Annotated in this window: 63 protein-coding genes (1 of these 63 running past the window's edge); 42 read left to right on the forward strand and 21 right to left on the reverse strand. The window is 62.1% G+C overall.

Going from position 1 to position 55,859, the window contains the following annotated elements; all coding sequences use genetic code 11:
- Positions 1–283: 283 nt before the first annotated feature.
- The 6 genes from FJ319_02825 to FJ319_02850 all read left to right on the forward strand — a co-directional run bounded on the left by FJ319_02825 (position 284) and on the right by FJ319_02850 (position 6,720).
- Positions 284–1,345 (forward strand): polyprenyl synthetase family protein, encoded by a 1,062-nt coding sequence (locus FJ319_02825; GenBank protein MBM3933227.1) that lies wholly within the window; start codon positions 284–286, stop codon positions 1,343–1,345.
- A 15-nt stretch (positions 1,346–1,360) separates the two neighbouring features.
- Positions 1,361–2,386, forward strand: coding sequence for an adenosyl-hopene transferase HpnH (gene hpnH / locus FJ319_02830; GenBank protein MBM3933228.1), 1,026 nt, complete (start codon positions 1,361–1,363; stop codon positions 2,384–2,386).
- Positions 2,373–3,176, forward strand: a complete 804-nt coding sequence (locus tag FJ319_02835) for a hypothetical protein (GenBank protein ID MBM3933229.1) — start codon at positions 2,373–2,375, stop codon at positions 3,174–3,176. Before hpnH ends, FJ319_02835 begins: the two co-directional genes overlap by 14 nt.
- 8 nt (positions 3,177–3,184) lie before the next feature.
- Positions 3,185–5,182, forward strand: coding sequence for a squalene--hopene cyclase (gene shc / locus FJ319_02840; protein ID MBM3933230.1), 1,998 nt, complete (start codon positions 3,185–3,187; stop codon positions 5,180–5,182).
- Between the two features lie 153 nt (positions 5,183–5,335).
- Complete coding sequence (locus tag FJ319_02845; protein ID MBM3933231.1) at positions 5,336–5,833, forward strand: YjbQ family protein; 498 nt, start codon at positions 5,336–5,338, stop codon at positions 5,831–5,833.
- Between the two features lie 17 nt (positions 5,834–5,850).
- A complete protein-coding gene (locus FJ319_02850) occupies positions 5,851–6,720 on the forward strand; it encodes a phytoene/squalene synthase family protein (protein ID MBM3933232.1) in 870 nt (289 codons plus the stop codon).
- Between the two features lie 12 nt (positions 6,721–6,732).
- Here FJ319_02850 and FJ319_02855 read toward each other — a convergent pair whose 3' ends face one another.
- Positions 6,733–8,145 carry a hypothetical protein gene (locus FJ319_02855; GenBank protein MBM3933233.1) on the reverse strand — a complete coding sequence of 471 codons (1,413 nt, stop codon included), beginning with the start codon at positions 8,143–8,145 and terminating at the stop codon, positions 6,733–6,735.
- 153 nt (positions 8,146–8,298) lie between these two features.
- On the opposite strand from FJ319_02855, the gene FJ319_02860 reads away from it, so the two are divergent.
- The 15 genes from FJ319_02860 to FJ319_02930 all read left to right on the forward strand — a co-directional run bounded on the left by FJ319_02860 (position 8,299) and on the right by FJ319_02930 (position 22,240).
- The gene (locus FJ319_02860; GenBank protein MBM3933234.1) at positions 8,299–9,321 is read left to right on the forward strand and encodes a hydroxyacid dehydrogenase; all 1,023 of its coding nucleotides are present in this window, start codon (positions 8,299–8,301) and stop codon (positions 9,319–9,321) included.
- Entirely contained in the window at positions 9,306–10,826 is a 1,521-nt protein-coding gene (locus FJ319_02865; protein MBM3933235.1) for a hypothetical protein, read from the forward strand. Before FJ319_02860 ends, FJ319_02865 begins: the two co-directional genes overlap by 16 nt.
- A complete protein-coding gene (locus FJ319_02870; GenBank protein ID MBM3933236.1) occupies positions 10,823–11,482 on the forward strand; it encodes a class II aldolase/adducin family protein in 660 nt (219 codons plus the stop codon). The genes FJ319_02865 and FJ319_02870 overlap by 4 nt, the downstream gene beginning before the upstream one ends.
- A gap of 47 nt (positions 11,483–11,529) precedes the next feature.
- Positions 11,530–11,865 (forward strand): hypothetical protein, encoded by a 336-nt coding sequence (locus tag FJ319_02875; GenBank protein ID MBM3933237.1) that lies wholly within the window; start codon positions 11,530–11,532, stop codon positions 11,863–11,865.
- Positions 11,858–12,817, forward strand: a complete 960-nt coding sequence (locus FJ319_02880) for an NAD-dependent epimerase/dehydratase family protein (GenBank protein MBM3933238.1) — start codon at positions 11,858–11,860, stop codon at positions 12,815–12,817. The genes FJ319_02875 and FJ319_02880 overlap by 8 nt, the downstream gene beginning before the upstream one ends.
- 94 nt (positions 12,818–12,911) lie before the next feature.
- The gene (locus FJ319_02885) at positions 12,912–13,982 is read left to right on the forward strand and encodes an MtaA/CmuA family methyltransferase (GenBank protein MBM3933239.1); all 1,071 of its coding nucleotides are present in this window, start codon (positions 12,912–12,914) and stop codon (positions 13,980–13,982) included.
- 153 nt (positions 13,983–14,135) lie between these two features.
- Positions 14,136–15,041, forward strand: a complete 906-nt coding sequence (locus tag FJ319_02890) for a nucleoside hydrolase (protein ID MBM3933240.1) — start codon at positions 14,136–14,138, stop codon at positions 15,039–15,041.
- Between the two features lie 143 nt (positions 15,042–15,184).
- On the forward strand, positions 15,185–16,633 hold the full coding sequence (gene sufB / locus FJ319_02895) for a Fe-S cluster assembly protein SufB (GenBank protein MBM3933241.1): 1,449 nt from the start codon (positions 15,185–15,187) through the stop codon (positions 16,631–16,633).
- Positions 16,634–16,900: 267 nt separating this feature from the next.
- Positions 16,901–17,662 carry a Fe-S cluster assembly ATPase SufC gene (sufC, locus tag FJ319_02900; GenBank protein ID MBM3933242.1) on the forward strand — a complete coding sequence of 254 codons (762 nt, stop codon included), beginning with the start codon at positions 16,901–16,903 and terminating at the stop codon, positions 17,660–17,662.
- A 51-nt stretch (positions 17,663–17,713) separates the two neighbouring features.
- Positions 17,714–19,042 carry a Fe-S cluster assembly protein SufD gene (sufD, locus tag FJ319_02905; protein ID MBM3933243.1) on the forward strand — a complete coding sequence of 443 codons (1,329 nt, stop codon included), beginning with the start codon at positions 17,714–17,716 and terminating at the stop codon, positions 19,040–19,042.
- Positions 19,043–19,093: 51 nt separating this feature from the next.
- A complete protein-coding gene (locus FJ319_02910) occupies positions 19,094–19,549 on the forward strand; it encodes an SUF system NifU family Fe-S cluster assembly protein (GenBank protein ID MBM3933244.1) in 456 nt (151 codons plus the stop codon).
- A 22-nt stretch (positions 19,550–19,571) separates the two neighbouring features.
- Entirely contained in the window at positions 19,572–20,021 is a 450-nt protein-coding gene (locus tag FJ319_02915; protein MBM3933245.1) for an Rrf2 family transcriptional regulator, read from the forward strand.
- 147 nt (positions 20,022–20,168) lie between these two features.
- Positions 20,169–20,474, forward strand: coding sequence for a non-heme iron oxygenase ferredoxin subunit (locus FJ319_02920; protein ID MBM3933246.1), 306 nt, complete (start codon positions 20,169–20,171; stop codon positions 20,472–20,474).
- Positions 20,475–20,532: 58 nt separating this feature from the next.
- On the forward strand, positions 20,533–21,819 hold the full coding sequence (locus FJ319_02925) for a cysteine desulfurase (protein MBM3933247.1): 1,287 nt from the start codon (positions 20,533–20,535) through the stop codon (positions 21,817–21,819).
- A complete protein-coding gene (locus tag FJ319_02930; protein MBM3933248.1) occupies positions 21,800–22,240 on the forward strand; it encodes an SUF system NifU family Fe-S cluster assembly protein in 441 nt (146 codons plus the stop codon). Before FJ319_02925 ends, FJ319_02930 begins: the two co-directional genes overlap by 20 nt.
- 11 nt (positions 22,241–22,251) lie before the next feature.
- On the opposite strand, the gene FJ319_02935 is transcribed toward FJ319_02930, so the two are convergent.
- Together FJ319_02935 and FJ319_02940 are read right to left on the reverse strand one after the other, a co-directional pair.
- On the reverse strand, positions 22,252–22,719 hold the full coding sequence (locus tag FJ319_02935; GenBank protein ID MBM3933249.1) for an isoprenylcysteine carboxylmethyltransferase family protein: 468 nt from the start codon (positions 22,717–22,719) through the stop codon (positions 22,252–22,254).
- A 2-nt stretch (positions 22,720–22,721) separates the two neighbouring features.
- The gene (locus FJ319_02940; protein MBM3933250.1) at positions 22,722–23,711 is read right to left on the reverse strand and encodes a flippase-like domain-containing protein; all 990 of its coding nucleotides are present in this window, start codon (positions 23,709–23,711) and stop codon (positions 22,722–22,724) included.
- A gap of 196 nt (positions 23,712–23,907) precedes the next feature.
- Between FJ319_02940 and FJ319_02945 the strand changes: the two genes are divergently transcribed.
- A complete protein-coding gene (locus FJ319_02945; protein MBM3933251.1) occupies positions 23,908–24,702 on the forward strand; it encodes a TatD family deoxyribonuclease in 795 nt (264 codons plus the stop codon).
- 12 nt (positions 24,703–24,714) lie between these two features.
- Here the strand turns inward: FJ319_02945 and FJ319_02950 are convergent, their stop codons facing one another.
- Complete coding sequence (locus FJ319_02950) at positions 24,715–25,353, reverse strand: YIP1 family protein (protein MBM3933252.1); 639 nt, start codon at positions 25,351–25,353, stop codon at positions 24,715–24,717.
- A gap of 118 nt (positions 25,354–25,471) precedes the next feature.
- Between FJ319_02950 and FJ319_02955 the strand changes: the two genes are divergently transcribed.
- The 4 genes from FJ319_02955 to FJ319_02970 all read left to right on the forward strand — a co-directional run bounded on the left by FJ319_02955 (position 25,472) and on the right by FJ319_02970 (position 29,094).
- On the forward strand, positions 25,472–26,377 hold the full coding sequence (locus tag FJ319_02955; protein ID MBM3933253.1) for a LysR family transcriptional regulator: 906 nt from the start codon (positions 25,472–25,474) through the stop codon (positions 26,375–26,377).
- A gap of 72 nt (positions 26,378–26,449) precedes the next feature.
- A complete protein-coding gene (locus tag FJ319_02960; protein MBM3933254.1) occupies positions 26,450–27,346 on the forward strand; it encodes an acetamidase in 897 nt (298 codons plus the stop codon).
- Between the two features lie 132 nt (positions 27,347–27,478).
- Entirely contained in the window at positions 27,479–28,105 is a 627-nt protein-coding gene (locus FJ319_02965; GenBank protein ID MBM3933255.1) for a DUF1802 family protein, read from the forward strand.
- Positions 28,102–29,094 (forward strand): aldo/keto reductase, encoded by a 993-nt coding sequence (locus FJ319_02970; GenBank protein ID MBM3933256.1) that lies wholly within the window; start codon positions 28,102–28,104, stop codon positions 29,092–29,094. Before FJ319_02965 ends, FJ319_02970 begins: the two co-directional genes overlap by 4 nt.
- Here FJ319_02970 and FJ319_02975 read toward each other — a convergent pair.
- Both FJ319_02975 and FJ319_02980 read right to left on the reverse strand, forming a co-directional pair.
- Positions 29,052–29,702 (reverse strand): EVE domain-containing protein, encoded by a 651-nt coding sequence (locus FJ319_02975; GenBank protein ID MBM3933257.1) that lies wholly within the window; start codon positions 29,700–29,702, stop codon positions 29,052–29,054. The two genes, FJ319_02970 and FJ319_02975, sit on opposite strands and share 43 nt — an antisense overlap.
- 98 nt (positions 29,703–29,800) lie before the next feature.
- Positions 29,801–30,922 carry a hypothetical protein gene (locus FJ319_02980; GenBank protein ID MBM3933258.1) on the reverse strand — a complete coding sequence of 374 codons (1,122 nt, stop codon included), beginning with the start codon at positions 30,920–30,922 and terminating at the stop codon, positions 29,801–29,803.
- Positions 30,923–31,182: 260 nt separating this feature from the next.
- Between FJ319_02980 and ispD the strand changes: the two genes are divergently transcribed.
- From ispD to FJ319_03000, 4 genes are read left to right on the forward strand one after another with little or no spacing between them, the layout of a single operon-like run.
- A complete protein-coding gene (gene ispD / locus FJ319_02985; GenBank protein MBM3933259.1) occupies positions 31,183–31,824 on the forward strand; it encodes a 2-C-methyl-D-erythritol 4-phosphate cytidylyltransferase in 642 nt (213 codons plus the stop codon).
- 23 nt (positions 31,825–31,847) lie between these two features.
- Positions 31,848–32,327 carry a 2-C-methyl-D-erythritol 2,4-cyclodiphosphate synthase gene (locus tag FJ319_02990; GenBank protein ID MBM3933260.1) on the forward strand — a complete coding sequence of 160 codons (480 nt, stop codon included), beginning with the start codon at positions 31,848–31,850 and terminating at the stop codon, positions 32,325–32,327.
- Positions 32,324–33,685, forward strand: a complete 1,362-nt coding sequence (locus FJ319_02995; protein ID MBM3933261.1) for a cysteine--tRNA ligase — start codon at positions 32,324–32,326, stop codon at positions 33,683–33,685. The genes FJ319_02990 and FJ319_02995 overlap by 4 nt, the downstream gene beginning before the upstream one ends.
- A 21-nt stretch (positions 33,686–33,706) precedes the next feature.
- Positions 33,707–34,324: a hypothetical protein gene (locus tag FJ319_03000; GenBank protein MBM3933262.1), complete on the forward strand. Its 618-nt coding sequence runs from the start codon at positions 33,707–33,709 to the stop codon at positions 34,322–34,324.
- On the opposite strand, the gene FJ319_03005 is transcribed toward FJ319_03000, so the two are convergent.
- Positions 34,314–35,369, reverse strand: a complete 1,056-nt coding sequence (locus FJ319_03005) for a site-specific DNA-methyltransferase (GenBank protein ID MBM3933263.1) — start codon at positions 35,367–35,369, stop codon at positions 34,314–34,316. The two genes, FJ319_03000 and FJ319_03005, sit on opposite strands and share 11 nt — an antisense overlap.
- A gap of 235 nt (positions 35,370–35,604) precedes the next feature.
- On the opposite strand from FJ319_03005, the gene FJ319_03010 reads away from it, so the two are divergent.
- Entirely contained in the window at positions 35,605–35,841 is a 237-nt protein-coding gene (locus FJ319_03010) for a hypothetical protein (protein ID MBM3933264.1), read from the forward strand.
- A 15-nt stretch (positions 35,842–35,856) separates the two neighbouring features.
- On the opposite strand, the gene FJ319_03015 is transcribed toward FJ319_03010, so the two are convergent.
- From FJ319_03015 to FJ319_03050, 8 genes are all read right to left on the reverse strand, one after another.
- A complete protein-coding gene (locus FJ319_03015; protein MBM3933265.1) occupies positions 35,857–36,081 on the reverse strand; it encodes a hypothetical protein in 225 nt (74 codons plus the stop codon).
- 29 nt (positions 36,082–36,110) lie between these two features.
- Complete coding sequence (locus tag FJ319_03020) at positions 36,111–36,320, reverse strand: hypothetical protein (GenBank protein ID MBM3933266.1); 210 nt, start codon at positions 36,318–36,320, stop codon at positions 36,111–36,113.
- Between the two features lie 92 nt (positions 36,321–36,412).
- Entirely contained in the window at positions 36,413–36,703 is a 291-nt protein-coding gene (locus FJ319_03025; protein MBM3933267.1) for an ATP-binding cassette domain-containing protein, read from the reverse strand.
- Positions 36,700–36,984 (reverse strand): PLDc_N domain-containing protein, encoded by a 285-nt coding sequence (locus tag FJ319_03030; GenBank protein MBM3933268.1) that lies wholly within the window; start codon positions 36,982–36,984, stop codon positions 36,700–36,702. Before FJ319_03030 ends, FJ319_03025 begins: the two co-directional genes overlap by 4 nt.
- A gap of 60 nt (positions 36,985–37,044) precedes the next feature.
- A complete protein-coding gene (gene secG, locus FJ319_03035; GenBank protein MBM3933269.1) occupies positions 37,045–37,275 on the reverse strand; it encodes a preprotein translocase subunit SecG in 231 nt (76 codons plus the stop codon).
- 124 nt (positions 37,276–37,399) lie between these two features.
- Complete coding sequence (locus FJ319_03040) at positions 37,400–38,770, reverse strand: YvcK family protein (GenBank protein MBM3933270.1); 1,371 nt, start codon at positions 38,768–38,770, stop codon at positions 37,400–37,402.
- A gap of 6 nt (positions 38,771–38,776) precedes the next feature.
- Positions 38,777–40,264, reverse strand: a complete 1,488-nt coding sequence (gatB, locus tag FJ319_03045; protein ID MBM3933271.1) for an Asp-tRNA(Asn)/Glu-tRNA(Gln) amidotransferase subunit GatB — start codon at positions 40,262–40,264, stop codon at positions 38,777–38,779.
- Between the two features lie 58 nt (positions 40,265–40,322).
- Complete coding sequence (locus FJ319_03050; GenBank protein ID MBM3933272.1) at positions 40,323–40,994, reverse strand: protein-L-isoaspartate(D-aspartate) O-methyltransferase; 672 nt, start codon at positions 40,992–40,994, stop codon at positions 40,323–40,325.
- A gap of 137 nt (positions 40,995–41,131) precedes the next feature.
- Here FJ319_03050 and FJ319_03055 point away from each other — a divergent pair, with 137 nt between their 5' ends.
- Positions 41,132–41,836, forward strand: coding sequence for a bifunctional precorrin-2 dehydrogenase/sirohydrochlorin ferrochelatase (locus tag FJ319_03055; protein ID MBM3933273.1), 705 nt, complete (start codon positions 41,132–41,134; stop codon positions 41,834–41,836).
- Positions 41,809–42,747, forward strand: a complete 939-nt coding sequence (gene hemC, locus FJ319_03060; protein ID MBM3933274.1) for a hydroxymethylbilane synthase — start codon at positions 41,809–41,811, stop codon at positions 42,745–42,747. The genes FJ319_03055 and hemC overlap by 28 nt, the downstream gene beginning before the upstream one ends.
- Here the strand turns inward: hemC and FJ319_03065 are convergent.
- Positions 42,744–43,205: a hypothetical protein gene (locus FJ319_03065; protein ID MBM3933275.1), complete on the reverse strand. Its 462-nt coding sequence runs from the start codon at positions 43,203–43,205 to the stop codon at positions 42,744–42,746. The genes hemC and FJ319_03065 overlap by 4 nt on opposite strands.
- 133 nt (positions 43,206–43,338) lie before the next feature.
- Between FJ319_03065 and cobA the strand changes: the two genes are divergently transcribed.
- Both cobA and hemB read left to right on the forward strand, forming a co-directional pair.
- On the forward strand, positions 43,339–44,910 hold the full coding sequence (gene cobA, locus FJ319_03070) for a uroporphyrinogen-III C-methyltransferase (protein ID MBM3933276.1): 1,572 nt from the start codon (positions 43,339–43,341) through the stop codon (positions 44,908–44,910).
- Positions 44,903–45,886, forward strand: a complete 984-nt coding sequence (gene hemB / locus FJ319_03075; protein MBM3933277.1) for a porphobilinogen synthase — start codon at positions 44,903–44,905, stop codon at positions 45,884–45,886. The genes cobA and hemB overlap by 8 nt, the downstream gene beginning before the upstream one ends.
- Here hemB and lepB read toward each other — a convergent pair.
- Positions 45,873–46,340: a signal peptidase I gene (gene lepB, locus FJ319_03080; protein MBM3933278.1), complete on the reverse strand. Its 468-nt coding sequence runs from the start codon at positions 46,338–46,340 to the stop codon at positions 45,873–45,875. The two genes, hemB and lepB, sit on opposite strands and share 14 nt — an antisense overlap.
- Before the next feature lie 84 nt (positions 46,341–46,424).
- Here lepB and FJ319_03085 point away from each other — a divergent pair, with 84 nt between their 5' ends.
- The 3 genes from FJ319_03085 (at position 46,425) to FJ319_03095 (ending at position 48,236) form a co-directional block, all read left to right on the forward strand.
- On the forward strand, positions 46,425–47,153 hold the full coding sequence (locus FJ319_03085) for an alpha/beta fold hydrolase (GenBank protein ID MBM3933279.1): 729 nt from the start codon (positions 46,425–46,427) through the stop codon (positions 47,151–47,153).
- A 90-nt stretch (positions 47,154–47,243) separates the two neighbouring features.
- Positions 47,244–47,711, forward strand: coding sequence for a superoxide dismutase, Ni (sodN, locus tag FJ319_03090; GenBank protein ID MBM3933280.1), 468 nt, complete (start codon positions 47,244–47,246; stop codon positions 47,709–47,711).
- A gap of 177 nt (positions 47,712–47,888) precedes the next feature.
- Positions 47,889–48,236, forward strand: coding sequence for a hypothetical protein (locus FJ319_03095; protein ID MBM3933281.1), 348 nt, complete (start codon positions 47,889–47,891; stop codon positions 48,234–48,236).
- On the opposite strand, the gene FJ319_03100 is transcribed toward FJ319_03095, so the two are convergent.
- Positions 48,210–48,581, reverse strand: a complete 372-nt coding sequence (locus FJ319_03100) for a cupin domain-containing protein (protein ID MBM3933282.1) — start codon at positions 48,579–48,581, stop codon at positions 48,210–48,212. The two genes, FJ319_03095 and FJ319_03100, sit on opposite strands and share 27 nt — an antisense overlap.
- A 21-nt stretch (positions 48,582–48,602) precedes the next feature.
- Entirely contained in the window at positions 48,603–49,538 is a 936-nt protein-coding gene (locus tag FJ319_03105) for a 2-dehydropantoate 2-reductase (GenBank protein MBM3933283.1), read from the reverse strand.
- Positions 49,539–49,931: 393 nt separating this feature from the next.
- Here FJ319_03105 and FJ319_03110 point away from each other — a divergent pair, with 393 nt between their 5' ends.
- Positions 49,932–51,203 (forward strand): hypothetical protein, encoded by a 1,272-nt coding sequence (locus FJ319_03110; GenBank protein MBM3933284.1) that lies wholly within the window; start codon positions 49,932–49,934, stop codon positions 51,201–51,203.
- On the opposite strand, the gene FJ319_03115 is transcribed toward FJ319_03110, so the two are convergent.
- Positions 51,193–51,498, reverse strand: a complete 306-nt coding sequence (locus tag FJ319_03115; protein ID MBM3933285.1) for a cupin domain-containing protein — start codon at positions 51,496–51,498, stop codon at positions 51,193–51,195. The two genes, FJ319_03110 and FJ319_03115, sit on opposite strands and share 11 nt — an antisense overlap.
- Positions 51,499–51,535: 37 nt before the next feature.
- Positions 51,536–52,222, reverse strand: coding sequence for a JAB domain-containing protein (locus FJ319_03120; GenBank protein ID MBM3933286.1), 687 nt, complete (start codon positions 52,220–52,222; stop codon positions 51,536–51,538).
- 309 nt (positions 52,223–52,531) lie between these two features.
- Between FJ319_03120 and FJ319_03125 the strand changes: the two genes are divergently transcribed.
- The 3 genes from FJ319_03125 to FJ319_03135 all read left to right on the forward strand — a co-directional run.
- Positions 52,532–54,283, forward strand: a complete 1,752-nt coding sequence (locus tag FJ319_03125) for a hypothetical protein (GenBank protein ID MBM3933287.1) — start codon at positions 52,532–52,534, stop codon at positions 54,281–54,283.
- A gap of 110 nt (positions 54,284–54,393) precedes the next feature.
- Positions 54,394–55,503 (forward strand): o-succinylbenzoate synthase, encoded by a 1,110-nt coding sequence (gene menC / locus FJ319_03130; GenBank protein ID MBM3933288.1) that lies wholly within the window; start codon positions 54,394–54,396, stop codon positions 55,501–55,503.
- A 32-nt stretch (positions 55,504–55,535) separates the two neighbouring features.
- Positions 55,536–55,859, forward strand: partial view of a M20/M25/M40 family metallo-hydrolase gene (locus tag FJ319_03135; protein ID MBM3933289.1) — the beginning only. It continues 756 nt past the right edge of the window; only the first 324 of its 1,080 coding nucleotides appear in the window; its start codon is at positions 55,536–55,538; its stop codon lies beyond the right edge, outside the window.

Consider the following 55,859-nt stretch of genomic DNA (forward strand, 5'->3'; position numbering starts at 1 on the left):
ACGCCCCTCCAGAACAAGGTTCAGTATCTGTGCTCTCTTCGCTTCTCGCTCGGTCAAATGTAGTCCTCTCATGGACTGACATATTCACTGAGCAGTTACCTACTGACAATATCACTGAGCAAAGACAGCTGATCCCCTTCATATTGACACCCCTATACCCCGATGCTACGATTTGGCTTCCAAGCCGGTGCGGCCTTGCGCCCTATCCCAGAACCCCGGTGGCGGCACATTGACGCTCGACTCCACGACAGCTTTCCGACTGCAGTAAGGGAAGTCATCAAGCATGGCCAACCCTTCTGTTGATGCCGCCCGGCGCTTCGATACCCTCCCTTCCATCTTCCAGCGGTACCGGTCCCCCCTGAGGGCAGCCCTGCGCCGCAGCCTCGCCTCTGACACCCTGCCCGTCTATCGCATGCTGCGCTACTCCATGGGCTGGAACGACGCGGACGGAAAGCCGATCAACGCTACCGAAGGCAAGGCCCTGCGCCCTACCCTCTGCCTGTTTGGGTGCGAGGCGACCGGCGGCACGATTGAGCGCGGGATGCCCGCGGCCGTGGCGCTGGAGCTAATCCACCACTTCTCGCTCATCCACGACGACATCCAGGACCGCGACGAGACGCGTCACCACCGCCCTACCCTTTGGGCCATGTGGGGCATTCCGGTCGCGCTGGTGGCCGGCAACACGATGCGCGTGGTGGCGGACCGGACACTGTGGCAGCTTGTGGGCAACGGCGTTCCGCACAGGGCCGCGCTCCAGGTGGCGGCGCTGCTCACAGAAGCGTACCTGCAGATGATCGAGGGGCAGTACCTGGACCTCGCATACGAGGGCCAGCCGGACATCAGCCTGGACGACTACCTGGGCATGATCTCCCGCAAGACCGGCGCGCTGATCCGATGCTCCCTTCATGTAGGAGCGGTCCTTGGAGCGCAGGACGACACGACGGCGGCGGCGTTCCGGGAGTGCGGCCGGTCGCTCGGCTACGTCTTCCAGATTCGGGACGACGTGCTCGGCATCTGGGGCGACGAGAAGCTGACCGGCAAGCCCGTGGGCGCGGATATCCGTCGCAAGAAGAACTCCCTGCCGATCGTCTATGCCATGTCCCGGGCCAGGGGCGCGGAAAAGGAAGAGCTCATGCGCATCTACAAGAAGGAATCCCCTGACTCTTCGGACGTAGATTCCGTGCTTGGCATCATGGCGCGGCTGAAGACGCAGGAGTACGCCCAGAGCCTCGCGGCTGAGAACTGCGAGCGCGCACTGGGCCACATCCGCGATGTGGCGCTTGCGCCGGGCTTCGACAGCGATATAAACGAGGTCGCGCGCTTTCTCCTTGTTAGAGAACGTTAAGAGGAGCACAGGCAAATGGGAAGACCGCTCGAGCTTGCGGTCCGCGTCGGAATGTACATCGGCAAGAACAAGATCACCCGCAGGAAACGCTTCCCGCTGGTGACGATGCTCGAGCCGCTGGAGAAGTGCAACCTCGCGTGCGAAGGCTGCGGCCGCATCCGCGAGTACGAACCGGTCATCGACAAGATGCTCTCCGTGGGCCAGTGCCTCAAAGCCGTGGAGGAGTCCGGCGCGCCGGTGGTCTCGATCGCCGGCGGCGAGCCCACGCTCCACCCGCAGATTCACGAGATCGTGAACCGCATCACCGCGCAGAAGCGGTTCGTGTACCTCTGCACCAACGCGCTGCTGATGGAGCGCGTGATGAAGAACATCCCGCCATCGAAGTACTTCTGCTTCGTCGTCCACCTGGACGGCATGGAGGCCGCGCACGACCGCTCCGTGTACCGCAAGGGCGTGTGGAAGATCGCCACGCGCGGCATCAAGGTGGCGCTGGAAAGCGGGTACCGGGTGACGACGAACACGACCGTCTTCAACGGGTGCGACGAGAACGACCTGCTCGAGATGTTCAAGATGCTCACGGACATGGGCATCGAAGGTTGCATGGTATCCCCCGGCTACAAGTACGACTCCGTGCCCAACCAGGAGCTCTTCATCTCCCGCCAGAACGCCCGCAAGGTGTTCAAGAACGTCCTCGACCCCAAGCGAAAGCTCAGGTTCTACAATAACCCGCTCTACCTGGACTTCCTGCGCGGCAAGCGCGAGTACCAGTGCACTGCCTGGTCCAACCCCACCTACACGACGCTCGGTTGGCGGGAGCCGTGCTACCTGCTCGCCGACCGGCACACGCAAAAGGTCAGCGATCTTTACGACGACAAGGTATGGGCGAAGTACGGCGTGGGCCAGGACCCGCGGTGCGCCAACTGCATGATGCACTGCGGCTTCGAGTCGGCGTCGATCTTCTCGGCCATCAACAACCCCGTCGCCGCGCTCAAGATGGTGAAAGGCGGCGCGGTCCAGAACAGCGGAATTGGTGCGGGGTAAGTTCGTGACGGCAACTGGAAACTCTCCTCTAGCAATTGTGGCGGCGGTGGCTGAAGAGGTGAAGCCGTTCCTGAGAAGCGGCCGGTTCAGGCTGTCTGAACGGCGAGGTAGCATGAGGCTCTACCGGTCGCGGAAGGACCCCAATGTGGCGGTACTGTTAGGCGGCATCGGGAAAGCCTGTGCAGAGGCCGCGGCGGCGTACGCAATAGATGAGCTGCGCCCGGCCGCCATCGTCTCCGCCGGGTTCGCCGGCGGCGTGAAGGACGGACTGCGCGTGGGCGACGTTTTTACTTCGGCGAACGCATGGGTGGCCGACGGCGACCAGGAGCACTGGACAGAGGGCAAGCACGCGCCCGTGAGCGTCGCCACGCTTGCCATCGCGGGTATAAGGAATGGGGACTGCCTGACAGTACCGCAGGTGGTCAAGGAGCCGGCAGCGAAGCGCCGGGCAGGCGTCATCTTCCCTGTTGCGGTGGCGGAAATGGAGGCATACTGGGTCGCGAAGGCTGCAGCGGGGGCTGGAATTCCGTGCGCCGTGCTCAAAGTAGTCCTCGACCCCCTTGACGCGCCGTTGCCGCCGGTGGTCTCCCGCCTTGCGGCGGCGCGGACAATAACGGCGCGCGCGGCGGCGCTCGGGTCCATCGCTGCAGCGCCGGCACAGGCGCAAGCCCTGGCCCGGCTCACCCGACAGGCGTCCGCAGCAGGCAGTCGATTGTCCGAGGCGCTGGCGGAGCTCTCCTCCGCCGGGGTCTCCGCGTTCAGTGCATCCAGGGCCAGCGTGAAGCTGTGACGATAGACATACGGGACAGGGACGAGACGGCCAGCCGCGTCACATCCCTGGACGCCACAATTGAGAGGACCCAGACGCACCTGCTCGGACTGCAATACCCGGAAGGGTACTGGTGGGGAGAGCTGGAGTCCAACGCCACCATCGAGGCCGAGTACATCATGCTGATGCACTTCCTCGGAGTGGCGGACTGGGACCGCGTGCAACGTCTGGCGCGCCACATCCTCAAGAGCCAGCGCCCTGACGGCACGTGGGGCCAGTTCTACGGGGCGCCAGGGGACCTGAGCACGTCCGCTGAGTGCTACTTCGCTCTCAAGCTGGCGGGCTACTCAGCAGACATGCCGGAGATGCGCCGGGCGCGGAGCTTCATCCTCTCCAAGGGCGGCATCCCACAGACGCGCGTGTTCACGAAGATATGGCTGGCGCTGTTCGGCCAGTGGGAATGGCGCGGCGTGCCCGTCCCGCCTCCCGAGCTGATCATGCTTCCGAAATGGTTCCCACTGAACATTTACGACTTTGCAAGCTGGGCCAGGGCAACGGTTGTGCCCATGCTGATACTGCTAAACAGGAAGCCCGTCCGGCCGGTGCCCGGCTCGGCCGCGGTGGACGACCTGTATCCACTGCCGCGCGCGAAGACCGACTTCTCGGTGCGGAAGCCCGCGCGGCCTCTTGGATGGGCCTCGTTCTTCTACACGGCAGATTCCGCCCTGAGGCTGATCGAGAAGCTCCCGTGGAAGCCTGCGAGGGCACAGTCGCTTCGAAAGGCGGAGCAGTGGGTGCTTGAGCACCAGGAAGCCGATGGTAGCTGGGGTGGCATCCAGCCGCCGTGGGTGTATTCGCTCATGGCCCTTTCCAGCCTTGGGTATCCGTCTGACCACCCCGTTATTGCCAGGGGGATGAAGGGTTTCGAGAGCTTCGCGGTGGAGGAAGGCGACACCATGCGTCTCCAGGCCTGTATATCCCCGCTCTGGGACACCGGGCTGGCGATGGTTGCCCTGCTTGATTCCGGGCTGGCGCCGGACGATCCCGCCCTCGTGAAGGCCGCGGACTGGCTGATAGACAAACAGATACAGAGCGGCGGCGACTGGCAGGTCAGAGCACCAGGCGTAGCGCCAGGCGGCTGGTCGTTCGAGTTCCACAATCGCAGGTACCCGGACCTGGATGACACAACTGAAATAGTGATGGCGCTCGAGCGGGTTGCAATGAAGGACAACACGCGCAAGCGCGAAGCGGTGGACCGCGCTGTCCACTGGACGCTGGGAATGCAGAGCCGCAACGGGGGCTGGGGAGCCTTCGACAAGGACAACACGAAGCGGTTTATCGCCCGAATACCGTTCGCTGACTTCGGCGAGACGATAGACCCTCCCAGCGTGGATGTTACGGCGCACGTCATCGAAATGATGGGTATCCTGGGTCACGATGTATCCCATCCCGCCGTCAGCAAGGCCATGAAATACGTCATGGCTGACCAGGAGAGCGACGGGCCGTGGTTCGGCAGGTGGGGCGTAAACTACATCTACGGCACCGCCGCGGTACTGCCGGCGCTGGCGGCGCTGGGCCTGCCGATGGGCACTCCGCAAGTGCGCCGGGCGGTGGACTGGCTCGAAGGCTGCCAGAACCCGGACGGCGGGTGGGGAGAGAGCTGCGCGTCTTACGTGGATCCCGCATTCCGTGGCAAGGGCCCCAGTACGGCATCGCAGACCGCCTGGGCGCTGATCGCCCTTGTGGCGGCGGGCGAGGCCCGCGGCGAGGCAGCACGGCGAGGGGCGGAGTACCTGGCTCGGACGCAGACGGCTGACGGCTCCTGGGACGAGCCGTACTTCACCGGCGCCGGCTTTCCCGGCTACGGTATTGGACAGCGGCTGGACCATTACCCTGCACCCGGAGAGCCCGGCTACCAGGGAGTTGAGCTCCCCTCAGGGTTCATGATCAACTACCACCTGTACAGGAGCTATTGGCCGCTCATGGCCCTCGGCCGGTACCGTCGCGCAGGTCCGCCTGTGGTGTGACCTGCGCGCGCACCATTCCAAAAACGGACTAAACATGTTAAAACATATTGGGTGCGTGCAATGGATACGTGATTCTAGTCACAAGGCAAACACTCCCCCCGCCAACTACGATATAATCTATTAGTTTCGAGGCACACCTCCTCGATACTTCGCATGACGGAAACAAGAGAGGTTCGACAAATGAAGGTGAGCGAGGCGTCTTTCAAGACTTGCCTTACCAAGCTGTACGTGGAGTCTACGACCGCCCCCGAGTTTATTGACATCACCGACCGCGTGGCGGAATTCGTTAAGAGCTCCCGCATACAGAATGGCTTCGCTCTTGTCTTTTCCCGGCACACCACAGCCGCCATCACCATCCAGGAGAACGAGCCTCTCCTGCTGATCGATATGGCCAGCGCGCTTGAGCGGTTCTCGCCCAAAAACACGCACTATCGCCACAACGACTTCTCGGTACGCACCGTTCACATGCACGAGGACGAGTGCCCCAACGGCCATTCCCATTGTCAGCACCTGGTGCTCGGCAGCAGCGAGAACATCCCCGTCGTGGACGGCACCATGGCGCTGGGACAGTGGCAGCGCATCTTCATGGTTGAGCTCGACGACGAGAAGGGCACGGACCGCGAGATTCTCGTCCAGGTAATGGGCGTATAGCGTCCGCTGCAAACCGCATGGCTGCGACTGAGCTTGACCTGGCCTACGACCATTGCCGTCGGATGACACGGACCCAGGCCAAGAACTTCTACTACGCGTTCCGCACCCTTCCCCTTCCGAAGCGGCAGGCCATTTATGCCGTGTACGCGTTCTGCCGCCTGTGCGACGACATCGCGGACGAGCCCAACTCCATTGAAGAAAAGCGCCGGCTCCTGGCCGGCGTCCGCTCCAGCCTCCAGGCCATGTCCTCCGTACAGACGGGCGACCGCGTCTTCGCTGCCCTCTCTCACGCCGCCACAGAGTTCGGGATACCCGTCGAGTACCTGGAGGAGGTGGTGGAAGGCGTCGAGATGGACCTCACCAGGAGCCGTTACCAGACCTTCGACGATCTGTGGACGTACTGCTACAAGGTGGCCTCGGTAGCGGGGTTGATCTCGATAGAGATCTTCGGCTACACGGGCGAGGAAGCCCGTCAGCGGGCCATCGACCTCGGAATAGCTATGCAGCTCACGAATATCCTTCGCGACCTGAAAGAGGATGCGGCCCGCGACCGCATCTACATCCCACAGGACGAGCTTGCAGGCGCAGGCTACAGCGAGGCCGAGCTAAAACGCGGCGTGATGAATGCGGGTTACCGCCGCCTGATGTCGATGCAGGTGGTCCGGGCGCGCGAATACTTCGCGAAGGGGCGCGACCTGCTACCGATGGTATCGGCGAGGTCACGGGCGTGCCCAGAGATGCTCTCCGAGGTATACACACGGATTCTCGACAGGATTGAGGCGTCAGGCTACGACGTCTTCTCACGCCGGATAGGCCTCAGCAAGCCGGAAAAGCTGGCGATGACCGTGAAACTCTGGGCCGCCAGCTACCTGCCGGGACGGCGCTAGACGCCAGCCGGCCTACCGCTTGATCTCCACCTTCAGAACGAAAGCATCCATGTCGCGGTCCTGCTTTGATGGCTGACCAGGAAGCACGCCGGTGGTGCGGCCCACCATGTAGACGTTGCCCGCGGCGTCAGCGACGACATCTTCGCCCTGGTCGTCCGAGCTGCTGCCCGTCTGGTTGGTCCAGAGGTCGCCGCCGCTGGAAGAGTAGGCCTTCGCGAACGCATCGATATTGCCCTGGTGCTTGCCGCCGGGGATACCGCCTTCCGAGACGCCCGTCACCACCACGTTCCCATTGCCGTCCACCGAAATGCCGCGGGCCTCATCGATAACGTCCGAGCCGTCCATCTTCGTCCATAGGGGTGTGCCGTCAGGCCCGTACTTCCTCACAAAGATATCGCTCTCGCCCTCGTTCTTGGATAGGCCGGGAAGCACTCCGGAGGTGCTGCCCCCCGCGTAGAGGTTGCCGGCGCTGTCCACCGCCAGTGCGGCGATCTTCTCGTTGGGCTGTGTGCCCTGACCTGTGCTGGCGAGCTGCTCCGTCCACAACTCCGCGCCCGATGCGTCATAGGCGCGGACTACGGCGTCCCGCCCGCCTCCCCGTGTCTGGCCCGGAAGCTGCCCTTCTGTATATCCGGCTACGTACACCGTGCCGTTAGGCCCTACAGCTACATCCAGCCCCTCGTTCTGGCGCTGGTCGCCGAACTGCTTCGACCACACCTCGGCGCCGGTCGAGTCGAACTTCACCAGGAAGATGTCGTTCCATGCCGTCAGGCCTCCCACACTCGGGCCGCCGGCGTTCGTGTGGCCGGGAAGGCTGCCTTCACTTGAGCCGACAACATAAACATTGCCCTGGGCATCCACTGCTACGCCGTTGGCGACGTCGGTCGGCGGGGTGCCGAACTGCTTCGTCCAGAGAGAATTGCCCTCCGCATCGAAGGCTGCCAGAAATGCGTCCGAGCCGACGCCTTGCGATTGCTGGCCGGGGAGAGTTCCGAAGGTCTGTCCCACCACGTAGATCGTGCCGCCGGCAGCCACCGCAACATCGAGCGCGATGTCGTTGCCGGGCGAGCCGAACTGTTTCGTCCATCGGGCGGTCCCATTGGGAGCGTAGGAACGGAGGAAAGCGTCCACCTGCCCGGCCGAGGTCGTACCTGCAATATCGCCCTCCGTGGATCCTACGACAAACAGGTTGCCGGCGGAGTCCGCAGCTACGCCGTATGCGGCATCGTCGAAGCGCGTGCCGAACTGCGTTGTCCACCGTCCAGGGCTGGCTGTCGAGCCTGTCGGCGCTGTTGTCCCATTGGAAGTCGCCGGGGGGTTGTTGCCGCTATCGCTCCCACCACCGCCGCCACACGCGGCGACGGCCAGCGAGGCCGCGGAGAATATCCCGAGAGAAGCGAGAAGCAGGCGGCAAGTGTTATTCAAAGAATGGCACCTTGAAGCATTGGAATCCCTGTGAAATTAGTCACAGCACTGATGAACCATACTAAGGTGACGCCATACAAAGGTCAAGTTTCGGCGTGACAGGGCCAACTGCGGTTTTGTACCATACACAGCGTTCCGAATGTATCTTCACGGATGGTCAATTCTGCCATGGTCACTTCAGCCGGCAAGCCGCGAGCGCTGGTGCTCGCGCCGTTCAGTCGCGTTTCCCTGGAAAGGCTCAAGGACGTGGCAGAGGTAACATATGAGAGCTGGCTGGACACGCGGGCCATCCAGGACCCGGAGGCCCTTGGACGCAGGCTGGCAGATGAGAATGCATCGTTGCTGATAATCGAGTCCGACTTCGTATTCGAGGAGACCCTCCATCTGGCGCCGTGCCTGCGGTTCATTGGCCTATGCAGGGGCTCCCTGCACCACCACATCGACATCGAAGCGGCGACCCGCGCAGGGGTTCTGGTAGTGAATACCCCCGGCAGAAATGCGCAGGCGGTGGCGGAGCACGCTATGGCGTTGATGTTCGCGCTTGCCCGCAGAGTACCCCAGTCGGACAGGTATGTTAAGGGTGGGGAATGGCGCGACCCCGCCGGGGCCTACGCTTCCCTCCGCGGCGTTGAGCTGGCAGGCGCAACGCTCGGCATTATCGGCCTTGGCGCAATCGGCAAGCGCCTGGCCACGATGGCCTTGGCCATCGGAATGCGCACCGTCGCGCACGACCCATATGTGAAGGATGCGCCCGGGAATGTCGAGCTTTTGTCGCTGGACGAGGTGCTGAAGAGGGCCGACTTTATATCCATCCACGTCCCCGGAACGCCGCCAACCGAAGGACTGATTGATGACCGGCGACTGGCCCTGATGAAGCCGACAGCCTACCTGGTCAACCTGTCTGACGCCGGTGTCGTGAGCCTTTGGGGGCTTGTGGAGGCCCTGCGCGGCAATCGCATCGCCGGAGCGGCGATGGACGTGTTCGAGACCCATCCCATCGCCCCTGACAGCCCGCTGCTCAGCCTGGACAACGTGGTCCTGACGCCTCACATAGGCGGCGCTACTGGGGAGACCATTGAGCGGCACAGCGAGATGGTTGTGAGCGACATCGTCCGATTCCTGGCAGGCAAGAGGCCAGTGAACCTGGTGAACCCCGAGGTGTGGAAGAGACTGTGAGCGGCAAGAAGTACATAGCTGTGATTGACGCGGGGACGTCTTCAGTAAGAGCGTCGGTGTTGGACCAGAGCGGGAAGACGGTCTCCGAGCGCGCCTGTCCATGGAGGCACCTCGAACTCCCGGACGCTCCTCCCACGACGCGCGAGTTCGACTCCGCGGGCGTGTGGAAGGACGTACGCGCCATTCTGGGCGGGGCGCTGCAGGAGGCCGGCGCGGGTCCGGACGAGGTCGCCGCCGTGACCGTCACCGGCCAGCGGCAGGGTGTGGTGTTTCTGGCGAATGACGGCACAGAAATCTACGCAGGGCCGAACACGGACCTGCGCGCGATTTTCGAAGGGCTGGCAATCGACCATTCGATGGGCGAAAGGGTGTACCAGACCACCGGGCACTACCCCTCTTTCATGATGGCCCCCGCCAAGCTCCACTGGTTCCGCCAGAGCCGCCCGGAGGTCTATGGTAGAATAGCCACCGTTCTGACGCTGGCAGACTGGCTGGTCTGGAAGCTCTCCGGCGTCCGCGCCAGCGAGGCATCGCTCGCAAGCGAGGCCGGCCTCCTGCACGTTCACTGGAGGTCCTGGTGCGAGAAACTCCTGCATGACCTGCGCGTGGTCTGCAACAGCCATATCCCTGTACTGGAGTCAGGCACGATTGCCGGTGGGGTTACTGCAGAGGCTGCTGAGGCCACCGGACTGGCCGAAGGGACGCCGGTGGCTGTGGCCGCCGCGGACAGCCAGTGCGGGCTGATCGGAATGGGCGTCATCGAGCCGGGGCACGCCGGCGTGGTCGCCGGTTGGAGCGCCGCCGTCCAGATGGTGACCGACAGGCCGGTACTGAACCCATCGGAGAAGACGTGGGCAGGCTGCTTCCCATTGCCGGATAGGTGGGTGTGCGAAAACCCGGCGGGCGACACGGGTAACTCCTACGCCTGGCTGGCGGACCTTGCCTGGCGCGGGCGCGGCGACCCCTACAAAGAGATGGAAGAGGCTGCCCGGCAGGCGCCCGCAGGTGCGAACGGTACGCTGGCCTATCTCGGAATAGCCCGGATGGACATGACCCGCCTCGGTATGCGTCAAGGAGGCATCCTCTTCCCTACCCCGCTCACGTACGCAGAGGCCGGGTCCGGCGCAATCGCCCGGGCGGCCATAGAGTCTTCGGTCTACACCGTGGCGTCCAGCCTCTACAAAGCTGAGGCTGTGACTGGCCGGAAGGCGCGGAGCGTATCTGCCGGAGGCGGCATGACGCTGACGGCGCTCTGGAGCGAGACGCTGGCGAACGTGCTTGGGAGGCCGCTCAAGACCGCTGGCGCGCGCAGGGTGAGCGCATACGGCGCGTACCTTTGCGCAGCCAAGGCCGTTGGATGGATCGGCGACTGGCAGGAGGCGGCAGAAAAGGCAAGGTCCGGCATGGCGACAATAGTTCCGGATGCCCTGTCGGCCGCCGAGTACGCAGACCACTACAAGCGCTGGGTGGAAGTAGATGAGCACCTGCAGGGGCTGATGAAATGACCGAAACCCGCGCGGCCAGGGCCGCCATAGTCGAGACCGCCCTCCGCATGGCGGAACTCGGCCTCACCAGCGGCTCCTCCGGAAACATCAGCGTCAGGCTGCCCTCCGCCGGCGGGCGTGATCTGATGGCAGTGACGCCGAAGGGAGTGCGATACCGGGGCATGACGCCGGACGACATCCCGGTGGTAGACTTCGAGCTGGAGCCGGTGGAGGGCGAGCGGACGCCGTCCTCGGAGTCGCTCATGCACGTGGCGATCTACAGGGCGCGGCCGGACGTGCAGGCGGTGGTCCACACTCACGCGGTGCACTCCAGCGTATTCGCTGTCACCGGCGACGAGATACCGCCGGTGCTCGACGAGGTGGTCGTGTACCTGGGCGGCCCCATAAAGGTGTCCGACTACGGTTTCCCCGGCACGCAGGAGCTGGCGGACAACATGGTCCGCGCGCTGGGAGAGCGGAACGCCGCGATCATCCGAAATCACGGCGCCGTTGGCGTGGGCAGGAGCCTGAAGGACGCGCTGGACGCATGCGTCCTGACCGAACGAGTGGCGCAGGTGGTAATCTACGCGGCGATGATCGGCAAGGCAAGTCCGCTCCCGCCGGACGTGGTGGAAAAGGAAATGGCGATATTCCGGATGAAGCAAAGGGGAAGGTAAAGAGCCATATGGTTGCGGTGCCGCCGTTTCTACTTCGCCGCCTTTATGTGAAGGGCAGCCTTCGGAACTCCGACGGCGGCTTCGAGTTTCAGCTCAGGAATACGCTCGGCTCGGGGTACGCGCACAGGATGCTGCCGCTCTCTGTGGACGGCTACCCGCTGCCGATGGAGGCGACATTCTTCTATACCTCAGACGAGCGCGAGGTTGAGTTCTCGAACGTCTCAGAGCAGAATACGTTCACTCTCGGGATGAACAAGACGATTCAAATATGGGTAGATATGGTCACGCTTCCTCCCGGTCCTCACAAGATTGAAATGGGCTTCGAGGTGCCGGCGCTGGGGGCGATGAAGTTCGACTTCACGGACATAGTAGCGAATGAGTGAGCCCGCACGGCGGATCGCCGTAACCGGCGCCGCCGGCTACATAGGCAACGAGTTAGTTAAGCGCCTGGCGTCAACGCCGGGGGTTGACCGCGTGCTCGCCATAGACATCCGCCCTATGCAGGACGCGGTCCCGGAGTGCGTCGACTTTGCTCAGCAGGACATTGCGAAGCCGTTCGACCACCTCCTCTCTGCCAACGCCATCGATACCGTCGTGCACCTTGCCTACATCCTCCGCCCGGGGCACAATCGCGCTGCTATCCGCAAGATCAACGTGGGCGGCACCGCCAACCTTCTGACTGCGTGCGCCAACGCGAAAGTCAAAAAGATCGTATACCTCAGCAGTACGAGTGTTTATGGGGCGCACCCCGACAACCCCGAGCTGCTCACGGAGGACGCGCCCACCAGGCCGGTGCGCGGCTTCCAGTACAGCGAGAACAAGGCGCAGGCCGAACAGCTCATTCTCGCCTACTCGAAGCGTCGGCCGGGGGTGGTGACCACGGTGCTTCGGGCTTGCCCGGTCATGGGACCCGGCGCGGACAACTTCATCGCCCGCGCATTCCTTAAGCCCTTCCTGGTCGCCGCGGGCAAGGCGGACCCGCCCATGCAGCTGCTGCACGAAGCTGACCTCTCCTCAGTGCTCGCCCGGAGCCTCGCTGCCGACTCTCCAGGTGTGTACAACGTCGCGGGCGAGGGGACTATCCGCTGGCCTGAGATGGCGGCGATGCTCAAGCGAAAGGTCTTCCATCTGCCGCCGGGCATCCTATACCCCGCCACTGACCTGCTCTGGTCGCTACGCATGCAGAACGAATCCCCGGCATGCGGCCTGGACTTCATCCGATATCGCTGGACTGCCGATACGGAGAAAGTGAAACGAGAAATGGGCATAACGTTCAAGCACACCTCGCGCGAGGCTTGGCAGGCCTTCGCCCGCCGCCGCGCCGGCCCGCCGTAACCGCCGGCCATATTTCTTCCGGCGCAACGATTCGTCGTATAATACCTGTTGCTGTTCATTGCCCTATTTGGAGCGAGCCAAGGAGGACTCAAAGATGGCTTTCAAAGAGACGATGAAGCCCCGCGAGCGCGTTCATAACGCGCTCAATGGACTGCCTGTAGACCGGCCGCCGGTTTCCAACCCCACGAGCGTCCTCACCGTCGAGCTGATGGATCTCGTCGGCGCATCGTTCCCGAAAGCCCTCCGCGACCCGGATGACAACGCGGCCCTTGCCGCTACCGGCCACACAGAGCTGGGCTTCGACTCCGTATACGCCTGCCCTACCCTGGTGATCGAGTCGTCCGCCCTTGGATGCGAGATCCAGTGGGAGCAGAAGGACAACTGGCCCACAGTCCGCATGACGAACCCGATCTGGAAGGGACCGGACGAGATCAAGATCCCGTCCAACTTCATGGAGCACCGGGACATCAAGGCGATCAACAAGTCCATCGAGATCCTCAAGCGGGATCTCGGCGACGAGGTGGCTGTCTTCGGCAAGGTGACCGGCCCGTGGACGATGGGCTACCACGTCTACGGCGTGCAGAACTTCCTCATGATGAGCATTGACGACGAGGTCAAGACCAAGAAGTCGCTCGAGAAGCTCAAGGAGATCTGCATCATGTTCGGTGAGTCGCAGATCGCGGCGGGGGCGGATGCGCTCACCTTCTCCGACCATCCCACCGGAGACCTTGTCAGCGGCGACTGGTATATGAAATACCTGCAGGAGCTGCACACCGAGATGGTGGAGCGGCTGGACGTGCCGCTGATCCTGCACATCTGCGGCCGCACGGTGGACCGCATGGACTACATCGCCCAGACCGGCATGGCAGCGTTCCACTTCGACTCCAAGAACGACCCAAAGGAGTCGATGGACATTATGAAGAAGCGCGTGCGGCTGGTCGGCAACCTGAACACTCCCGTGACCATCTACTCCAAGGGTCCGGACGACGTGAAGGCCGAGGTCTTCAAGGCGCTGGACGCCGGCGTGGAGATGATCGCGCCCGAGGGCGCGGTGCCCCTACGAACCAGGCTCGAGAACATCCTCGCCATACCCGCCGCGGTGAAGGAGTGGTGCGAGACCAATGACTTCGGCGGCAACGGCACTTCCGAGGCGAACCGGAACTGACCTTCGCGCACCGATAGATTGCGACCGGGGGACAGGCCAGACCTGTCCCCCGGTCGTTTTGCGGAGGCGAGACGGCAGTGTCACATTGTTCGGAAGCAGAGCGGGACAGAGCTTGAGTAGACTGGCGGCGAAACGGCCCGGACGCGAACGATAATGCAACGAATTCAGATTGATACCGACCCCGGAACGGACGATGCCCTCGCCCTGATGATGGCGTTTAACTCGCCGGAGGTCAGGGTGGAGGGCATCACTACAGTTGGGGGCAATGCCAGCCTGGCGCGCACCACCCGTAACGCCCTGCGCCTTCTGGAGTACATCGGCGTCCATAATGTGCCGGTCGCGCGCGGCGCTGCGCGGCCCTTGAACGGCAGATTTAGCTATGGCTATGACGTTCACGGCGGCACAGGGCTAACTGTCAGGATGCCGGTGCCGAAATCCCTCCCCATGGCGGCGCGCGCCCCGGAATTCATAGCCCATCTCGGCTACGCGCTACGAGGAGAGATGGTCATCGTCGCCCTCGGCCCGCTCACAAACGTCGCACTTGCTCTAAAGGGCGAGCCCAGCCTGGTCAAATGGGTCAAGCAGATCATCGTCATGGGGGGCGCTTTCAACTGCCCGGGCAACACCACCCCGCACGCGGAGTTCAACGTGTTCAACGATCCCGAAGCGACGGACCTCGTCCTTAACAGCGGCGTTCCGGTGCGAATGGTGGGAATCGACGTCTGCAGGCAGGTGTACATCACTGGCCTGGAGAACGTGTGGTACTTCGGCGAGTCCCGGAGCGCGCACCTGGCCAACAAGATCCTCAGCGGCTACTTCGCTACACACCCTTCCAGGAGTCGATTCCACCTCTACGATCCGCTTGCCATGGCCGCAGCCATCCAGCCTGACCTGTTCACCTTCAAGAATGCCATCATTCGGGTCGAGACGGCGGACAGCGAGTACCGTGGCCGCACGACCGCGACCCTTGACCAGGAGAGCGTCGTCCATCTTGCAGTGGGCGTCGATGCGCCGCGAGCGTCAAAGCTGATTAGCGAACGTCTCGCAGCCGGTCCGTAGCCGGAACTTCCCTTGACCATCAGATTCAAATCGCGCTAGAATCAGTTGTTGACCAATTTAATCCACAAATCCCTGGCCGGGCTTTGCCCGCCGGGCACGAGAGGCGTAAGCCAGTGACGACACCGACCACGACACCAAAAGTAATATCGCGCACAAGTGAGCTCCAATCTGACTACAAGTGGGGCTTCTTCACAGACATCCCGTCCGACTTTGCTCCCAAGGGCATAAACGAGGACATCGTCCGCCTTATCTCCGGCAAGAAGAATGAGCCCGAGTTCATGCTGGAATGGCGGCTCAAGGCGTTCCGCCACTGGATAAAGCAGGACTACAGGGAGCCTCGCTGGGCGAAGGTGGAGTTTCCGCCGATCGACTACCAGGACATCTACTACTACGCTGCTCCGGCATCCCACAACGAAAAGCCGAAGAGCATGGACGATGTCGATCCCGAGCTGCTGAAGACGTTCGAGAAGCTGGGCGTGCCCATGCGCGAGCGCGAAAAGCTGGCGGGTGTCTCCACAGGCGTGGCCGTTGACGCGGTGTTCGACAGCGTGTCTGTCGGCACCACGTACCAGAAGGCTCTTGAGAAGCACGGCGTCATCTTCTGCTCCATGAGCGAGGCAGTGCAGAACCACCCGGAGCTGGTCAAGAAGTACCTTGGCTCCGTCGCCCCCTATTCCGACAACTTCTTTGCTTCGCTTAACTCCGCGGTCTTCTCGGATGGGTCGTTCGTGTACGTCCCCAAGGGCGTGCGCTGCCCTATGGAGCTCATGACGTACTTCCGCATCAACGCGGCCAACACAGGCCAGTTTGAGCGGACGCTGATCGTCGCGGACGAAGGCTCGTACGTGAGCTACCTTGAGGGTTGCACCGCGCCGATGAGAAAGTCGCACCAGCTCCACGCCGCAGTCGTCGAGCTAATCGCTCTCGACGGCGCTGAGATCAAGTACTCTACCCTCCAGAACTGGTACCCAGGCGACAGGGAGGGCAAGGGCGGCGTCTACAACTTCGTCACCAAGCGCGGCAAGGCGTTCAAAAACTCGAAGATCTCCTGGACACAGGTCGAAACCGGCTCGGCGATCACCTGGAAGTACCCCAGCGTGATCCTGCAGGGCGACAACTCTCAGGGCGAGTTCTATTCGGTAGCGCTTGTGAACAACAAGCAGCAGGCCGACACCGGTACGAAGATGATCCACATCGGCAAGAACACCAAGAGCACGATCGTCGCCAAGGGCATCTCTGCGGGCCAGGGCCAGAGCACCTACCGCAGCCTCGTCCAGATACTGCCGACGGCGGACAACGCTACGAATTTCACGCAGTGCGACTCCCTGCTCGTGGGCGACAAGTGCGGCGCTCACACGGTGCCGTACATCGAGGTGCGCAACCCCACGGCGCGGATGGAGCACGAGGCGTCCACGTCCAAGGTCAGCGACGACCAGCTCTTCTACTGCAACCAGCGCGGCATCGACGGCGAAGAGGCTCACTACCTCATCATCAACGGCTTCTGCCGCGGCATCTTCCAGGAGCTCCCATTCGAGTTCGCGATGGAGGCGCAGCAGCTGCTGCGCGTGAGTCTGGAAGGTACGGTGGGATAGGCGGGGGATTGCGTAGCCCGCCCCGATTCCATCGGGGCCTGTATTGGTCGCGCGCGCCACCCGTCAACAACCCAGGCCCCGATGGAATCGGGGCAGGCTACAGGAAACGAACCGGCAGCATCAATTCATGAAATGTTCCAGTCACCAATCGTCGCGGCACGCGGCGCCACTGACGTGGCGGCCGGCCGCGGACACATCGCGTGAATACAATCCAAACGGCGGCGTACAGTTCAAGCGCTGCCGCCGCCACAGGAGCGATCAGAAACAATGCTTGAGATACGGACTCTTCACGTATCCGTTGAAGATACAAAGATCCTGAAGGGCGTCAACCTCACGGTGAAGGCCGGAGAGGTGCACGCCATCATGGGGCCGAACGGCAGCGGCAAAAGCACGCTGACGAACGTCATCGCCGGAAGGCCGGAGTACACGGTCACGGACGGCGAGATCACCTACAACGGCAAGAACCTGCTGGAGATGCCGCCGGACCAGCGCGCCCGCGAGGGTGTGTTCCTGGCGTTCCAGTACCCCGTGGAGCTTCCGGGCGTCCGCAACCGCCAGTTCGTGAAGGCGGCGCTGGACGCCAAGCGCAAGCACCAGGGACTGCCCGAGCTGAGCGCGCGCGACTTCGACAAGGTCTGGAAGGACACCGTCGCTAAGGTCGGAATTAACCCGGAGCTGGTCAAGCGCAACGTCAACGAGGGCTTCTCCGGTGGCGAGAAGAAGCGCAACGAGATGCTCCAGATGGCCATCCTCGAGCCGGCCCTCGCCCTGCTGGACGAGACCGACTCCGGCCTGGACATCGACGCGCTGAAAGCCGTGGCGGACAACGTGAACGCAAGCCGCCGCCCGGACCGCGCGATCCTGCTCGTTACGCACTACCAGCGCCTGCTGAACTACATCGAGCCCGACTTCGTCCACGTGCTCATGGACGGCCGCATCGTCATGGAAGGCGGCAAGGAGCTGGCCAAGCAGCTGGAGTCCAAGGGCTACGACTGGGTAAGAGAACAGGTAGCCACAGGCAAAGCATAGCCCTTGTTCCTCTCCCTCAGGCAAGATAACTAACAACGATACGGCATAACAATGACCCAAACTCTCGAAAAATACGACAAGTACAGGGCCGACTTCGCGGTCTTTGAGCGGGCGCTGCCCTCAAACGGCGCATCGAAGCTGGGCGAGCTGCGCAAGCACGCCTTCGCGCGCTTCACTGAGCTCGGCTTCCCGACCGCCACGCGCGGCAACGAGAAGTGGCGCTTCACTAACATCGGCCCGCTCGCGGCCGCCACCTTCGTTTACCCGCAGGCCGCCCCCAGGGTGACCGCGAAGCAGCTCGCATCCGTCGCCACTTACGCGGCCAAAGGGCTTCGCATGGTCTTCATCAACGGCAAGTTCTCGGCGGGCCTCTCCGACCTTTCGAGCGCGACCGGCGACCTGACGATCAAGAATCTTGCCGACGCGGCGCATGACAACGGCAAGGCCGTCGATAGCGTCCTCGGTTCGCTGGCCCCGGTGGAGCACAACGGCTTCACGGCGATAAACACCGCGTTCGTCCGCGACGGCGCATTCATCCAGATCAAGCCGGACACAGAGGTCAAGGAGCCGCTAAACCTCGTGTTCCTGTCCACGGCGGGGCCGGAGGCGTTCGTCGCCTACCCGCGCGTGCTGGTCATTGCCGGGAGGCACAGCAAGATCACGGTTATCGAGAGCTACGTGAGCCTCGGCGACGGCACGTACTTCACCAACGGCGTCGGAGAGTTCGTCGCCGAGGACGGCGCGAAAATCGACCACTACCGGTTCCTGCAGGAGAGCGAGAACGCCTACCACATCGGCAACACCGCCGTCCGGCTTGAGCGCGACAGCACATTCAAGTCGACGTCCATCGCCCGCGGCGCGCGCATCGCCCGCAACGAGGTCCACCTCCTGCACAACGCCCCCGGCAGCGCCAGCGCGCTCTATGGGCTCTATGCCACCAACGGCGCGCAGCAAATCGACAACCACATCAACATCGACCACGCCGTCCCGCACACTACCAGCGATATCTTCTTCAAAGGCATCCTGGACGGCAACTCAAGGGCCGTGTTCAGCGGCGGCGTGCTCGTCCGCAAGGACGCTCAAAAGACAATAGCAACGCAGTCGGACAAGAACCTGATCCTGTCGAGCGGCGCGCGCATCAACACCAAGCCCAGCCTGGAGATATTCGCGGACGACGTGAAGTGCGCGCACGGCGCTACCGCCGGCGCAGTGGCGGAGGACATCCTCTTCTACGCTCAGAGTCGCGGCCTGGACAGGGAAACGGCGCAGAAGATACTCATCTACGGCTTTTCCAGCGAGATCATCCAGAAGATAGAGCCGGAGGCCTTCCGCCGCCACGTAGACGCCATTTTCTCAGGCGGCATGGAGCTGCACGAGTAGCAGTAAGTCGTCGGCAGTCAGCAGTCGGCCAGACAAAAGCAGGTGAGATAGATGTCATCCGACCTTCAAGAGCTATACCAGGAGATTGTGATGGAGCATAACCGCAAGCCACGCAATTTCCGCAAGATGAACAACCCCACGTGCTCCGCCAACGGACACAACCCTTTTTGCGGTGACAACATCACCCTGTTCATCAACCTCAAGGACGACAAAATCGAGGACATCGCGTTCCAGGGGTCCGGCTGCGCCATCTCCCGCGCTTCGGCATCGCTCATGACCGAGGCGGTGAAAGGGTATTCGACGAACGAGGCGGAAGGCCTTTTTGAGACCTTCCGAACGATGGTCACAGAGGGCCCTTCCGAGGGCAGCAAGGACGAAGAGGCGCTCGGCGACCTGGCGGTACTGGCCGGGGTACATGAGTTCCCGACGCGCGTAAAGTGCGCGACGCTGGCCTGGCACGCGCTGCACGGGGCGCTTAACGGCAAGAAAAAGGTCTCATCGGAGTAGGCGAATCCCAGGAGATGGGCGTATGCACATCCCAATGCAAGTAGACTACGGCGTCAGGGCGCTGATTGACCTCGCCGAGCACGAGAGCGAGGGTCCGGTGCGCGCCTCCGATATTGCCCAGCGGCAGGGAATACCCGAGCCGTACCTGGCGCGCGTGCTCCACATGCTCCAGCGCCAGGGCATCACCGCCAGCCAGCGCGGCCCGCTCGGTGGCCACGCCCTCGCGCGCCCGCCTTCGCAAATCACCATGGGCGAGGTCATGGTGAACCTGGGCGGCACCATCAACCTTGTGAGCTGCCTGGACGATGCCGGCCGATGCACGCAGTCGCCACAATGCGGACAGCGGAGCGTCTGGCGGGACGTTGAGCAGGCGATCCAGAACGTGCTGAACAACACGACTATCGCGGACCTTGTGGAGCGCATGAAGCAGCCCGCCGAGGCCGTGCACAACGAGGCGGTGACGACGGCGTAGCGCTCCTTGGGCTGCCTGGACCGTTCCACAGAGCCGTTGGAGGAACAGGGCATAGGCCATCACCCTCTCTGTCGGCCGGAGCGCCGACATCTCCCCCATCGAGGGGGAGACAAAAGGGAGGGAAGAGATCGGAGGGGGTAAGATTCTTTGGCTTATACAAAGATCGGTAAGGTATGGGAAGTGCCGCGAGGCGCGGTCCGCCCTTACTTCGTTGCCGACAAAGAGGTTATCGTTTGCCACACGTCCCAGGGCCTGTACGCCGTCGACAACATCTGCTCCCACGAAGAGGGCTCCCTTTACATGGGCGAGTTACGGGGCTGCGAGATCGAGTGTCCCCTTCACGGGGCTAAATTCGATGTCCGCAACGGCAAGGTGATGTCCGGTCCGGCCCTGAGGCCCATCTCGGCATTTCCGGTGCGGGTCACCGGCGAAGACATTGAGATAGACATTTAGGCGCTGCGCCTGAGCGTCCGCTCTGGCGGACGTCCCAACGGAACGAAAGAGTGAACGAATGAGCAGTACCAAACCGCACAAGGCTGTTGCGGCCGTCCATGGGCCGGACATCAACAAGATCCGCGCGGACTTCCCTATCCTTTCGCGCAAGGTCTACGGCAAGCCGCTCGTCTACCTGGACAATGCCGCCACCTCGCAGAAGCCGGCGAGCGTGATCAAGGCGCTCTCGGAGTACTACGAGGGCTATAATGCGAACGTCCACCGTGGCGTGCACGCGCTCAGCATGGAGGCAACCGACAGGTACGAAGAGGCTCGCCGCAAGGTTGCGAAGTTCATCGGCGCCAGGCACGAGGAGAGCATAATCTGGACGCGCGGCGCCACCGAGGCGATCAACCTTGTCGCGTATACGTGGGCGCAGCAGAACATCAAGCCCGGCGACGAAATAGTCCTGACTCCCATGGAGCACCACAGCAACCTGGTGCCCTGGCAGAAGGTGGCGGCGGACAAGGGGGCGAAGATAAAGTTCTTCGGCATGACCGGGGAGCAGACGCTGGACCTCTCGAACGTCGACGAGGTCATCACCCCGAGAACGAAGCTCGTGGCGATCGTCCACGGCTCAAATTCTCTGGGCACCATTAACCCCGTGAAAGAGCTGACCGCGAAAGCCCACGCAGTTGGGGCGACCGTTCTCGTCGACGGCGCCCAGAGCGTCCCGCACATGCCCATTGACGTCGAGGACATCGGCTGCGACTTCCTCGCCTTCTCCGGCCACAAGATGGCCGGACCGACCGGAATCGGCGCTCTGTACGCGCGGCCGGAGCTGCTGCAGAAGATGGAGCCGTTCATGCGCGGCGGCGACATGGTTCTGGAAGTGAGCTATGAGTCCGCAAGCTGGAACGCCGTGCCCGCGAAATTCGAGGCCGGCACTCCGAATATCGCCGATGCCATTGGCCTCGCCGCCGCGGTGGACTACCTCTCCGCCATCGGCATGGAGAACATCCGGCGACACGAGATGGAGCTCACGGCGTACGCGCTGAAGCGGTTCGACGAAATCGCCGACGATGTGAAGGTCTTCGGCCCCCGCGACGTGCGCATCCGCGGCGGGGTGGTCCCGTTCCATTCGCCGGACGTGCACCCGCACGATCTCGGCACCTTCCTTGACCGCGAGGGCATAGCCATACGGACGGGCCACCACTGCACGATGCCGCTGATCCGCAAGCTGGAGGTGCCGGCAACCGCGCGCGCATCCTTCTACCTGTACAACACGCAGGAGGAGGTCGATATCCTGGTCGAAGCCCTGAAACGAGCCCTGAGGTACTTCGTACATGGTGTCAACCGGGCTTAGCGGCCTCTACCGGGACGCGATCCTCAACCACTGTCGCCGGCCCCGCAACCAGGCGCCGATAGAGTCACCTAATGCGAAAGGCCACGCCCTCAACCCCCTGTGCGGCGACGAGGTAACCTTCGCACTGGTTATGTCCGGGGGCAGGGTCTCGGGAGTCTCCGCAAAAGCAGTGGGCTGTGCGATCAACCAGGCGACTGCCTCAATGCTCTCGGAGGCGGTGAAGGGCAAAGGCGAGAGGGAAGTTAGGATGCTCATATCGCTATTCAAGGGTATGATGCAGGGCGACGGCCCCTCTCCCGCCGACCTGTCGTCGATGGGTGACCTGACGGAGCTTATCGGTGTGCGCGAACACCCTGCCCGCATCAAGTGCGCATTGCTTGCATTCGCCGCCCTGGAGAACGGCGTCTCGCCCCGGGGATAACTTCCATCAGCCTACAACCACCGTCTCACGTTGCGCTTGTAGTCCACATACACCTCTCCGAATTTTCGCTCCAGGTACGCCTCTTCCCGCTCGATCACCCCTTTGACCATCACGAGCCACACCGCCGGCAGAAGGAGCAGCGGCCACAGCGCGTTGAAAGCGACGGCGACTCCCACGTATCCTAGGGAGAGGCCAATATAGATGGGGTTCCGCGAAAAGGCGAATGGCCCGGTGGCGATAATCCTGGTCGTGGTCCCGTGAGGCTCGACGGTTGTTCCGGCGCGCACCATGAGCGCCGCCGCCCACAGCCCCAAGAATACTCCAGGGGCTATCAACGAAACGCCCGCGGCAACACGTGCCGGGCCCTCGGGGAGAAATCGGACGGGGTAAAGGGCGTGGAGGATGAAGCCCAGGAGCAGGCCGGCTCCATATATCACCGGAGGAGGAGCGAATACCCCGGCGCTGTCCTTTCGCGCCAACGTCAGTTGCCCTGGCCGGGATTGGCTGTGCCGCTTGCCACGACCACCAGCTTCTGCTTGCGCCTGAGCGATACGCCCTCGCGAGGAAGGAAGATTACGGCAATCACCGTCGGCGGCACGAAGAATACCGCGTGAACGACAAGAGCGAACCCGAAGGCGTCCGCCTTTCCTACGCCCAGGAGACCCAACAGGTACACCACGGCGGCCTCAAACGCCCCTATGCCGCTTGGCGCGGCCGGTATGGCAGTGATGAAGAAGATAGTCGCCATGGTCACAAAGGTGACCTTGATCGGCGAAACGTCCAGGTTGAACGCCACCGCCACGATCCAGGCGGAGACGCCCACCAGAAGCCAGTAGACGATGGATACCAGGAACGAGCTGAGGAGCCTTAACCGCTGACCGCCGTAGGTCTTCACCGACTGGGCCATGGCCGCAAGGAACGCGATGCGGCGGATGAAGGCAATCGACTCGCCTCCCCAGGCGAATAGCCTGAACAGCGCCACAGCAAGGACGATTATCCCGATTGCGACCCAGATGAGAAAGCGAAACTGCTCCATCTCGTGGACGAAGGAGACCGCAACGGCAAGCACCAGGACGCTGGCGGCGGAGTCCACGAGTCGCTCCATGCCGATCGCCACAAGCGCAGTCGAACCCCGCAACCCGTCTTTCAGGGTAAGAACGGCGAGCTGTGTGACCTCGCTCACGACCCTCACAGGCATTATGTTGCTGAGCCCAAGCCCTTCATGCTGTACTATAAACAGCCGGGCGACGGACAGCTTTTCGTTGACGAAGAGTATCCGCCAGCGAACGGCCCTGACCCAGCCCGCCAGCATGAAGATAGCGACGGCAAGCAGAATGTGGATGACGGAGACGCTCGCCAGGTTCTCCCAGACGAGGCCCCATTCCAGCCCCCTGACTGACAGCCAACCCAGCACCAGGCTTGCCACTATGCCAATGACCAGCCTGGCCGGTCCCAGTATTCGGTCTTTCATTTCAAGTTAAGAGCCGGTCCGCGAATATGAATAACAGTGCCTCCCGGTGTCGTCGGAGGTAGTATAAGTGAGCCTAACCTACAAAGCCAGACTAGTCCATACCATAGCGTGCACACGGGCAACAGCCCGCATGCGGCAACAGTCCACTCACCCAGTATTTCAACAAATTATGTGCAAGGCAACATCGTAGAGGGCTATGCTGATAGACTGCCACACACACCTTGACCAGTACGGCGATGAAGACGTCCGGTTGATTATGGAACGGTCCCGAGCGACCGGCGTTGCTTTCGTGATCACCGCGGGAACGACGGTCGCGGCATCTGATCGGTGCGTGGCGCTGACTGCCACGCATCACGACATGTTCGCCGGTGTGGGCATTCACCCCATGGACCTGACCGGCCCGGTGGACGAAACAACGTACGGCGCGTTGAAGTCCCAGGCGATATCCACCGACAAGGTCATCGTCATGAGCGAGATTGGGCTGGACTTCATGGAAGGCTGCCCTCCCCGCGAAGTACAGTACCAGGCCTTCAGGGAACAGATCAGGCTGGCGCTTGAGCTGCGACTGCCGATTGTCTACCACAGCCGCGAGGCGCACGCGGAGTCGATTCGCGTGCTTAGGGAGGAGCAGGCGCACAAGGTTGGCGGGGCGGTCCACTATTTCCAGGCCGACTGGGATACGGCCCGCCATGCCATCGATCTCGGATTCTACATCTCCCTGGCGCGTCCGCTGCTGAGGCTACCCCACTTGCAGGAGGTAGCCGCAAGGACCCCACTCGAATGGATAGTCCTGGAAACGGACGCGTTTCCTCAGCCGTTCAAGCCGAAGAGAGAGAACTGGACCGAGCCCCGCCACCTGGTCGAGATCGCGGCGAAGCTGGCGGAAATCAAGAACATGGACCCCGCGCAAGTCATAGAGGCCACCGGGCGAAACGCCCTCCGCATGCTGGAAGAGCGACGGAGCGCAATTGCACGTTATGTGCAGATTTGACTGACCCTCTCCTCAAGGCGCCACGGACACAAAAGTGTCTATGACGACGTACGGGACGATTACGACGCCCACAAACCAGCCCACAAGCGTTCCGAGGGCCGCGCCGATCCAGTCGCTCTTCTGGACTTCGTGCATTGCAATTGCACCGGCGAAGAGTATCCACAACTGCGCGGCCAAGCCGATGAAATTCCCAACACCCGGAATGGAGCTAAACATAAACAGCACGCCGGGCAGATAGCAAATCCCCAGGACGCGCAGCACGTCCCTGAACGAGCCGCCGCCGTGCATGAAGATTTTCCCCATCAGTACTGCGATGCCCGCCCAAATAATCCACCCTACTAGCATCGTCAACACAGCCAGCCACAGGCCCAGCGCGCGCCCTCCGAGATCATCCAGAAGCGGCGGTACGTCTCTGCCGGCGTACCAGATGTTCAGATATCCGAATATGGTGGCGAACCCTGCCAGTATCACGATTCCGAGCGAATTCAGAACCAAATCCGGCCTCGCCGCCACTTCTGCGTAGACGGTGCGGTCAAATTTCGCCGCGCGAATTCCCCGAGCGAACATTCCCTTCATTGAGAGTCCTTTCAACGCGGTTCCGCCCGATTGTAACCCACGCCGCGAAGGCCGGTCTAGCAGCCTAAAGTCCATGTTCGTACAAGTAAGTTATAATGGGACTAATGGCCTATAGTGAGCGAAATATATAAATTACCAAGCGTGGAATCGTCGTATATAATTGTGCCGATTCGGCAGCTTTTCCTGACAGTGAATGGACATTACCAACTTCCACCAGCTCTACATTTTCCACACCGTGGCAAGCATGGGCAGCTTCTCCGGGGCCGCCCGGTCGCTCTCCCTGAGCCAGCCTGCCGTGTCCATACAGGTGCGCGAGCTGGAAAAGTCTCTCGGCTCTCCACTCTTCTACCGCACCCGTCGCGGACCTATGCTCACTGACATTGGCCGCGCCGTCCATGAGTACACCCAGCGGATATTCGCGCTCGCCGATGAGATGCACCAGAAGGTCCACGACATCCAGGGGCTCGCGGGAGGGCGCCTGACAATCGGATCAAGCTCCACCGCGGGTGAGCAGATCCTGCCATGGGTCATCGGCAAGTTCCAGAAGATCTACCCGGACGTGGACGTTTCCGTTTCCATCTCCAACACTGAAGACGTTCTCACTAAAATCAGGAACCGGGAGATGGACCTGGGCATGGCCGGCGCCAGCGTAGATATTGAAGGGCTGGCCTCCTTCCCGTACGTTGAAGACGAGATTGTGTTCGTGTCGGCGCCCTCTCATCACCTCGCGGCTATGGAGTCCGTTCCGGTTGCGGCACTGCTGTCCGAGCGGTTCGTGATGCGCGAGGTCGGCTCTGCAACCCGCAGGATTGCCGCCCAGTGCCTTGCGGAAATGCAGCTCCCTGTAAAGATATCGGTTGAGCTGGGCGGCAACGAAGCGGTCAAGCGGGCTGTGCAGGCGGGGCTGGGGCTGGGGATGGTCTCCCGGTTCTCCGCCGCGCCGGACATCCAGGCCGGGCTCCTCACGCGACTCCAGGTTGAGGGCTGGGCGTGCAAGCGCTCTCTCTACGTCTTCTACCGCATGGACAGGCACCTGCCGGCGGCCCAGCAGGCTTTCCTTACCTTCTTGCAGCAGGAACACCCCCTCCCACCCTCTTGAGTCCCCTCCTTGCCGGGCCTTCTCAGGGCAGGTATTCTTGTTTGCGCCCAGCACGCCCCCAAGGAGTCCCAGGTGAAGCACCTCAAGCTCGGCCGCGTCTATTACGAGATAAGCCGCAACAATCCCTCCGCGCTTTCAATATCTCCCGGAGAAACGGTCCGTCTCGAGACCGAAGATACCTTCAACGGCCTCGTCCGGAAGGAAGGCGACCACCGCGACCTCAAGCGCAAGCCCTGGGGCAACCCGCAGTCCGGCCCTATCTTTGTGGAGGGCGCGGAGAAGGGGGATACCCTTTCGGTCGAGATACTCAAGATAGACCCGCTCAGGGGGCAAGCGGCTAACGACATGTCGTGGGGCGCGCGTGGAATGGGCGACTTCCTCGGCCCCGACGTGCCGCGCAACACGCGCATCGCCCCGATCCGCGACGGCAAGGTGTGGTGGAGCCCGAAGGTTGCGATCCCTTACGCGCCAATGATCGGCACCATCGGCACCGCCCCGGAGATGGGCGCGCCCACAACGTTCCCTGCCGGCCCTTACGGCGGCAACATGGATATCAAAGAGGTCACCGTGGGCGCGACGGTCTACCTGCCTGTATACGTTCCCGGCGCGCTCCTGCATGTCGGCGACGGCCACGCTGCGCAAGGGGACGGCGAGGTCTGCGGCACGGCGCTGGAAATGCCCGCGGACATCACGATCAAGGTTGACCTCGTGAAGGGCAAGACCATCCAGCGGCCCCGCATCCGCAATGCGACAGAGATTATGGCCGTGGCCACCGGCACGCCGATGGAGCGATCGGTGGCGCAGGCCTACGCGGACCTCATTCTCTGGATGGAGGAGGAGTTCGGCGTCAATCGCTGGGACGCCTACAGCCTCTGTACGATGGTCGGGGCCGTCTCGGTAGGCTACCACTTCCTCGGCACGGTCGCCGCAAAGATCGAGCTTGAATACGTTCAGGCAGCAGCCAAATAACGCTGCGACCGTTCATTGTTCCTGTAGCCCGCGCGATTCATGGCGCCTGTCTCGCTCGCCAGCCAGGACTCAATTAGACAAAGGCGCGATGAATCGCGCGATTACATTAAGAACCACCTGAGAGGCCCCTAGTTGTCTTTCCTTCCCCCAACCTCCTCCATCGCGCTCAAAGAGTGGGCCGTGGCGGTGAACGCCATGCTCTCCGGCGAGCTGATCGTCATACTCCGCAAGGGAGGCATCCACCGCGACGATAAAGAGTTCCGGATTCTTCACCCGGAGTTCCTGCTCTTTCCGACGTACGAGCACCAGAAGGCAGAGCTTCTCCGGCCGGAGCACCACAACGCCCTGGAGCGGTCGATGGCAGAGGACGACGTGCCCGGCCTGGTTACCATTTCGGCGTGGACCGAGGTGACGGACGTCTACGAGCTCAGGGAGGAGGACGCGCTTCAACGGATTTCCGCCTTCCACATCTGGACCGACGAGTATGCCTCCAAGCGCCTCCACTGGCGACCGAAGCAACCGTTGATGGTGGCCCTTCTGCGAGTCTACAGGCTCCAGCAGCCGCAGGCGCTCCCCGTTCTGGACGAATACAACGGGTGCAAGTCCTGGGTAGACCTCGGCCAGGACGTGCCTCTCGGTTACATGACCCCGGCGCTCACGGACGCTGAATACGAGGGCCGCGCGACGGAAGTCCGCAAGACTCTTGCCGCCCTCCCCGGCGTAACCACCGTCCCGGTCGCCGGGAAGCCGGGCATATGAAGTACCGCGCCCTGGGAAAGACGGGCATAAAGGTGTCTGAAGTAGGATTCGGCCTGTGGACCCTGAGCTCAGTTCAGACACGAACGACTACGATGCAGGAAAGCGTCAACCTGATCAGCGCGGCGCTTGACCTTGGGGTGAACTTCTTCGACACCGCCGATATCTATGCGGAAGGGTACTGCGAGGAGCTTCTTGCCACTGCGCTGCGGCGTCGCAGGCATGTCGCCGTCATCGGCGCGAAGGCCGGGTACGACTTCTATTCATTCAACCCGTTGCTACTGCCGGGCAAGAGACCGCAGAAATTCACGGCAGATCATATCCGGTACGCCTGCGAGAGAAGCCTCAAGCGGCTGGGGACGGACTACATCGACGTCCTCCAGCTTCACTATCCCGGATTGAACGTAATTGGTAAGGACGAGCTTTTCCGCGATCTCGAGAGGCTAACTGTGGAGGGGAAGGTCCGGAGCTGGGGAGTAGCGGCGGGCAATTCGCCTCAGGGCGCGGAGGTGGCGCTGGCCGTCATTGAGGAGCGCCGCGCGCCGTCAGCGCAGATACCGTTCAGCGCCGTTGACCAGCGTGCCGGCAGGCAAGTGTTCCCAAAGGCAGCGGCCGCCGGCGCGGGCGTGATTGTAAGGGCGCCGCTGGCCGGTGGGCTGCTCACTCCCTCAGGCGAGGCTGTGCGCGAGCCGGAAGAGGACTGGATGCAGATAACGCCCGCGTTGCCCCCCCACGCTCGCAAAATTAGCGACGCGCTCACATTCCTTCCCCGCGAGCTCGGCGCCTCGCTGGCCCAGGTCGCGGTCAAGTACGCGCTGGCGATGCCGTCCGTCGCCACGGCGCTGCCGGACATGAGAAGCATGGAGCAAGTAGCGGAATTCACGGAAACATCGGACAAGCCCGAAATCCCCCAGGAGTACCTGGAGCGCATAGAAGAAATCTACGCTACTTACGACTCCAGGGGTCCCCGGGAGCGGCCATTGGGCGAGTAAGACTGGCCTTCGGACTCGTCGTCAGCATCAGGATCCGGCGCGTCTTCATCAGTCTGTTCCAGGTCTGCTTCCAATTCGATCTCTTCCGGCTCCTCTGAGGGCTCCGCCTCTGCCGCTTCGACTGCGACATCTCCACCGGCAGTCCGCCGCTGGGTCCGCTTCTTCACCCGCAGGCGCTTCATCTCGCCTTCGATGAGCCGGTAGTCCTTCTGCGGAAGAAGGTGGAGGGTATCGAAGAATGCGAGCGGCCAGTCTTCCGGCGCCCACCGTTTCACGTACTCCAGCCTCGGCCCGACCACCAGGGCATCGATGTAGTCCTCGGGGTCCATGACCATCATCGGCCGCATTTTCACGCGGAGCGGGAACGTCTCCCCCTGCCCGTCCTTGTTCCAGATCGGGGTCTCGTCCTCGTAGTACTTGGAGGTCACGATGGCGATGGCGGGCCACTTCCGCATACCCGTCACATATATAAGTACCCGGTCCTCGGGCTCCATCCTTCGCGCGCGCTTGCGCTGCTTCGCGGTCATTCCATAAACGGAGAAGCCCAGCGACTTTGTTACGCTAAACTGCTCCGGCGTCTGGACTACCATCCAGTAGTTTTTGGGCATAGGTTTGCATTTTCCAGCCGTCCGATTGTCACCCCGTGTATTCTACCATCCCATCCGGCGCCGCGCCGCCGGACTATCAAAGCAACTAGCCCAGACGGCTAAATCTCGCGAATTACGTTGTACATATGCATAAAGAGCTTCGCGGCTTCTCGTATGAATCCCAGTGGGCCCACGCTCTTTGTCTTGTCCACGTGTAGCTGGACCTGCTTCTGGAAGAATGAGAACTCTGTATGGTACGTTCGATCGTCCTTTGAGAGGGCCGCGGCCATGCGTCGCGATTCCTCCGGCGGCACGAGCTTGTCTCCGCGGTCGTGCATGATAAGGACGCGCGCCGATATCTTGTCGATGTTGGTGCTCGGCGAGACCGCCCGCATGAACTCCCCTATCTGAGGCCCCAGCGTCGCCATCAGCCGCTCGGTATCCTCGAACGGCACGCCCTCCAGCAGCAGGTACGCCGCCCTGCCCTGCTCAGTCGCCATGCCGTTCCCCCCGAGGTCCGCCGCATCGTCGTTGTCCTTGAAGATGCGGGTGAGGAGTTCGCGGTCGCCTTCGTCCGGAACGCCCTCGATAACGTGGTGCCGGAACACGCCGAAGGTGAGCTTGTCCGTCTCCCACGGCGTCACTTCGTTGCCGTCGAACCGGCAGCGGCACGCGATAGCCCTTGCCAGGTCGTACATGTCGTAATAGCCCGCGAACAGGTTTACGAACTTCACGTGATGCCGGATTCGGTCATCCTCCGCGGCAACCATTGTCATTGACGCGCCGACGCATATGCCGCCCATGCCCACCCTGTCCGGGTCCACCTCATCCAGCGAGCGCAGGTACTGGAAGCCGAGGACCAGGTTATCGATATCTTCAACGACTATGTAGTTCTCCTCCTGTGTCTTCAGCCACGGCATCATGACCACCATTCCGGACCTGGCGAGCCCCTCGGCCAGCGCCACGACGCGCGGGTCGAAGCGCCCTCCCGGCACAACGCCCTGGAAAAAGAGCACCGCGCTGTGGCGGCCGCCACCCGGAGGAAGATAGAGGTCGGCGACCGCCTGTCCGCCGTTCGACAATGGGTAATAGACCTCCCTGTATGCCGGGTCCCCCGTGAACCACACCTGGGGCTTGATCGGAATGGACGGCAGCACCTGCGGCACAAAGAGCGCGGTCTTGAACGCGGCCCTGCCCTGCGGGGTCACGAACAGCAGAGTGGCGATCAGAAACGCAAACACTGCTAGCGAGACTCCGGCGCGCAGCGCAATACGCCGCGCGCGGGGACTTTCCATCGTTCGGCGGAGTCTATCAAGTATGTTCGAGTACAAGGTCAAGCGGCGCCCTCAGTCAGGAGGTAAGACGCTCCGCGGCGTCTTTCCTGTATTATACTTACACAGTCTTCCCAAACCCGGAAAAGGATGGTCCGCGCCCATTGACGAGCACTGGCCGGAGACCTAGTGTCGGCGCCATTATCGTCGCGGCGGGCAGCAGCCTGCGAATGAACGGCGTGGACAAGATAATGCTTGACCTGTCAGGCAGGCCGCTCCTGTCCTACGCCGTCCGGGCCTTCGAGGAGTCACCTAAAATTGACCGCATCGTCCTGGTCCTCTCGGAGCAGAACCAGACGGCCGGTAAGGGCCTTGTGGCCTCTGAAGGGTGGCGAAAGGTGGTGGGAGTCTGCACCGGCGGAGCCCGCAGGCAGGACTCGGTCCGAAACGGCATCGCGATGCTCGGCGACGTGGAGTGGACCATCGTGCACGATGGGGCAAGGCCATTCATTGACGGTCCAATGATCGCCCGCGGGCTGGCCGAGGCCGCCCGCACAGGCGCCTCAGTGGCCGGCGTCCCGGTGAAGGACACGATCAAGCGCGTGAGTGCGGAGCGGGTGGTCACGGAGACCGTGCCGCGGGATGGGCTCTGGTCCATTCAGACGCCGCAGGTCTTTCGAACAGCCATCCTGCGGGACGCCCACGCGCGGGTGCCCGAGGATGTCACGGACGATGCTTCGATGGTCGAGCGGGCCGGCGGGGCCGTAACGATATTCGATGGCTCCCCGGACAACATCAAGGTCACGACGCCGGAAGACATCGCCATCGCCGGGGCGATCCTGAAGGCGCGGAGTGAGCGCGCCCCGGCGTAAGGGCCGGGCCCGGAGGACGGAAGATGAACACACGCTCGGGCATAGGCTTCGATGTTCACCCGCTGGTCACGGGCCGCAGACTGGTGCTCGGCGGCGTCCATATCCCCTTCGAGAAGGGGCTGAAAGGTCATAGCGACGGAGATGCCCTCACGCATGCCATCATCGACGCCCTGCTGGGCGGCGCCGGCATGGGCGATATCGGCACGCACTTCCCTTCTTCCGACAAGTCCCTGAAGGATATCGACAGCCAGAAGCTGCTCGTGAACACGATGCGCCTGCTGGATATGCACGGCTGGCGAGCCACTTATGTTGATGCTACAATTATCGCCGAGCGCCCGGTGCTGAGGCCGCACTGCGACAGCATTAAAGCGGCGCTCGCGGTCTCCCTTGGTATTGATCCACGCAACGTCAATATCAAGGCCAAAACTACAGATGGGCTCGGGTTCACCGGCAGGGGCGAGGGCATCGCCGCCATGGCCATCGCAACCCTCCAACTACCATGAAGCTCTACAGCACCCTCACCGGCGCCATTCAGCCCCTTTCGCCACACGGCGACGCCGTCACGATGTACGTCTGCGGCATCACCCCATACTCGCCGTCTCACGTAGGCCACGGTATGCGCTCCGTCATTTTCGACGTCCTTCGCCGCTACCTCGTCTACAGGGGCTACAAGGTCCGGCACGTTGAGAACTTCACGGACATCGACGACAAGCTGATCAACAGCGCCGCGAAGCTGGGGTGCACATACCTGGAGCTTGCTGAAAAGCATATCCAGGACTATCTGAAGAACATCGACGCGCTGAACGTGCAGCGCGCCCACGTATACCCTCGCGCCACCCAAGAAATCCCAAAGATTATTGAGATTATTGACGGGCTTATCAAGAAGGGTTACGCCTACCGGTCCGAGGGAGATGTCTACTTCCGCGTGCGCCGGGACGATGACTACGGCAAGCTGAGCCACCGCTCGCTGGACGATATGAAGGCCGGAGCGCGGGTGGAAGTCGGCGAGCGCAAAGAGGACCCGATGGACTTCGCCCTCTGGAAGGGACAGAAGCCCGGCGAGCCTGCCTGGGGCAGCCCGTGGGGTCCGGGAAGGCCCGGCTGGCACATCGAGTGCAGCGCGATGTCGCTAAAGTACCTGGGCGAGACGATGGACATCCACGGCGGCGGCCAGGACCTGATCTTCCCTCACCACGAGAACGAGATAGCCCAGACCGAGTCCTTCACGGGCGTTGTGCCGATGGCGCGCTTCTGGGTCCACAACGGCTTGCTTCAGCTCGGAAACGACAAGATGAGCAAGTCGCTCGGCAACTTCATCACGCTAAGCGACCTGGTAAAGCTCGGCAGCCCGGACGCCATCCGCGTCTTCTTCTTGCAGTCGCACTACCGCAGCCCGCTCAGCTTCAGCGCGGATGGCATAGCGGCCCAGGAGCGCGCTCTCGAAAGGCTTCGCGCCGCGCTGGCGCCTGGAACAGGCACTGGCGACACTCTTGACCCGGCCCAGTACAGGGAGCGCTTCGACACGGCGATGGACGACGACCTGAATACGCCGCGCGCCGTCGCAGTGCTGTTCGACATTTCCCGCGACATCAACCGCGCCCGTACCGAGGGCCGCAACGTCGCCCCCGCACAGGCCGCCCTGCGCGAGATCGCCGGCGTCCTCGGCCTCACCCTGCAGGAGCGCAAGTCCTCCGCAGCCGACACCGACGTTGCGCCACTGATGGAGCTGCTCATAGAGACCCGCGCCGGCCTTCGCAAGGCCAAGCAGTACCAGCTGGCCGACCAGGTCCGCAACCGCCTCGCCGAGCTCGGCTACACCCTCGAAGATACCCCCTCCGGGACCGAGTGGAAGAAGGCCTAACACGGTTGAATCGAGGCTGTCATGGCAGTCCTGAAAAACAAGGTAATATCTTCCGGCTTCAACCACGACATCCCTCTGCCCTACCAGCTACGGCTAGAAGACTTCCAGATCGCGATGCAGGATATTTACGACTTTTTCTACGACGTTAACTCAGAACTGCTCGCAAAGGGCCTGCAGCGTCTGGACGATATGCTGCGGCCAGCCAACCTTTCCGGCCTGATTTCTGACATGCTTACGGCTAGCCTGGCGAAGCATTCCCGGACGCTAACCCGGAACAGGTTCTTCAACGGCCACCCGGACCTTATCGTCCAGGGCGTGTACCCGGGCAATAGCGTCAAAGCGGGCAAAGAGGGTATCGAAATCAAGTCGACCCGAAAGTCCGGAGGCGCCGTGGATACTCACGGCGCGAGAGAACAGTGGATGTGCGTGTTCGTGTACGCCGTGGACAACGATACTGAGCCCGCAACCGCGAGGTCACCGCTCACGTTCCTCGAGATTTACGTGGGTAAGGTGACCATAGAAGATTTCCGCAAGAACGCTCGAGGCGAACTCGGCACGCGTACTGCAACCCTTCACAAGGATGGAATCAAGAAGCTTCGGGAGGGTTGGCTTTACAAGGTGCCAGCGCTCAAGGTTTGAACTCGGCCAACTTCGGAATCGCCTTACAGGCCAAATCGAAGTAATGTGGGTCCTTCTCAATGCCGATACTCGCATAACCTACTGCTTCAGCAGCGGCGAGCGTCGAACCAGATCCGGAAAAAGGGTCGACGATTACTCCCCTGCCAAGGGGAAGCGCGGACCTCACTACCTGCCGGAGGAAAGCCTGAGGTTTGAGACTGGGGTGTGGCGCAATCGCTCTTTCTCGCTTTCTGGTGGGTGCAGACGCAATGACGTCACCGAAAGGCCGATCGGCAGACGGCCGCCTCAGCCCACCCGTGCCCCATTTGCGAAGATTGTCTTGAACACGTCCTTCGATAGGTTTGCGGAACACTAACCACGGCTCCCACATCGACCTTGGCATCACGCTAACCCCGCTAAACTCCTCATGGGCGTGCTTCGGCCTGTCACCGCCTCGCATCGTCATTGTCAGCCGCACAATTTCGCCGCGCCGCTCCAGTCCCGCCCTGTACAGGGCAGAGGCAACGATAAAGGAAAGCAGCGGATTAGAAGCAACGAAAACGTGGGCCCCCGGAACCAGCTTGGGCAAAAGCAGGCGACCCCATACGAAGAAATAAGAGTGGAGTTGTTCGAGTTGTTCTGCGGTAAGCGTGGTAAATCTCGGCAGTGGCGAGCGGACATGTCCATCAAACGACGGGGGAATTCGCCAAACCCCTCCTCGCCCCGCTCGAAGCTTCTGTTGCTGCTCAGGGGCGTACTCGTGAAGCCCGTACGGCGGATCGGTGACCACCGCCTGAAGGCTATTGGCACTTTGCCTTTCAATCCAATCAATGCAGTCAGTCTGGATGAGAGTCGCTCTACCGTATCGAAAAGTCCTCTCTTCCGGGACGGCTACAGCCATCTCCCGTTGTATCCCAGATGTGGGCTCAGTATTGAGCCTGTAGACCCCGCGGGACTCTCGAACGAATGTCGCCGGAGTGTTTAGTCTGAGATACGAACGAATCGACGAAGACGGCGTGGGTCCGGCAATCTCCTCCACCCTTGTCTCGATCTCTTTGATGGTCATTGGACGCGCCGTCAGCGACATTGCAGTCACAACAGCATCCCTAACGTGACCAGGCGAATATCTATGCGCAATGTTCTCCATGGCGTGCAATATTAGACGTCCAGACGTCAAAAGTCAATCGCACGAGAACACCTAACGCCTAGTCCCCTGCTACCGCGACATCCCGCGCCACGTCGGTTACGATGGAGGTGGGGTACCGCAACGCAATCTCAGGGAGGGGACGATGACAACCATGATGCGGACGTGCGAGGTTTGCGGGAACGAGTACGATAAGATCTTCAGGATAGTGACGGCCGACGGCAAGGCGCACACGTTCGATAGCTTTGAGTGCGCCATCCACGCTGTTGCCCCGGTTTGCAAGCACTGCGGCTGCAAGATCGTCGGCCACGGCGTTGAGGCGGAAGGCGCCATTTTCTGCTGCGCAAGCTGCGCGAGGATGGTAGGAGTGGTTGGGGTGGGCGACCGCGCCTGACCGGCGGAGAGACCGCTAGCGCTGCCGCTTCTTCAGTCGGTTGTGGATCAGCGATCCTACGACTATCGCAATCAGCGCAATCACACCGCGTATGACCAGGTCTTGCCCTCTCGTCACGTCCATTGAATCGGCGTAGGCCAGGTACGGGACCAGCAGCGCCCCGCCGACGACAAGGGCCACTATCAACCCGGTCAGCCAGGTGCGCAGGCCGGCGTTATCAGGACGCGTGTCTTTCTCCATAGTGCCCTCCTCCTCTCACGTACCTGCAGTCAGAGGCTCTGCCGCCTGAACGACAGCCACGACGCCCACACGCACGCGACGACCATCAAAACAGAAACGGCCAGCGGCCCGGCCAGCCCAGTCGCCCCCTGCCCCAGCGCAAGCGCCTTGCCTGCGGTGAACATGCCTGACGGGGTGAACGGCGTGATGTCCGGGAAGATTGAGAATACAGTGTTCAGGACCCATGCGCCAAGCCCCACACCCGCGGGATGTCTTTGCTCAGTGATATTGTCAGTAGGTAACTGCTCAGTGAATATGTCAGTCCATGAGAGGACTACATTTGACCGAGCAGTTACCTACTGACAATATCACTGAGCAAAGACAGCTGGTCCAGATAGGCTATGCGCCTCCTGACCTCGTTACCTGCCCGCTCGATGTCATAGCCCAGCACTTCTCCTGTCCCGGCGGTCGGGCTGTCCAGGCCGGCAAGGAGCCGTATCGTCGTTGTCTTCCCCGCGCCGTTCGGCCCGAGGAAGCCGAAGATGACCCCGGGCTGGACGGCAAGATCTAACCCGTCCAGCGCCGTCACTTCTCCGAACCGGCGCGTGAGTCCACGGCAGACTACCGCTGCCCTGTCGCTCATGCCTCCTCCCGCCCGAACACCAGGTATGCGACAGGGCCTATCAGGTTGACCACCACAATGATTACGCCCCAGAGGACCTTGTTCCCGCCTTTCACCCTTCGCTCAGGTTTCAACAGGTCCTTCAGGGCAAAGGCCAGCAGCGTTACCTGGATGATCAAGACGGAGATCAGCAGCGGGAGGATCTCGGAGAAATCCATACGGCCTCCAGGACCTCGATGAGATTGTAGCTTGACTATCTCACAAACCGGCATTGCTGCACCAGACCGCTGTTCTACGAACAAAAAGAAAAGGCCCCGGCTTTTTGGCCGGGACCTGCAATTGAAATCCGTGTTTGCCGGGTGCTAGAACACCTTCACGCTGGCTATAGAAGTTGCGACGAAGGCGATCACAAGCACAATTGTGAAGTTGAACATCGTCTTCTCGATGCCGCGCCTGGTGCGGTACGAACCGTCGCCGCCTCCGAAAAGGCCGCCCCCCTGGCCTCGCACCTGCAACAGCACCACGGCAATTAGCACCAGCGCCAGCAGGATCTGAAGCACCAGGATGATCGTTCTCGTTAATTCGCTATCCATATCAACCCCATTCCAGGATCGCGCAGGGGCATCTCAAGATGGCGCGCCGGCGCGGCAAAGGGAAATTCGCTGAGATATTATCAGGCCAATGCGGGGGAAAATGCAATCGAAAGCAGGTGACCGGCTATCGCTTCGCCTCGGCGAGCTCGCGCGTTTTGGCTGCTGCGGCTTGTGCGGCCGCGCGGGTAGATACGACGTCGATGTGTTTCCCCGTGTACACGTCCATGATCGCCTGCGCCAGCTTGGTGGAGTCGTGGCGCACCGGGTGGGTGGCATCCACCAGGTCGCTTGCCACCACGCGGACGTGCTTCAGAGAGCGTCCATCGTTCGTCACGGGCTGGCCGAGGAATTGCTGGCCAAGCTCTACCTGCCGGTTATTGGCGATAACGAAATCGACGACCGCAGGGAAGGTGTGCGCCTGCAGCGCCTCCACATGGTCCGCGACCGAGTAGCCGAATGTCTCGCCCTTTTGAGTTGCTACGTTGCAAACGTAGACCTTCTTGGCGCGGGAGTGCTGTATCGCTCTGCAGATTTCCGGGACGAGGAGGTTGGGCAGAATGCTGGTGTACAGGCTGCCGGGCCCCACCACGATAAGCTGCGCCTCTTCGATCGCCCTCAGCGCCTCCAGGTGCGGCTCAGGGTTCTGCGGGTTGATCATGATACGCTCGATCGCGCCGTCGCTGGAGCCTATCTTCGATTCGCCGTGCAGGATGGATCCGTCCCGCATGCGGGCGGAAAGGCTCAGGTTCGCCATCGTGGCCGGCATAATCTTGCCGCGAACGGCCAGCACGCGACTGGACTCTATCAGCGCCTGTTCAAAGCTGCCGGTAATATTCGTCATCGCCGCAATGAACAGGTTGCCGAAGCTGTGACCCTCAAGCCCCTGGCCCTGCGAGAAGCGGTACTGGAACAGCTCCCGGAGCAGCGTCTCATCGTCGGAGAGGGCCACCAGGCAGTTGCGGAAATCGCCCGGAGGCAGCACGCCCAGCTCGCGACGCAGCCGCCCTGAAGAGCCTCCGTCGTCCGCCACAGTCACAATCGCCGAAATATTCTCCGAATATGCTTTGAGACCGCGGAGCAGTACCGATAGGCCAGTCCCGCCGCCGATCGCGGCGATTCTCGCACCGCGCCCGCGGAAACGGCGCGTGTACAGGGTGTCTGTCAGTACCTCAATGCTTTTGGAAGCGAAAAGGAGCGGCCCCGCGGACCAGTAAAGCCCGTAAAGGGCGGCGAGCACGAGCACCACGCCGAGGAGGCCGACGACCATCCCTTCGGAGTACCAGGGGAGTACGTCCGGCAGTCGTATGGCCAGCACGTTCTTCAAGACCACAGCGAGCCCGACGGAGCACACGGCGACGCCGATACTGCCGATGAGCAGCCATCGCTTTACGCCCAGGCCTACGTACAGGAACTTCATGAGCGCAGACTTACCGGCGCCTCGAGATGAGCCGCCCTTGCTGTGTCCGTTAGTCCCGCCGTTTAGATAGCCTTCCATACTCACCTACTTCAGGGCGTCCAGCTTGTCCTTGAGCACCGTAGTAACAACCTGAGGGTTGGCCTTACCCTTCGTGACCTTCATCACCTGCCCGACGAGGAAGCGGATGGCCGTATCCTTCCCCTTGCGATAGTCCTCGACTGCTTTCGCGTTCGCGGCAATCGCCTCGTCGGCCGCCTTCGATACCGCGCCGGCGTCGGTGATCTGCACCATGCCGGACGCCTCTGCGATCTGCTTCGGCGATTTGCCGGAGTTGAACATCTCCTCGAACACAGTCTTCGCCATGCTGGTGTTCAGCGTACCGGCCTCGATCATGTCCAGGAGATCGATAACATGCTCCGGCCCGATCTTTATCGAGCCGATGTCCTGTCCCGTTGCGTTCAGGAGCCTTGTCAGCTCACCCAGCATCCAGTTGCTGACCGCCTTGGCGGTCTGGCGGTAGGCCTCTCCGGTCAAAGGCCGTACCTTGAGCACTGTCTCAAAATAGTCCGCGGTCGGCCGCGATACCGTCAGGAGCCTCGCATCGTACGCAGAAAGACCGTACTGCGACTCGAAACGCTCCTGCTTCGCCTGCGGCAGCTCCGGCAGAGTAGCCTTCACACGGTCTACCCACGCGGCCTCTATGAACAGGGGAGGCAGGTCCGGCTCCGGGAAGTAGCGGTAGTCGTGAGCGGCCTCTTTTGACCGCTGGGACACCGTTATCCCCTTGTCGTCAACCCACCCGCGCGTCTCCTGGGCAATCCGCTCGCCCGCCCACGCCAGTTTCATCTGCCGTTCAGCCTCGTACCCCAGCGCGTTGAACACGGAGCGGAAGCTGTTCATATTCTTGACTTCGACCTTGTTGCCGAACTTCGGCGAGCCCTTCGGCCTGATGCTTATGTTCGCATCGCACCGGAAGCTGCCTTCCTCCATGTTGCCTGTGCTGACGCCGATGTACCTGAGAATCGTGTGGAGGGTCGTCAGGTAGGCCTTGGCCTCTTCTGCCGTCCTCATGTCCGGCTCACTGACTATCTCCATCAGCGGCACGCCGGACCGGTTGATGTCCATCAGGCTGTAGCCTTCGCCGTCGGCCCCGCCCTGGTGCATCAGCTTCGCCACGTCCTCTTCCAGGTGGACGCGCGTGACGCCGATTCTCTTATCCTGCCCTCCAGCCTCTACAGTCAGGTTGCCGCCCAGTGCGATCGGCAGGTCGTACTGAGAAATCTGGTACCCCTTCATCAGGTCCGGGTACGGGTAATTCTTCCTGTCAAACTTCGTGTACCTACTGATACTGCAGTTGAGGGCCAGCCCCGTGGCTATCACCAGCTCAACAGCTTTCTCGTTGATGACCGGCAGCACGCCGGGCATCCCCATGCAGACCGGGCACACCCTTGTGTTCGGCGGCGCATCCTGGTAGTCGGAAGCGCAGGAACAGAACATTTTGCTCTTTGTAAGTAGCTGGCTGTGTACTTCCAGCCCAATAACCAGCTCGTAATCCGTAGCTGTCACCATCATCATTTACCACTTCAAATAGAATTTCTAGGCCCTTGGCACTAGTCGTTTTGATGGAACGTCAGGATTCCTGCGCGCTGCCCTCGTCCGGCCATGCGTCCTTGCCAATCAACGGCACGAACCTGCATTCTCCAAGCCCCACGACCGAATATGCTTCTCGTGACCTTGTTACCTTCATCAGCTCCTGGGACTTCGACGAGCCGACAGGCATCACAAGCCGACCGCCGACGGCAAGCTGGTCCATGAGCCCTCGCATCAGCTTCGGCGCACCCGCCGCGACCACAATGCAGTCATACGGCGCGTCCTCAGACCGTCCCACAATTTCGCCTGCCGGCTCGACGCGGACGCTGGAGTAACCCAGCCGGGCAAGCGTGGCGCGGGCTGTCTCGGCCAGCGCCGGGACCCTCTCGACTGTGATGACCTCTCCTGCCAGCTCAGCCAGCAGAGAGGCCTGATACCCACTGCCTGTGCCCACCTCGAGCACCCGGTCGGTGCGTCGCACTTCAAGCGCCTGGAGCATGATCGCCACCATGTACGGTTGCGAGATCGTTTGCCCGTAGCCGATCGGAAGGGGGGAATCTTCGTACGCCATGTGCCGGTATTCCTCCGGCACGAAAAACTCCCTGGGAACCCGGGTCATAGCCTCGATCACCCTCTTGTCCGCGATGGCCCTGTCCAGGGCCTCAAGCAAGAGCTTGCGGGCGTCTTCCACGGGATACCCCCCTTTTGCCATCCACCACTATAACACAGTAGCTATACGACTACAACGCGTTTTGGGTTATTATGTTAAATATACGTGCCCGTTTCGTTGACTGTAGATATGGGCGCTGTTAACCTTGAATCCATCGTAACGCAATCTGAGGTCGCCGAATGCCCGCATACTATCCCGTATACCTGGACGTAAGAGACCGTCGTTGCGTCGTATTCGGGGGAGGGCACGTAGGAGAGGACAAGGTCCTCAAGCTGCTCGAGTATGGCGCACAGGTGGACGTAATCTCCCAGGAGGTAACCACCCCTGTCGCCGAGCGCGTGGACGGCAAGCGCCTCCGGTGGATAGAGCGCAAGTACCGGCCCGGCGACCTTGAAGGCGCGTTGATTGCGATCGTCGCAGATACAAGGGACAATGCGATGAACGCCGCGGTGAGCGAAGAAGCAAAGCAGCGCAACGTCCCCCTCAACGTCGCGGACGTTACCCACCTGTGCACCTGGATAGCCCCGGCCGTCGTCAAGCGCGGCGAGGTCATTGTTGCCGTCTCCACGGGCGGCGCGAGCCCGGCGCTGGCACGAAAGTTCAGGGAAGAGCTCACCGGCGTGAGCAGGCTCAAAACTGCCCGCCACATTATGGACCTCGCGGACCTTGCGCCGCTCCTGGCTGACGCCCGGTCGGAGCTGGCGCGCAAGGGCATCAAGCTCCTGACGGACCACTGGCAGGCGTGCCTCACGGACAACCTTATCGAAATGGTCCAGTCCGGCCGGTACGCCGAGGCGCGCGCCATCCTCATGGAGAAGCTCTTGCAGGGCGCTGTGTGCGACTGCACGGAGAACAAATGCAAGATGTGGGAAGCCCTCAAATGAGCTCCAGGACCACCATAAGGGTCGGGGCGCGTCCCAGTCCCCTCTCGCTGGCCCAGACGGAAGAGGTGCTGGCCCTGCTTCGCGCCGCTTACCCCGATTGCGAGTTCGTCGTCGTCCCAATCTCCACTCAGGGCGACCGCGAGAAGGACGCCCCCCTACTCAGCCTCGGCCGCGGCATGTTCGTGAAAGACATTGAGCGCGCCCTCGAGGCCCGCGAGATAGACGTCGCAGTCCACAGCGCCAAGGACCTGGCGCCGGAAATCCCTGCGGGCATGGGCGTCACGTCCGTGGGCAAGCGTGGCGACCCGAGGGACGTGCTGATCAACAAGTGGCGTCTCAAACTCCTGGAACTCCCGCCGGGCGCCCGTATAGGGACCAGCAGCCCGCGACGGATGGCCCAGATTCGTATCAAGAGGCCGGACCTGACCCTGCTCGAAATCAGGGGCAACGTTGGCACGCGCATAGAGAAGTCCGGGGGGGATGACTACGACGGAGTCGTGCTCGCTGCAGCAGGGCTAGCGCGACTGGGAAGAAACTCCGAGATCACGGAGTATTTCGAAGCGGACTTCTTCACGCCTGACTCGGGCCAGGGCATCCTGGCCGCCGAGGCGCGGGCAGACGACACGGCGATTCTGGACATGCTGAACAAGGTCCAGCACGGCCCCACGGCAAACGCGTTTGCAGCGGAGCGAAGCTTCCTGGGCGCCCTCGGCGGAGGCTGCAAGGTCCCCGTTGCCGCTCACGCCCGCCAGGAAGGCTCAATGGTCCACATATCCGCCATGGCAGCCCTGCCAGACGGCTCGCGCATCTTCCGCGCGCGTATCCGCTGGAGCGCCCGGGATGCCGCCAACGGCGGCCGTCGCATCGCCGAAGACCTCCTGAACAACGGCGCAAAAGAGATCCTCTCCTAAGCCGCGCCCGTCTTCACCCCCCTGTCTATCTCCACACGGCCGCTCCTTGAAGTCACGCAGCTACCGTCCGGTATGTAGAGTGTCCACTGCGGGTGCCTTTCCAATAGCGTAAAAGCCGTGACCCAGACTCCGCCGGACGGCGCGATAACCAGCTCCGGCAGCCTGCCCTGCACCTCCACTCCCTCTACCTTCAGCCCCACGAGCGACCCTATGCCGTTCCGTATTCGCTGTTCGCCGCTCGCGCTGCTGAAGGCTATTGTCCTTCCCTCCTCAACCCGCCATTCGCCCTCCAGCATCGCCGTGCCGTCGCCCTTCGATACGCCGGGCTTCCGCGACCGGGGCCGGCCAAACTCAAGTATTATTGCCGTTCCGAGACCGCGCCAGGCGTGTAGCACAGGCCTGCCCACCATACCTGCGGCGAGGGAATGAAACTCATCGATCGGCTTCAGCCTGCCCATTGCGCCCTCCTGATTTCAATGACGCTTGTAGCACATGCGTACTACCATCGCATGTTCCTTGAGCTAACTCAGGCATGGTGCGGGCTGGTATCATATCCCCATGACCGAAAGCCATCTGAGCGGCCCCCCTTTAATGCCGTACCCTGAACCCCGTACCCCGTACCCCGCCAGGCCCGCGCGTGGCGTGGTTGTGCTCGTCGGCGCCGGCCCGGGCGACCCGGGTCTCATCACCGTTCGGGGCATGGAGTGGCTGGCGCGCGCGGATGTGGTTGTGTATGACAGGCTGGTGGACGAGCGGCTGATAGCCAGGGCGCGGCCCGGCGCAGAGCTGATAGACGTCGGTAAGGCGCCGGGCGACAAGAAGAACCGGCAACCGGACATCAATGAGCTTCTCATCGGCCACGTCAGAGAAGGCAAGACCGTGGTGCGTCTCAAGGGCGGCGACCCGTTCGTCTTCGGGCGTGGCGGCGAGGAGGTGCTCGCGCTCGTTGAGGCTGGCCTGCCGTTCGAGGTGGTGCCCGGGATAACCTCCGCCATCGCCGCGCCGGCGTACGCCGGTATACCTGTCACGCACCGCGGGATATCCACATCCGTGACCATCGTGACAGGCAGCGAAGCGCCTGGCAAGGACGACCCCTCCGTTGACTGGAAGCGCGTCCTCCAGCCCAAGGGCACTGCAGTTATCCTCATGGGCTGGGAGAACCTCAAGCAGATCACTACCGGGCTCATTGCGTCAGGCACCCCACCGGAAACGCCGATAGCACTGGTTTACTGGGGCACCGAGCCTTACCAGAAGGCCGTGTCGGGGACGCTGGCTGATATCATCGAAATCGCAACGGCCGCGGGCATATCCAACCCCGTCGTCGCCATCGTCGGCGAAGTCGTGAAGCTTCGGGAGCGGCTCCGGTGGTTTGATAACCGCCCGCTGTTCGGCAAGCGCGTGCTTGTGACGCGCACCCGCTCGCAGGCCAGCGTGCTTTCCGATCTACTCTCCCGGGAAGGCGCTCAGCCCATCGAGATACCGACAATCGAGATACAACCCGTCGAGGACTTCTGCGAGGTGGATGGTGAGCTTGCCGGACTGGCGGGCTACAATTGGGTGGTCTTCACCAGCGTGAACGCCATCGACATCGTATTCGAACGGCTCAGCGCAGGAGGCCGGGACGCCAGGGCGTTCGGCCCGGCGAAGATAGCGGCTATCGGATCATCCTCGGCAGATGCCCTCCGCGCGAAGGGCATCGTAGCCGACGCCGTGGCGGACGATGCGGCGTCCGAGGGTATTGTCGGCACACTGGTCGCGATGGGCATTGCCGGGGCGAAGATTCTATTTCCCAGGGCGGAAAAGAGCCGTGATATCATATCCCGCGGGCTCACATCCGCAGGCGCCTCCGTCAAGGAGGTGGTCATTTATAGAAACGTGCGTCCGGCAGACGCCGCCGAGCGGCTTAACAGGGCCATGGAGGCCCCGCTGGACGTTGTGACTTTCGCAAGCTCCTCGTCGGTCCGAAACCTCGTCGACCTGCTGGGTGGGGACATTACGAAGCTGGGAGCGCCGCTCGTGGCCTGTATTGGGCCCGTTACCGCGGCCGCCGCCCGCGACCTTGGGCTCAGGGTTGACATCGTCGGCAAGGACCAGACAATTCGAGGGTTGGTCGATGCTATCAGACAGCATTTCGTCGAGGCGGAGGCCGCTAGAAATGGCTAGCTTTCCGAAACTGCGGCAGCGCAGGCTCCGCAAAAACCAGGCTATCCGGACCCTTGTCCAGGAGACCCGCCTTTCGGTGGGCGACCTCATTAACCCTATGTTCGTGACGCACGGCCGCGACGTGCGAGCGGATATCAAGCCCATGCCCGGCGTGCAGCAACTATCGCTGGACCACCTCATCCGGGAGTGCGAATCGGTTGCCGAGATGGGGATTCCCGGCGTGCTCCTCTTCGGCATACCCAAGAGCAAGGACGCCGAGGGCACGGAAGCCTACGACTCCGCGGGAATCATCCAGGAGGCGATTCGCGTCATCAAGCAGACGGTGCCGCATCTCCTGGTCATCACAGATGTATGCCTCTGCGAATACACAAGCCACGGCCACTGCGGCGTCCTCTTCGAGAGTGGCGACGTGGATAACGACCGGACGCTCCAGCTCCTGGCCAGGACGGCGGTGCGCCAGGCCGAGGCGGGCGCCGACATTGTCGCCCCCTCGGCGATGATGGACGGGCAGGTCGGCGCCATCCGCGAGGCGCTGGACTCGGCAGGCTTCGGCCACACGCCCATCATGGCCTACTCCGCCAAATACGCCTCCGGCTTCTACGGCCCCTTCCGCACCGCCGCGGGCTCCACGCCGCAGTTCGGCGACAGGCGCGGCTACCAGATGGACCCGCCGAACGTGCGCGAGGCGATGCGCGAAATTGACCAGGACCTGGCAGAGGGTGCGGACATGGTCATGGTGAAGCCTGCTCTGGCATACCTGGACGTCATTGCGAAGGCCAAGCAGACCTTCAACGCACCCATTGCCGCGTACAACGTGAGCGGCGAATACGCCATGGTCAAGGCCGCCGCCGCCAACGGGTGGGTGGACGGTCAACGCGTCACTACGGAGATCCTCACTGCAATCAAGCGCGCCGGCGCGGACATGATCATCACCTACCACGCCAAGGAAATTGCCCAGTGGATCAAGGCCGGCTAGCTGGCGACGCTCCTGCGCCGGAACGCGGCTTTCCCGCCCATAACCTCCACCTGACCCGACCCAGCACATCCGCGACGTGGACCGGGCCGTAGTCCCGGCTGTCAGTGCTCTGGAGCCGGTTGTCCCCCATGAGAAAGACTTCACCCGCGCCCAGCCGCAGGCGCAGCCCGCCTTCCCCCAGGTAAGGTGGACCTCCCCTCAGGTACGGCTCCGGCAGCGCCGCTCCGTTTACCAGCAGCTCGCCGTCCACAAGCGCAATCTCCTCCCCCGATAGGCCTATCACGCGCTTGAGAGTCCTCCTGGTCCGTTCCCGAGGGTCCAGCGCCGCTACGATGTCGCCGCGCTTCAGGCGCGCGCCCGGACGCAGGGAACGCACGATGAGCACATCGCCCTCGCGGAGCGATGGCCGCATGCTGTGCCCGCGCACAACGTAGATTTCAAGAGGCATTCTCATAGGCCGTGACCCGTTGACAACACAGGCAGTTCCAAATACGGTTGAAAGGCGCACTGCTGGACTTCGAAGCACGGAGATCCCGAATTGACGACCGGCCACCAGGCAGATACCACCGTCCGTCACAGCACTGTAACCCTCGCCGGAAGGCCCGTGCGCTACTCACAGGCCGGCGAGGGCCTCGCCGAGGCGGTCATTTTCATCCACGGCGGCGCGAGCACACGGCGCGATTGGGAGGAGACCCTGTCGGCCATGGCCGCCTCGTACAGCGTATACGCCCCGGACCTGATCGGCTACGGGGAGAGCGACAAGTCTCTCCCCAGGTACTCCCTTCCGCACTTCACGGACTGCATTCGCGACTTCATGGCGGCGCTCGGCATACGCAAGGCCCACTTCGTCGGCCACTCTCTCGGCGGACGCGTCTGCCTTGAAATGGCGTCGCAGTTCCCAGAGGCCGTCGCCAGCCTGACCCTGGTGGCCCCGATGGGCCTTGGCAGGCTTACCGTCCTCGGCCAGGCGCTCGTGGGTGCAGTGTGGGTGAAGCTCAACGTCCTCAGGAGCCCGCTGCCCTACCCCAGACTCGATATCCGCCTCTCCGACCCGGCGGTCGCCTCTTTCGGAAGCATCGCCGTGCCGGCGCTCGTTGTGTGGGGCAAGCGCGACATGTACTTTCCCCACCGCTACGGGAGAACGATAGCCGCAACGCTAAGGAACGCCTCTTTCGAGCTCTTCGAAGAGTGCGGCCACGCCCCCCACCGCGAGTCGCCGCAGCGATTTCAGGCACTTCTCACCCAGTTCCTGAACGGCGGCCGGTAGGCGCCCCTATCAGCCGCACATTGCCATCATATCTATGGTACTGTAACCTTTAGTTGACCAATTTTGAAAGCAACCAGGGAGGAGACCAACATGCGAATCGGAGCTGCAATCAGGCGAGTCCTGCCGGTGCGGGAAGGCCACGCGCACTGCGATATCCCTTGCGGTATATACGACCCCATCGTCGCCAAGATAGCTGCGCAGACCGTCCACAAGATGGCGATGCGGATCAAGGCGCTCTCTTCGCCCACGGGCGACGCGGCGCAGGCGTATACGATGACCAGGCTTATCGCCGTCAAGGAGCATCACGCCGAGATCTGCAAGCGCGAGGTGGACATCCTCTGGCACGACTACTTCAAGCCCGAGCACCTGACGAAGTACCCGGACCTGCACACGCTGGTGTGGGAGACGACCAAGCTCGCCTCCGCAAACAAGCAGAACGTGGACCCGGACTCCGCCCAGAAGCTCGTTGAGAAGGTGGACAAGATCGCTGAGATCTTCTGGGCCACCAAGGGCGTGACCTACAGCGACCCCAACGCGACGGTCCGCTTCGGAAAGTAGTCCCAGGGGACTATAGACTTTGGCGAAAGGCAGTGAAGGCGTTCAAAACGAACGCCTTCACTGTTTTCTATACGTAGACGAAACGCCGATTGCGAAATCCGCCATACGTTGCGAATAATGGATTCAGGAGAGGTAAACCGACTAGGGAATTCGATTTAGCCCAACGGGAGGTGCGTCGTGAAAGTCCTGATCACCTGCGACGCGCTCGACCTCATAAAGCGGCGTGGCGGCTACGCGCAGGTGCACTTCAGGCCGCCCGCCGGCTCTTCCGGCTATGAGCTAGAGGTGGTTGCCCGTCGCCGCCCCTTTTCCATGGCCATCTACGCCACACCGCTGTTCGATGTGGTCATTCAGATCCCACCCGAGCTTGAGCGCTGGTCTCATACGCTGGGCATCAAGGCCGCCCCCGCATGGCCGCTCCCGGTCCTTGACGCAGAAATGGGAGCGCCGTGGGGCCGGCTGCACACGGCGCAGTGTTCCCACCATCCGCGCCGAAATCTACTTCTTGACCTCTTTCCACTCTGACGTGACCTTCTTCGTCTCCGGCTTGTACTCCTCGCGCGGCGGCGAGAAGATATCAAGCGCCACGGCCTTCATCGAGTACCCCTTGACGCCGTGCGGCACCCCGCCCGGGATGACGTAGCAGTCCCCAGGCTTCATGTGCCTGACCTCATCCCCGATGGTCATCTCGAACTCGCCCTCCATCACAATGCCCGCCTGCTCGTGCGGGTGCGTGTGGATAGGGATAACGGAATGGGGGTCCGTCTCAAGCAGGCTCATCATTATCTTGTCGCCCCACATCGTGCGCAGCGTCGCGCCCTTTATGAGCTCGCGCTTCGGGACAGCGGACGACTTGTAGAAATACGGCATTGCGCCACCTCGAATGTTGGATTACTTGTTCCGCGCGGCCATCGCGCGTTTGTGTTGGGGCAGCAGGCAAGCGAGGATGAACTCGTTGCCAAGCGCCGGCACCCTCATCTCGTGGGCTATGCGGGCCACGGCGCCATTCAGCACCTCGACCTCCATCGGGTTGTCGCGGATGAGGTCCGTGTACATGGATGAGGTGTTCTTCCCGCCGGTCGCGATCCACTTCGCGATGATGCCCTCGACGTAGCCCGGCTCCATCTCCACGCCCTTCGCCTTCGCAGCGGCAACCGCCTCCCGCATCACCTCGCGCATAACGTCCAGCGTCCTGGGCTCCGCGAGTATGTCTTTCAGCGGCGACCGCGTGATGCATGTCATGCCGCTGAGACCGCAGATGTAGATGAGCTTCTTCCAGAGCTCGAACATGATGTTGGGAGAGAGGGTGACGTTTATCTTCGCGGCCGCGAGAGCCTCATTGACGGTCGTAGCCCGCGGAGACAGGCTGCCGTCCTCCTCGCCGAATATGATATTGCAATTGCCGCCCTCTTCGATGATAAAACCGGCGTCCTTGCGGCTGGCGTCGACGTACGTCACGCCGAGCAACACCTTCCCCTTCCCGAATGCCTTGCCCAGCGCATCGCCGCTGCCGATGCCGTTCTGGAGCGTGAGAATCGAGGTGCCTTCGCCCACCGCGGGCCTCATGATGTCGATTGCCACTGGGTTGTCGTACCCCTTCACGGTGAAGAGGACCAGGTCCGCCTTCCACGAGCCGTCCGGCCTCTCGAATGCCTCCGGCCTGATAGTGAAGTCGCCGGCGGTGACACTCTCCACCTTCAGCCCGCGCTCCCTGATCGCCTTCAGGTGCTCCCCGCGCGCGACAAAGCGCACGTCGTTTCCCGCCCTGTGCAGCACCGCGCCGAAGTAGCCGCCGACCGCACCCGAGCCCATGACTAGGATCTTCATATCGCCTCTTCACGTATTAATCTGTGAAACGAAGTCGTGGACTTACATCGGTCAGTATCATAGCCTGTGCCGAGGCATGAGGCAAACCTGATGAGCGGTCGGCTGTTAACCGATTGGTCATACCACAGACGATGGAACCTTTTTGACTGATAAAACGTCTTACTATTATCCGCGCAGCCCGGAAACACACACACCTTGCCTAAGATAACGCTTGCTCTCGTTACATTGCTGGCGCTCTTCTTAACCCTGGGCTGCGCGGCTTCCCCCGCCGCCGCACCTTCGGATATCCCGGAAAGAACGGACACCCCGTAAAGCAAGATCGACTGCTCCGACGCGTTGAACTACCTGGAATGCGGCGGCCCTCCAACTGAGCATGTTGTCCCGGCCTCAATCATGGCAACAATCCCTGTTTACCCCAACGCAGTCGAAGAGAGCCTGACCGCGCCACTTTACTGGCCTGTAACCTCTACGCCATCAGACATCTGCAGCGGTACCGACTGCCCGACCATCCAGGGGGCCCACAGGTATTTCTCCACAGAAAGCTACGCGCCCAATGTGCACGCGTGGTACCGGGAGCGGATGGCAGAGGCGGGCTATCTAAGCAAGGGCGGATCGTCCGGCCGCACCCCGTACGGAGAATTCGAGTCTGCCCGGTTCTTCAAGACGGATAAGCCTGATACAACCGTCCAGGTAAGCACGCTGATTTCCAGCATCTCCTCACGACGGTTACCTCTGACTATTGCCATATCCGTTGAAAGAGACATATTCCGCCCGAGGCCCACGGACTCATACCTTCCGTCCAATATTAACTCGATCGGTATCGATTACGTCTCTTGGGACGGCGTGCGAAGATCGGCCGAGGTGACCGACCGTGAGACCGCCGATGATATGGCGCGCATATTCAACCGGATGCCTCCGAGGCCGACGGACCAGACCTACTTTTGCCGCCCGGGTGCGGGGATACTTGAACTGGGAACAACAACCACTGAGATCAGGGACCAGCACCCAACGATACGGCTCCAGTTGCGGACTTCCCAGGGATCGCAAGAAGTGCGCATCATCCACGGCTGTCCCTTCCGGGTAGAGTTCGGAGCGCATCCCGACTTGCAAGATACTCGCAACCTGCTATGGGAGGCCGTGGAGGTAGCCCTGGGGGTGCGAGTCAAGGAAAATATATCTATATCCGCACCACCGGCCTACCCTACTCCACCGCCTGCTCCGATACCTACCGTGAACCCCATGTCCATGCTAACCCCTGAGTGGAACATGGCCGCTTATTACGCGTGGCCGGACAAATACAAATTTATGGTGGGAGAAGATCTGGCAGTCAGGTTTGCCTATCCTGAATCTCCCGAGCTCTGGGCAGGGTTCGCCTTCGTTACGCACGTTCCGAGCGGCTCCGGCCTTACCTTGCGCAGGACCTTCGGCAGCCCCGAGCCTGAACGGGACATCCCTCAGGAGCCGCCATTTATAGAGCGTTCTAGCGGCAACCTCATCATCCTGGGTGTGGATGTGAGCGTGATGCGCCATTACACTACGCGGGGTGGCAAGGCGAGGCTGGACGCGCTCCTTGAGGATGAAGAGTCGATGAGGCAAATCTTGCATCGCGGCGGAGATATATGGGGCTGGAGCGTCTCAGAGCAGCCTGCCCAGTCTACTCCTTGAGCTCCACCAGGATGTTCTTGTAGCGCTTCTTGGAGTTGTTGACCAGGCGGTGGGGCTGATTGTCATCCAGAAACTCCGCCTCGCCTATTTCCGGCTCGAAGTCCAGGACGGCGCCGTCCTCGTACTCGGCGGTGATGCCGCCGTCCTCGATGGTCACGGTTACATAGTCGCGCGCGTGCTTGTGCCACGGGCTGGCCTCTCCCGGCTCAACCGTGAGCTGCCAGATACGGACCTTATCGTTCTCGAACAGCACCTCGGATGCAATCGGCCCCAGCTTCTTGAGTCCCCGCACCATAAGCCACCTCCCACTGAGTAATTCCATGATCTTCGGCCTAAGGCTTCGGCGTGAATCCCAGCCCCTTCTCCTTGAGGCTGACGAAGCTCTGGCCGCCGATGATGATATGGTCGAGCACCTCAATGTCCATCATCTGCGCGGCTGTTGTGAGCTTCCTTGTGACCAGTATATCCTCGGGGCTCGGCGAGGGGTCGCCCGAGGGGTAGTTGTGCACGATGATGATCGAAGGGCAGTTCTCGCGGATGGCGGGACGCATCACCTCGGCGACCCGGAGCACGGCCATGTTCACGTTCCCCTTGTAGACCTCCACGAAGCCCTTCACCTCGGCCCTCGTGGTCAGGAGCATGACCCTGAGGTGCTCCTGTTCAAAGAACCTCATCTCCGCGGAGAGGAGGTTCGAAACGTCCTGCGGCGAGCGGATGATTTTCCTGTCCTCGGGGCTTAGCGCCACCACGCGTTTTCCTAGCTCGAACGCCACGAGCAGCTGGCACGCCTTCGCCTCACTGATCCCCTTCCTGCGGCAAAGCTCGCCGTACGTGACGCGCGCCAGCCCGCCGAGTCCCCCATGCTCCGCAATCAGGTTCCCGGCCATGTTGAGCACGCTCTCCCCTTCCACGCCCGTTCGCAGAAGTATTGCGATAAGCTCCGAGTTGCTCAGCGCTCCCGGCCCGGCGGTCATAAGCCGATCGCGCGGCCTGTCGGCATGCGCCATGTCGCGAATCATGGTAACGGGGGAATACGCGCCGGTAGTGATATCTTCGACCATCCTCTTAACCTCAGAGGGTCGTCCGGCAGGTACGCCGAAGCGGCCATTATTGTCAATCGGGCTCGGCGGGTAGTTTACTCGACCGGCGCGGCTTCGTCCACAGCCACCACGGGGCGTGCTTGACACCCCATACCAACCTCATAGAATGGACGAAGCCAGCGCAGGCGAGCGAGCAGTCAGACAAGGACATGCGAAAACAGGGCTCGGCTGTTCAGCCTTGCCCACTGCTCACTGCCCACTGCTCACTGCTGTCCCCGGGAGCTCCACTTGCAGCGAATAACCAGCGCGGCGCGCAGCCACTGGCCCGCCGTTGTCCCAATCATCGTCCTCTTCACGCTCGCGATGCTCCTATTCCCTTCTGCGGGGCGCGACGACGGCTTCATCACCTTCTGGCCGGCGCACACGCTCAAGGATGACGGCGAGATCGTCAACCTGAACGGCGACAGGCTGGAGCAGTCCTCAAGCATCCTGCATGTCGTCGTCCTGGCCGCCGCGTCCCTCGTCGCCCCCGGCAAGGCGGTGCCGAGCGTCGCGCCCGTCGTATCCCTGATCGCCGGCGCGCTGGCCCTGCTGTACGCCTACGCGCTTGCCCTGCGGTACGTCAACCGGTGGCTGGCCCTCGCGGCCGGCCTGATCGCAGCCACCACCGCGTTCTTCGCCTACTGGTCCACGGGCGGGCTGGAGACCACGCTCGCCGCGGTCATTTTCACCGCGCTCGTATACCACTGTGTCCGCTACCTGGACGCCCCTCAAAAGGGCGGGGTCCCAATTGGCGTGATCGTCTTCATGCCTCTGTTTGTCGCCGTCAGGCCGGAAACAGTGTTCGTCATCGGCGGCGTCATAGCCGTCGCGTTCAGCTACTTTGCATGGAAGTCGCTCACCCTGACCGGCCCGCAGGTGCCGTTCTACGCGCAGACCCGCGACCGCCTCATGCATATCGGCATCGCGGCCGCGATCAGCGGCCTGGTCCTGGCGGTGTTCCGGTACGCATACTTCAACGGCGACCTCCTGCCGCAGCCGGTCAACGGCAAGATATCCGGCAGCCCACTCGACTACATGGTGGACGGGCTTGCCTACGCCGCGTCGTCGCTCGTTCCGCCTCCCCTTTCCCTCATGCCCTTCGCCGCCATCTGGGCAGGCATAGATATCTTCATCCGCGCCCGCAGGGAAGATGCGCCGTACGTCGGCGGCCTGTTCATCGTGACGTTCGTGCCGGCGTACCTCGGGTTTATCGTATTCTCCGGGGGAGACTGGATGGAGGGCGCGCGCTTCACCGTGCCGCTATTCCCGCTGATCGCCGTACTCGCGGTGATGCCGCTTCCGCGCATCAAAAACACCGAGATGCGCGTGTACGCCGCCGCAGGGATGGTGGCGCTGCACGTCATGGGCTCTATCTGGTTCGCCAAGTTCGGATCCAGCGCAATGCCGATCTGGGAGGTGGGAAAGCACAACCAGGGGCTCCCCGTGGAGCGCTACTCCTGGTTCTCACAGGCGAACCGCACACAGCTACGCGACATCGCAACGACCGAGGCGATGTACGACACGATGGACGCGGTGCGCGGACACTTCTCGGGGCCTGTCCCAATGATGAGCGGGCAGGCGGGGTTCATTGCGTACCACCTCACGCGGGACTACTACGGCGATGTGGAGTTCATCGACCGCCACGCCCTGGCGACGGCGCATTTCACCTCCTGCGAGGGCACCGCCGACCTGCCCAGGACGAACACCGGCCTTTTCCTGACGTACGCGGCGTACTTCGCCAACGCAGACCTGCTCCAGCGGGAGTGCGGCATCCCCAAGCCGGCGATCATCTTCGAGCTGGATGTCGAAGAGCTGCTCGTTGAGAAAGTTGTGGACGAAGCCGGGTACACCATCGTCTACCGCCAGACGGGGAAGATTTCGTCGGGGTCACAGCTCAACGGCATGGAGGTCATTGCCAACCAGTTCATCGCGGTCCGCGACGACCTGGCGCGGCACATCCCGTGGGAGACCCCGCGCGTGATGGAGTGGCGCCCGTAGAGTCGACCCTCCGGGGTGTTTCGGTTTTTGAGGCGTCTCGGTTTCGGGGCGTCTCGGATGTATAATGCCTGAGGCGTACCTCGCCCCGCCCTTTCTCGCAAGGAGACACAATGCGAATCGATAAGCTGGACGTCTACTACGTTGCGATGCCGCTCATCTACCCCTGGCGCACGGCCTACGGCGCCGACTATGACATCCACTCCGTGCTTGTGAAGGCCACCAGCGGCGACCACGTGGGCTGGGCGGAGTCTACACCCTTCTTCGCTCCTACATACCTGCCGGAGAGCGCGGGCTCGGTCTTCTACAACGTGACCGAGATATTCGGCCCGCACGTCGTTGGGCAGGAGTACGAAAAGGCCAAGGACATCAACGACAGGCTGGCCATCTTCAAGGGCAACAGCTTCGCGAAGGCGGCCATCGAAATCGCGTGGTGGACGCTCCAGGCGTCCATCGAAGGCAAGCCGCTCCACAGGCTTCTGGGCGGCCAGACCCGAGAGGTCGCGGCGGGCGCGGACTTCGGCATTCAGGACTCCATCGACATGCTCCTGGGCAATATCCAGAAGGCCGTGGACACCGGCTTCCCGCGCATCAAGCTCAAAGTGGCGAAAGGCTGGGACCTGGATATGCTCAAGGCTGTGACGAGCACCTTCCCGAAGATGAAATTCCACATAGACTGCAACTCCGGGTACTCGCTCGACGACCTGCCCTTCTTCAAGGCGATCGACAACCTGGGGCTCGTCTTCATCGAGCAGCCGCTGTACTTCGCGGACATCCTCGACCACGCGGAGCTGGCCCGGAAGATCCAGACGCCCGTCTGCCTTGACGAGTCGGCAGTCAGCCCGAAGGTCGTGGAGCAGGCCATCGCTATCGGCGCATGCAAGTACGTGAACATCAAGCCGGGACGCATCGGCGGCTTCTACAACGCGCTCAAAGTGCACAATATGTGCCGCAACGCAGGCATACCGGTGTGGGTGGGCGGCATGCTCGAGAGCGCCCTTGGCGGCGCGCTGTGCGTTGAGCTCGCCACGCTCCCAAACTTCACGTACCCGGGCGACCTCTTCCCCTCGAAGCGGTTCTATACGGACGACCTGTCCAAGCCGGAGAACGAGCTGACGCCGCGCCTGACTTTCAAGCCGTCCACCGGCAAGTTGCCGGAGCCGGACCCCGAGCTCCTCGAACAGCGCACGGTGCGCCAGAAGACCATCACAGCCAAGAAGTAGCATCCTCTCGCCAAAACGACACAGGAGACCCGATGATTAACCGAGACCGAATAGTGAAGACCTTCTGCGAGATGGCCGTTATCGACAGCCCCTCGTTCGAAGAGGACGCGATGGCCGCCTGGGCAACGAAGAAGCTGGAGTCACTGGGATTCAAGGTAGTCGCCGACAGCTACGGCAACCTGATCGCCTCCGACGGCCGCCCCAATCCCTTCATGCTCTCCGGCCACCTCGACACTGTTGAGCCGGGCCGAGGCATCAAGCCGAAGGTGGACGGCGACCGCATCGTCTCCGACGGCACGACGATTGTGGGCGGCGACGACAAGGCCGGGCTGGCGATCATCTTCGAGACGCTTGAG

Source organism: SAR202 cluster bacterium, from assembly GCA_016872355.1.
Lineage (GTDB): Bacteria > Chloroflexota > Dehalococcoidia > Lucifugimonadales > VGZY01 > VGZY01.

Excerpts from the sequence above, each read along its gene's own strand:
- FJ319_02910 (MBM3933244.1), top strand. The coding sequence starts at position 19,094 with ATGTCATCCGACCTTCAAGAGCTATACCAGGAGATTGTGATGGAGCAT.
- FJ319_02825 (MBM3933227.1), top strand. The coding sequence starts at position 284 with ATGGCCAACCCTTCTGTTGATGCCGCCCGGCGCTTCGATACCCTCCCT.
- FJ319_02915 (MBM3933245.1), top strand. The coding sequence starts at position 19,572 with ATGCACATCCCAATGCAAGTAGACTACGGCGTCAGGGCGCTGATTGAC.
- hemC (MBM3933274.1), top strand. The coding sequence starts at position 41,809 with ATGCAAGATGTGGGAAGCCCTCAAATGAGCTCCAGGACCACCATAAGG.
- FJ319_02955 (MBM3933253.1), top strand. The coding sequence starts at position 25,472 with ATGGACATTACCAACTTCCACCAGCTCTACATTTTCCACACCGTGGCA.
- FJ319_02945 (MBM3933251.1), top strand. The coding sequence starts at position 23,908 with ATGCTGATAGACTGCCACACACACCTTGACCAGTACGGCGATGAAGAC.
- FJ319_03105 (MBM3933283.1), bottom strand. The coding sequence starts at position 49,538 with ATGAAGATCCTAGTCATGGGCTCGGGTGCGGTCGGCGGCTACTTCGGC.
- FJ319_02880 (MBM3933238.1), top strand. The coding sequence starts at position 11,858 with ATGAGTGAGCCCGCACGGCGGATCGCCGTAACCGGCGCCGCCGGCTAC.
- FJ319_03055 (MBM3933273.1), top strand. The coding sequence starts at position 41,132 with ATGCCCGCATACTATCCCGTATACCTGGACGTAAGAGACCGTCGTTGC.
- FJ319_02870 (MBM3933236.1), top strand. The coding sequence starts at position 10,823 with ATGACCGAAACCCGCGCGGCCAGGGCCGCCATAGTCGAGACCGCCCTC.
- FJ319_02925 (MBM3933247.1), top strand. The coding sequence starts at position 20,533 with ATGAGCAGTACCAAACCGCACAAGGCTGTTGCGGCCGTCCATGGGCCG.
- FJ319_03120 (MBM3933286.1), bottom strand. The coding sequence starts at position 52,222 with ATGATTCGCGACATGGCGCATGCCGACAGGCCGCGCGATCGGCTTATG.
- FJ319_02885 (MBM3933239.1), top strand. The coding sequence starts at position 12,912 with ATGGCTTTCAAAGAGACGATGAAGCCCCGCGAGCGCGTTCATAACGCG.
- secG (MBM3933269.1), bottom strand. The coding sequence starts at position 37,275 with ATGGATAGCGAATTAACGAGAACGATCATCCTGGTGCTTCAGATCCTG.
- FJ319_02930 (MBM3933248.1), top strand. The coding sequence starts at position 21,800 with ATGGTGTCAACCGGGCTTAGCGGCCTCTACCGGGACGCGATCCTCAAC.
- FJ319_02975 (MBM3933257.1), bottom strand. The coding sequence starts at position 29,702 with ATGCCCAAAAACTACTGGATGGTAGTCCAGACGCCGGAGCAGTTTAGC.
- FJ319_02850 (MBM3933232.1), top strand. The coding sequence starts at position 5,851 with ATGGCTGCGACTGAGCTTGACCTGGCCTACGACCATTGCCGTCGGATG.
- FJ319_03050 (MBM3933272.1), bottom strand. The coding sequence starts at position 40,994 with ATGGCAAAAGGGGGGTATCCCGTGGAAGACGCCCGCAAGCTCTTGCTT.
- gatB (MBM3933271.1), bottom strand. The coding sequence starts at position 40,264 with ATGATGGTGACAGCTACGGATTACGAGCTGGTTATTGGGCTGGAAGTA.
- FJ319_02860 (MBM3933234.1), top strand. The coding sequence starts at position 8,299 with ATGGTCAATTCTGCCATGGTCACTTCAGCCGGCAAGCCGCGAGCGCTG.
- ispD (MBM3933259.1), top strand. The coding sequence starts at position 31,183 with ATGAACGGCGTGGACAAGATAATGCTTGACCTGTCAGGCAGGCCGCTC.
- sufD (MBM3933243.1), top strand. The coding sequence starts at position 17,714 with ATGACCCAAACTCTCGAAAAATACGACAAGTACAGGGCCGACTTCGCG.
- hemB (MBM3933277.1), top strand. The coding sequence starts at position 44,903 with ATGGCTAGCTTTCCGAAACTGCGGCAGCGCAGGCTCCGCAAAAACCAG.
- sufC (MBM3933242.1), top strand. The coding sequence starts at position 16,901 with ATGCTTGAGATACGGACTCTTCACGTATCCGTTGAAGATACAAAGATC.
- FJ319_02890 (MBM3933240.1), top strand. The coding sequence starts at position 14,136 with ATGCAACGAATTCAGATTGATACCGACCCCGGAACGGACGATGCCCTC.
- FJ319_02950 (MBM3933252.1), bottom strand. The coding sequence starts at position 25,353 with ATGGACTTTAGGCTGCTAGACCGGCCTTCGCGGCGTGGGTTACAATCG.
- FJ319_02995 (MBM3933261.1), top strand. The coding sequence starts at position 32,324 with ATGAAGCTCTACAGCACCCTCACCGGCGCCATTCAGCCCCTTTCGCCA.
- FJ319_03115 (MBM3933285.1), bottom strand. The coding sequence starts at position 51,498 with ATGGTGCGGGGACTCAAGAAGCTGGGGCCGATTGCATCCGAGGTGCTG.
- menC (MBM3933288.1), top strand. The coding sequence starts at position 54,394 with ATGCGAATCGATAAGCTGGACGTCTACTACGTTGCGATGCCGCTCATC.
- FJ319_03010 (MBM3933264.1), top strand. The coding sequence starts at position 35,605 with ATGCGGACGTGCGAGGTTTGCGGGAACGAGTACGATAAGATCTTCAGG.
- FJ319_02970 (MBM3933256.1), top strand. The coding sequence starts at position 28,102 with ATGAAGTACCGCGCCCTGGGAAAGACGGGCATAAAGGTGTCTGAAGTA.
- FJ319_03065 (MBM3933275.1), bottom strand. The coding sequence starts at position 43,205 with ATGGGCAGGCTGAAGCCGATCGATGAGTTTCATTCCCTCGCCGCAGGT.
- FJ319_02940 (MBM3933250.1), bottom strand. The coding sequence starts at position 23,711 with ATGAAAGACCGAATACTGGGACCGGCCAGGCTGGTCATTGGCATAGTG.
- FJ319_03005 (MBM3933263.1), bottom strand. The coding sequence starts at position 35,369 with ATGACCATCAAAGAGATCGAGACAAGGGTGGAGGAGATTGCCGGACCC.
- FJ319_03100 (MBM3933282.1), bottom strand. The coding sequence starts at position 48,581 with ATGCCGTATTTCTACAAGTCGTCCGCTGTCCCGAAGCGCGAGCTCATA.
- FJ319_02845 (MBM3933231.1), top strand. The coding sequence starts at position 5,336 with ATGACGGAAACAAGAGAGGTTCGACAAATGAAGGTGAGCGAGGCGTCT.
- hpnH (MBM3933228.1), top strand. The coding sequence starts at position 1,361 with ATGGGAAGACCGCTCGAGCTTGCGGTCCGCGTCGGAATGTACATCGGC.
- FJ319_03110 (MBM3933284.1), top strand. The coding sequence starts at position 49,932 with ATGGCAACAATCCCTGTTTACCCCAACGCAGTCGAAGAGAGCCTGACC.
- FJ319_03040 (MBM3933270.1), bottom strand. The coding sequence starts at position 38,770 with ATGGAAGGCTATCTAAACGGCGGGACTAACGGACACAGCAAGGGCGGC.
- cobA (MBM3933276.1), top strand. The coding sequence starts at position 43,339 with ATGCCGTACCCTGAACCCCGTACCCCGTACCCCGCCAGGCCCGCGCGT.
- lepB (MBM3933278.1), bottom strand. The coding sequence starts at position 46,340 with ATGAGAATGCCTCTTGAAATCTACGTTGTGCGCGGGCACAGCATGCGG.
- FJ319_03000 (MBM3933262.1), top strand. The coding sequence starts at position 33,707 with ATGGCAGTCCTGAAAAACAAGGTAATATCTTCCGGCTTCAACCACGAC.
- sodN (MBM3933280.1), top strand. The coding sequence starts at position 47,244 with ATGCGAATCGGAGCTGCAATCAGGCGAGTCCTGCCGGTGCGGGAAGGC.
- FJ319_02990 (MBM3933260.1), top strand. The coding sequence starts at position 31,848 with ATGAACACACGCTCGGGCATAGGCTTCGATGTTCACCCGCTGGTCACG.
- FJ319_03025 (MBM3933267.1), bottom strand. The coding sequence starts at position 36,703 with ATGAGCGACAGGGCAGCGGTAGTCTGCCGTGGACTCACGCGCCGGTTC.
- FJ319_03015 (MBM3933265.1), bottom strand. The coding sequence starts at position 36,081 with ATGGAGAAAGACACGCGTCCTGATAACGCCGGCCTGCGCACCTGGCTG.